Genomic DNA, 57,671 nt, shown 5'->3' on the forward strand with positions numbered 1-57,671 from the left:
AGCCCTCAGCCGGGGGATGTGATGTGTCCGTTGGGCATGCATGGGCAATCAAAAAAGCTCTCCGACCTTATCGGCGAAGCAAAAATTCCTGTGTGTGAGCGCAGCGCGCTTGTAGTGGTTCGCACCAAACCAGCGGGCCCAATTGTGTGGGTTGCGGGCGTTCGTGCAGATGAGCGTTTCCGTTGTACAGACCAAACAAAAGTGCTGCTAGAATTAAAAACTCATATCATGTAAATATGTGCGGCTTGGCTGTACCTTAGTTGCAGCTGAACAGCACGGTATATGCGGCGGAATGCTAAGAAGGGGAAGGCCATGGAGCAAATTCATCCTGATATTACGGATGTCCTTTTGAATGAAGACGATATCAAAGAGATCGTTTTGTGCATGGGCAATCAAATTACCGCTGATTATGAAGGTAAGAACCCCCTGATTGTTGCCGTACTACGCGGGGCATTTATGTTTACCGCAGATCTTATGCGCGCTATTCAAACGGATTGCGGAGTGGACTTTATGGCGGTTTCCAGCTATGGAGATGGCGCAAAAAGCTCCGGCGTGGTCCGCATTATCAAGGATTTGGATACCAAGATTGAGGGCCGTGACGTCATCATTGCAGAGGACATCTTAGATTCCGGCCTTACACTTTCTTATTTGATCAAGGCTCTGAGCGCTCGCCATCCTAAGTCCATAGAGATCGCTGCATTTCTCGAGAAGGACATCAAGGGAAAAAGGCCTGCCGTTACACCACGGTATGTGGGTGCACATGTGCCCGATGCATTTGTGGTTGGGTACGGCCTGGACTTTGCAGAGTGCTATCGTAACCTGCCCTATATTGGCGTACTTAAACCCGAGGTATACAGCTAAGGTATACCGGTAAAACATAGAGGAGTTTTATTCGTGAGTTTGAAAGACAAGAAGGGTGCACCGCGCAATCCACGTAGTCCGCGCAATCCTCGTGATCCACGTGATCCCTTTACGGGGGAAAATCAGATTCGCATTCCCCTTGCGTATATACTTATTGGTATTACGTTTATTGCATATTTAGTATTTGCCTTGCAAAACGGCTTTCCCTTCCAAAAACAGGCAGATAAGCTAGCTACCAGCGAGCTTATCACTGCTATTCGTGATGACCGCGTGTCTGAGGTTACCTATCGTGATGCAGACGGCTACGTTAAAGGTAAGTATTGGAAGGCTGCTTCCGATAAGGGCAACAATGATACTTTATCTGATTTTACCAGCACGTATGTTGGTGCTGATTCTCTTGCAGAGCAGATGGCTAAGCATCCCAAAGTAAAGTACGTAGTGGATACGTCTAAGCCCAATGCGCTTGGCGATATGTTACTGCAAATTGTTCCAACCATCCTTATGATTGGTGCTGTGCTGTACTTCCTCAATCAGATGATGGCACAAAACAGTCAGGCCATGCAGTTTGGTAAAGCAAAGGCTCGTGTAAGTGAGCAAACCCGTCCCAAGGTTAAGTTCAAGGACGTTGCTGGTATTGATGAAGCTGTTGAGGAGCTCAAAGAGGTTCGCGATTTTCTCGCCGAGCCTAAGCGTTTCTCGGATATGGGTGCGCGTATTCCACGCGGCGTGCTATTGGTTGGCCCTCCGGGAACGGGCAAAACGCTGTTGGCAAAGGCCGTTGCTGGTGAGGCAGGCGTTCCGTTCTTCTCTATCTCCGGTTCTGACTTTGTAGAAATGTATGTGGGTGTTGGTGCCAGTCGTGTACGTGACCTGTTTAAGGAAGCAAAAGAGGCTGCACCCTGCATTATCTTTATTGATGAGATTGACGCAGTGGGCCGTCAGCGTGGTGCCGGTCTGGGCGGCGGACACGATGAGCGCGAACAGACGCTTAACCAGCTGCTGGTAGAGATGGATGGCTTTGAGAAAACCGAAGCCGTTATCTTGATTGCTGCTACCAACCGTCCCGACATTCTTGACCCTGCTTTGTTGCGCCCTGGTCGCTTTGATCGTCAGGTAACGGTTGATCGTCCTGATGTGCGTGGCCGTGAGCAAATCTTAAAGGTGCACTCTGCGGGTAAGCCTCTGGAGGGCAGTATTGATTTTGCCAATATGGCAAAACTTACACCTGGGTTTACTGGAGCGGATTTGTCCAACCTTATGAATGAGTCTGCTTTATTGGCGGCGCGTCGTAATAAGAAAGCTATTGGTCAGTCAGAGGTAGAAGAGGCAATGGAGCGTATCATTGCTGGTCCCGAGCGTAAGAGTCGTGTAATTACGCAAAAGGAGCGCAAGACCATTGCATATCACGAAAGTGGACATGCGCTCATTGGTCATTTGCTGGACAACTCTGACCCCGTACACAAGATTTCAATTGTGAGTCGCGGTCAGGCCCTGGGCTATACGCTGCAGCTGCCGGATGAGGATCGCTTCTTGCAGTCTCGCAGTGAGATGCTGGATGATATTGTGGTGCTGCTTGGTGGGCGTACGGCAGAAGAGCTCTTTTGTGGTGACATTACCACTGGCGCAAGCAATGATCTTGAGCGTGCTACCAAGCTTGCTCGTAACATGGTTACTCGATACGGTATGAGCGAAGCGCTGGGAACGCGTGTGTTTGGTGAGCCCCAACACCAGGTGTTCTTGGGCCGTGACTATGCAGACAAGCAGGATTACTCGTCTGAGACTGCTAAACGCATTGATGATGAGGTAGAGCGCATTATGCGTGAGGCTCATGAGCGCGCAACCCAGATTTTGAACGGCTGCCGTGATCAGATGGATACTATGGCTCGTGTCTTGCTTGAGCGTGAAACCGTAGAGGGAGACGCTATGATGGCGCTTCTCAACAATACCTGGGATGAGTGCCAAAAAGAGCATGACTCCACCGAGCAAGACAGCAGCTCTCAAGAGCAAAAGGGCACATCCGAGAAGGTACAGGAGAAGGAGAGCAGTCCAAACGATGAGGATTAATCAGAAGTCCTATGACCTAGGTGCGGCAAAGTCGTCCATTCGTGAAATTGCAGCATACGCAGCAAAGCGACGCAAAGAAATTGGCGCCCAAAAGGTCTTTGACTTCTCGATTGGCAATCCTTGCGTTCCTGCCCCCAATGCAGTGTGTGCGTCTATCGAGAAAATCATCGCGCTGCCACCAACACAGGTGCATGGCTATACTCCCGCGGCAGGCTTGCCAGCAGTAAAAGAGGCGCTTGCTGCCTCGTTGTGTCGCCGTTTTGGTGCGCAGACTGCCCGTGCGCAAGACTTGTATTTGACCTGCGGCGCTGCAGCGTCACTTTCCATCACGCTGCACGCCGTTATCAATCCGGGCGATGAAGTGGTGGTTATTGCACCCTATTTTCCCGAATATCGTGTGTGGATTGAGCATGCGGGCGCTCGTTGTGTAGAAGCACCAGCTCATGAGGGTGATTTCCAAATTGATCCTGAGTCTTTGCGTGCCGCTCTTACCCCACACACCAAGGTAGTTATAATCAATTCTCCCAACAATCCCGTAGGAACTATTTATTCGCAGGAAAATCTTATGCAGACGGCTGCTGTTTTGCGGGAACGCTCTGAGCGCTTTGGTACAGATATTTTGTTGCTGGCAGATGAGCCGTATCGTGAGATTAGCTATGGTGCTGAGGTGCCTTGGATCCCTGCCATCTATGCCAACACGGTGGTGTGTTACTCGTATTCTAAGTCTCTGTCCTTGCCGGGCGAGCGCGTGGGCTGGGTGTTGGTTCCTCCCACCAATCCATATAACGAGCAGCTAGTGTTTGCGGTAGCAGGGTCTGGTCGAGCTCTGGGCTTTGTCTGTGCACCAGCACTGTTCCAACGTGTTATTGCAGACTGTGTAGATGAGCCCTCCAATGTAGAGGCGTATGACCGCAATCGTCAGGCCCTAACAGATGGTTTGCGACGATTAGGTTATACCTTTGTAGAACCACAAGGTGCATTTTATTTGTGGCTGAAAGCGCTGGAACCAGATGCACAGGCATTTTTTGAGCGCTGCCGTGCGCATGAATTACTACCCGTACCCTCTAATAGCTTTGGCTGTACGGGCTGGGTACGCTTGGGTTATTGTGTTTCACACCAGACTGTACTTGATTCCATGGTCGGCTGGGCCGCGGTGATGCAGGAGTACCAGCATGAACTATAGTCGCTGTGATGTGCACACACATACCCTGTACTCAAGGCATGCCTATTCTACGATTGCCGAGAATATACATGAGGCTGCTAAAAATGGCTTGGAGCTGCTGGGTAGTGCGGATCACTTTAGTTCCATGCTGTATGGTGAACCCTACGACATACGAGACTTCCAGTATTTTTTGAATTACCATGCGTGGCCCCGCAAACGAGATGGTGTAATACTGCTTGGGGGTGCTGAGGCGGACATTGTGGACTTAGAGGGTAATCTCTTTGGCCACAATATAAGCGTTGCTACCAATATTACTGGTTCTGCCTATCATGTTGTTCCCACACTCAAAGAGCTGGTCTTTAGCCAGCTGGACTATGTGGTAGCAAGCGTGCATAATCGCGATTTTGCGCAGGGAGCATCTGTAGCACAAACCACGCAGATGTACCTGAACGCCCTGCAGGATCCCAAGGTACACATACTGGGACACCCAGGACGCGCCAATGTTTTATTTGACGTAGACGAGGTCCTTATCTGCGCAAAAGAGCTGGGCAAGCTGATAGAAATTAACGAGCATACTTTGGCTTCCCAACAGCAATTTAGTGAACCTTGTCAGCATATTGCAGAGCGTGCGGCAGAACTGGGCACGCAGATTGTGATCTCCAGCGATGCACACTTCTGTGGTGAAATTGGTAAGTTTGAGAATGTCTACCAGATGCTCAACAAGATTCATTTTCCAGAAGAGCTTGTAGCAACTCGCAGCGCTCAAGCGTTTTTGAGCTCTCTTGAGCGCAGTGGCGTTATGCCGCAGGCAACACAGCTGTTTTAAGAGTGCTACAAGGCTAGCGTAAGCTCCACAGGGCAGTGGTCGCTACCAAACACATCTGACAGGATAGAAGCGCTGGTAATCTTTGGAGCAAGTGACTCAGAAACTAAGAAGTAGTCAATGCGCCAGCCAACATTGCGTTCACGTGCGCGCATGCGGTAGCTCCACCAGCTGTACGCATCAAGGGTGTCAGGGTGGCAATGCCTAAAACTATCGACAAAACCTGCCTCTAGCAGCTTAGTAAAGCTCTCGCGCTCCTCGTCAGAAAAGCCAGGATTCATGTGGTTGGCGGCAGGATTTTTTAGGTCAATTTCCTGATGGGCAACATTGTAATCGCCACAAGTTACTACGGGTTTATCGCGAGCCAGCTCAGAAAGAAAGTTGCGGTACGCCTCATCCCAGGCAAGACGTACGTCTAGGCGCTTGAGTTCATTTTGTGCATTAGGGGTGTATACATCAACAAACCAAAACGCATTAAATTCCAACGCACACACACGGCCCTCGTTGTCGGCTTCCTGGGCGCCAATGGTGCGGATTACCTGTAAAGGAGTTTCTTTAGAAAAAACGGCGGTACCGGAGTAACCTTTACGCTGTGCATAGTTCCAGGTTTGTGTGTAGCCGGGCAAGTCTAGATCAATCTGGCCCTCTTGCAATTTGGTTTCTTGGATAGCAAAAATGTCCGCATCCAAGGAGGCGAAGATGGCGTCAAAAGCGGGATCTTTTTTCATAACAGCGCGCAAGCCGTTGACATTCCAAGAGATAAAGCGATGGTCACGGCTCTTTGCTGCGGTATTTGCGTTGGCAATAGCGGCTTGAGTGCTCACAATACAAATCCTTCCAAGCATTCTTGATTACATGCTGTGTTTTCTCACGTTAGGAGTTGTACCCCAAAAACTAAGGCGGGTACAATCGATACACAAGAACTAAAAAGGAGCATCTATGTTACGAGACAATACGGCACTATGGCGCTGCGGCTCACATGAACTTTCCTTATCGCGCCCGCGCATTATGGGCGTACTCAATGTAACGCCCGATTCTTTTTCCGATGGAGGAGCATATGCGGATACCGATGCCGCTATTGCACGCGGCATGCAGATGTTGGATGAAGGCGCGGATATCATTGATGTGGGCGGAGAGTCCACGCGCCCTGGCTTTACGGCCGTCAGTCCCGAAGAGGAGGCTCAGCGCATTGTGCCCGTGGTCCGCGCATTGGTGGCAGCTGGCGCGATTGTCTCGGTAGATACCCGCCATGCCGAGGTAGCGCGTATGTGCGTGCGCTTGGGCGCCTCCATTATCAATGATGTAACGGGCTTTACTGATCCCGCCATGGTGCAGGTAGCTGCAGATAGTAACGCGGGCGTAGTGGTTATGCACGCTGGAGAAGTGGCCGAGCACGCACCGCGCCAAACGGTGGTCCTTGATAGCGCGCCCGGATCAAAACCTTCTGTGGCTGCTGCAAGTTCTTCTTCCGCGGGTGCTCCCAGCTCTTCTGTCTGTGGCTCCACCACTACCAATTCTTCTGCCGATACACCCGTGGAGGCTGCCGCAGCCAACACAGATGCAGCGGACAGCAGTGCAGATAAAAACTCCTCGCTCGATGCGCTCATGCAGCAGTCTGCTGCCGGTGGTGTTACAAGTGCTCCAACTGTACGTCTGTCTGGTAGTCGTAGGTTTGCCACGCCCGACTCCGCTCCCATCATGCGCAATGTTATGGGCTTTTTGGGTGACCAGGCTCGTACCCTTGCTCGTGCTGGAGTGGATCGTAGTCGTATTGTGATTGATCCAGGTCCTGGCTTTGGCAAATTAGCAGATGAGGATGTAGTTATCCAGCGCGCTACTACCAAGATGGTCTCTATGGGCTATCCCGTGCTGTGCGCTGTTTCTCGTAAGCGCTTTGTGGGTGCTGTGTCTGGGGTAACGCAGGCATCTGCACGTGACAACGCCACGGTTGGCGTGATTATTGCAGCGGTAGAAGCAGGTGCTCGTATTGTGCGCGTGCATGATGTAGCAGCAGCGTACGAGGCGCTTACCAGCTATTGGACGATTGCCCACCCCGATGAGCGCCGTGCCTTTGTGGCGCTTGGCTCTAATGTAGGAGATCGCATTGGCTACCTTGCTAAGGCGTGCGCTCTTATCAACGCCATTCCCCTTACCTGTGTCGTAACGGTAAGTCATGCTTATGAGACGGAACCTGCCTATGGCATTGCAACGCCCGTCGCAAATGCTGTTGCAGAAATAAAGACTCAGCTTGCCCCCATGGTTTTGCTCGAACAGCTTTTAGGGATAGAAAACCAGCTGCATCGTCAGCGTCCGGCAGACCAAAAAGGACATGGCCCGCGCACCATTGACTGTGATCTAGTATGGATGGAAGGGGAAACTCACGCAGGCAAACGACTGAGTTTGCCACATCCTGGTTTGGGTGAGCGGGATTATGTGTTGGTTCCTATGGAGGATATTATGCGTGATCCTGATCGCTTCCTAGCGCATGCTGGCGTATCAATCTTGCCAGAGGAACAGCGTGTTGGTTTAGTTCGAGAAGATCTAGGCGTTCTTGAGTGGGACTAGCGTACATGGCGGGGCTTACGTAAGGCTTTCGCATAATAAAAAGAGGAATATACATGCAGCATTTGTCGGCTACCTATTTGTCTACCTGCAAAAATAGTATAGAGACCGCCAAAGATCGCGCCCGAGAAGGCGCTCCTCACGCAACCCTGCTCTATAGCGGGTTGCAAAAAGAAGGTCGGGCGCGCATGGGACGAATCTGGCATTCGGTAGAGGGCTGTTTACACATAGCGCTTATTGTGCGCCCACAGGTTGGGATGGCATATCTAAGTGGGTTAACAACGGTGTGTTCCTTGGGGGTTCTTGATGCTCTGCGCAGTCTTGGCGCTACGGATGTACGTCCCAAGTGGCCAAATGACCTCATGTATAACGGACATAAGCTGGGTAGTGTTTTTGTAGAAGCTGGTTGGGGCGAAGGCGTTTTTGCTGTTTGCGGAATCTATCTTAATGTCAATCAAAACCCGCAGCTGGCACAGCGTATCTCCAGTTCTTTTGATGGCTCTCCTCGTCCTGCTGCTCCAGCTTTTTTGTCGGATGTTCTCGCTAACCTTGAGTACGAGCAGCTTGCCACCACTATTGGTACGGCGGTGCTTGATCGCGTAGATGCTTGGGAACAAATGATTGTTTCTGGCAGATCTGCTGCGGGTCCTATTGTCTCGGTACTTAATGAGTATTACGACCAGATGGATCTTCTTGCTCAGAACGTAGAGGTGGTGCTACCCGATGGGCGCGTGGCTGTAACGGGTATGCTTGCGGGCATGGATATTTGGGGACGAGTAACGGTGCTGGATGCTCAGGGACGTGAACATGAGATTGCACCAGAGCAGGCATCGGTGCGACCCGCATCCTAGACTTGCTGCTGCTTACATATTTGATAGATGCCATAAATAGTAAGGTCTGCATCTACCACGTCAAATACGGCGGTGGCTTTGGATACGGTTGCAGCAAGTCCGCCGGTAGCTACGACTTGTGCGCGCTGTGCGTGAGGGTGGCGCTCGGCCAATTCTGTTTGAATGCGCCCAACCAGTCCTTCTACCATAGCGGCAGATCCAAGTATCAAACCGGATTGTACCGCGGTTTCTGTATTGGAGCCCAAAGCGTGTTTGGGTGCAATGAGCGGCACGCTAGACAGCTTGGCAGCTCGCGAGAAAAGCGCTTGTGCAGACAGCATAAGCCCTGGCATGATGGAGCCGCCCACAAAGGCACCAGTGCTATCTACCACATCAATGTTGGTTGCAGTGCCAAAATCTACCACAATAACGGGCGCACCATACCTTGTTCTAGCGGCCACTGCATTGGCAATACGGTCTGCACCCAGCTCATAGGGATTGTCCAGAGCAACGCTAAGTCCACAGTCTAGATGGGCGTCTATTATAAGGGGCTTGGTATCCAATATTCGGCATAGCAAAGCCTGCCACTCTTGAGAAAGCACGGGTACTACGCTGGCAATAGCTGCGTGAGTTACGTCAGACAGGCTCATGCCCACCATGGCAAAATAGCTGTGTAGAAGGCTATGGAGCTGGTCTTTTGTGTCTGCGGTGTTAGTTGCCATACGCCACTGATGCACAAGTGTGCCCTCATTATCAAATACACCAAGCGTGGTTTGGGTATTGCCACAATCTACAGCTAATAACATGTGCTACTCCTTGTCATATGTACCGCCGTAATTGTATAAGTATCATAAGAGTCTGTGCACAACACGTGCAATATCCATGAACTCGCTGCACAAGACGGGTATATGTGATACTATTCCAACCCTGTATGTTCCAGATACAGCTGGAATGCATTCGCTCTGGTCGGAAACCAGAGCCGTTAGAAGGAGTTTTATATGAAAACTGGTATTCATCCAGAGTATGTAGAGTGCACAGTTCGCTGCACCTGCGGTAACACTTGGAAAACCCGTGCTACTAAAAGTGAGATAACGGTTGATCTGTGCGATAAGTGCCACCCCTTCTATACCGGCCAGCAGAAGCTGGTAGATACCGGTGGTCGTGTACAGCGCTTTGCTGATAAGTTTGGCGGTGCAGCTGCACAGCAGCTTAAGAAGGCCGAAGAGGCCAAGGCCGCTAAGGCTGCTAAAGCTGCAGAGCAGGCTGCTGCTAAGAAGGCTGCTGCAGAGGCTAAGGCTGCCGAGAAGGCCAAGCGTGCTGCTGAGTTTGAGAAAAAGGCTGCAGAGCAGGCTACTTCTCAGCCTGAAGAGGATGCATCTGCAGAGCAAGCAACTGAGGAAGACGCAGCCGAGTAAGCTTTATTACCAGCCATAAGAGCGTATATGCAAGAGGCCAAGAAGATTCTTCTTGGCCTCTTTTGAGCACTGCATGCACGAGTACAGATGGCAGCACAGGCAGCAGTGTATGCGTTTTGCTCAAAAGAACCGTTCGCAGACATTTATGGGCACATGGCGCATTATAAGCATCGTACAGCAATATATAGCCTTGTTTTAAGTTGCTTATAATACTAGGATTAATATATATAACTTTTAAATACGTTATAAGTAGGGAATATCTATGGGTAGTACTAAACGGTTTATTTCATCTTTACTTACTGCACTGCTTATTATGCAGTTGGCATTTCCTGTGAGTGCTGCCATGGCAACAGAGCGGGAGGGGGGTATTCCCAGACTGTCAACAGCTTTAGAGCAGCTAGCAACCAGTAGTGATACTTCTGTTTCTGCACCAGCGTCTGCAACGGATGAGCCATCAGTGGCTCCAACGCAGCCTCAGCCTGCTGCGTCTGCACCCACTTCTGCAACAACCGCAGCAGAAGACCGTTCTATTGCTGCAACAAACCAACCCGTCATAGAAGCGCGTTTGGTATCTACAGACGGCAAAACCAACTACGGATCACTTAGTGACCCCAAGACCGTACTCTCTCTTCCGAAGGGTCAGCAATTCAAGCTGCGTCTCCATGCGGTGTTCCCCTCCGCATCTGATAAGTCCATCGACGTGGCCTTGACCTACGGCATGGATTGGAATAATTCGAGCTTCAAATTCGACACGACAGCGGGCTGGTACGGAGAGCTTCAGAAAGACGGCATCATCACCCCGAATAAGCAGACCGAGGATTCCAAGAAGCCCGTTTCGGTGTACAACTGGAAATCCGCGGGCACGCTTACGCTGAAGTTCCAGGACACCACCCAGGAAGTCACCTTCGACGTGCCCATGGGCCTTCAGACCTACGATACGGGCCTTGCATCCATCTCCGATGCCATCACCGTCACCCAGAACTACACCAAGGAAGGTGAGGCTCCGACCGCATTTCGACTCAGCGCCGATATCGAGGTCACCAAGCGGGCTGCGCTTTCAAAAATCGGCTTCGGGGGGGATTACTCCCAGCTCTTGAACAGAAACGGCAATATCGAGGTTGGTTTGGATGATTCTCGCGGTACCGGCCACAATGTTTCCTGGATGGCCAATCTGGATGACGGCTGGGGCGTAAAGCGTGTGCTCGAAGACTACTTCTATGCGATGCTCGTCCCGGAGAAAGCGGAATATCTTGGTCGCTACAGCCCCGATGAGGACTATGGCGTAAAAGAGGCAGACCTCAAGGTTCTGAGCCCGGGCGAGAAGTTCACCATGAGCACCGGCGTTGAATATACCGTTCCTGCCGGCAAGAAACTCTACGTGTGGGAGCGCAAAGACAACATCACCACCCCGGTCATCGCCGATCAATATCAATTCAACCCCATGTGGCGCTTCCCCAAAAAGGACTTCCCCGTAGGGAGCATCGCAGAGATTAGCCAGTTTGATGTAGGGGTGAAGTACTACGACCCGACGGGCCAAAGCGCCTACCTGCCTTACGATGCAAGCCGTCTTAAGACGATGAGGTACGAGATCGTCGAACCCCAAGAAGACGTGTATGCAAACAGTACGTTCGTCGCTAAGGATACCAATCTAGAGCGGTGGGAAGGCTATATCGCCGATAACGAGGTATACCTGGGAGGTCCTGGCTTCGAGCATACGCAGGAGCGCACCCTCGGCTACTTTACGGTGGGAAACCGCGGCACGGGAAATAGCCGGCACAAAACCATCATCATCGATTACGATGTCAACGACACCAAGATCGCTGGTGTGACGGCGCAGGCGCTCCCGCTAATCTCTCGCAAGAAGAAGGACGGCACCCCGCCCACCCAGGTGAGCGATTTCAAGGTCACCCTTTGGAACAGCAAAACCGACGAGACTACGGACTATACGATCGAGGCATCAAAGCTCAAGCAGCGTTTCCGCGTGGAAGACGTATTGGGCAAGCACGTTGAGGGCATGTATATTAAGCATATCGAATACAAGATCGATACCATCCCTGCTCGGACTCCGCTGACTGCGTGGGGAAGGAGCGCTACCGGCAAAGAAACCACAGAGGAAGACGGATCTTTGTTTTTCTTCGGCAACGTCCTTACCAATGAGGTGCGTGAAAAGGGCCGCTGGGGAGACGATCCATCTCTGTTCAAGACCGTCATCCGTATTGAGAACACGGGTGCGGAAGAGCCGGATTGGACGTATCGCAATCAATACAAGTGGGACTTCGGCGACGGCAAGGGTGAAGTCGTGTTCCAATATCCCGGCCGCTCGGCGGATCATGTGACCATCGGTCACACTTTTACTGCCTTTACCGGCAAGAGCTTCATCCAAGGTCATGGCCCGGTAACCGGTTGGCATAATGGAACGTCATATCCGCTCGAGTTTGTGGTGGGCGATACGATTCGTGACCAGTACTTCAGTTATTTCACGCCGACTTGGGACGGCTGTGCGAGGGGCATCCAGACGCATAAGGCTATGTACTACATCAGCCCCTTGGGCGATGATCTGAGCTTCAATATGACCTACCGTTCCACTGGCTCCAAGGACGCTTGGTTGCAAAAGGGTGCCGATCCGAACAACATGAGCCTCAAGCAGCCCGACGTGTCGGAGGTACCGGCATCCGACGCCTTGAAGGAGGTCTATCCCAAGGCGAAGGTCTATAAGCTCGACTTCTCCAAACTCACGTCCGCCCAAGACATATACGATACGCGCGCCTACGGTCCGTCGGTGTACTGGAAAGAGTCTGCCGAGGCGATCCCCTATGCCATCAACGCGGGGTACTGGGCGTATACTGCTGATTTCACGCTTCATGTAAGCTTCGCCTCCGATCCTGCGAAGGACGTGCCGGGCGAGTATACCCAGCTGATGTGGCTCGAATACGATACCGATACCGACGAAGATCTCGTCTATGGTTCGGGTATGGTCAAAGACAAGTGGGATCTGAACGGCAACGGCAGTACCGAAGACATGATCGGCCGTCCCATGGGAAGATGGATCGTCAGCGCTCCGACCGATCTGGTCGTACGGTCTGCCGCCAAGATGGCGACGCAGCTCGATACGTCGTATGTCACCTACGACGGTATGTCCAAGACCCTGATAGGCGCCAACAGCACCGTCGACTATCGTTTGGTCGCGAACAATCCCACGCAGTCGGACGCCAACGGCCTGACGATGTACTGGCCTGTGCCGAAAAAAGATCAGAACTGGGGCAAGGCGCTCCAGCCCAACGGTGCCTTTCAGTTCGACTTATTCCTTAATGGAGGGCTTAAGAGTCAGCTTCCCGAAGGCTATACCATCTCGTATGCAAAAAATATAAAGCCAACTTCACAGGCGCTCGATTGGGATAGTTTTGAGTGGACCGATGAGAGCAATACTGCTTCTTGGACACAAGAAGACTGGGACGCCGTTAACTTTGTTCGTATTTCTTCCCCCAAGGATCGCGCTTTTAATGCTGGCACAAGTCAAGAATTTAAATTCAATCTAACGTTGCGTGACGTTGCTCCCGAGGATTTTGAAAAGAAGCTTGTTGATGTATTCACACCAGCTTATTTGCGGGACCTCGGTTCTGGAAAGGGCTATCGCTATGGTCAGCCCGTAGCCATGACCCCCACTTCTGGTGTGCTAAGGGGCATTGCTTGGGTGGATGCAGACTTTGATGGCACGATGGATGAAAGTGAGAAAGCTCACGTTGTCTCTGGTGTTAAGCTTGAGCTCTATAATTCATCCGGCAAACTGATGGACACAGCCGTAACGGATGAAACAGGAGCCTATGAGTTTAAGGGTCTTAAGACTTGGCCTTCGACTGCTTCTGGTGAGCTTGAGCCTTACACTATCAAGGCATATAACCCCACTGATCCTAAGTCTGCAGACGCTGGGAGTTTTGTGCGCTTCTCGCCAACAAAGGGCGATATGGTAATGACTGCCTCTGATGATCAAACTACAGCTACGGTAGAGGGCGTTTCTATAGACAAGAAAAATGCCACGAGCCTTAATATTGGTCTTTCGCGGGCAACCAAACTTTATGTAAAGAAGGTTTGGGTTGAGGGCAAAAATGCCGATGGCACAGATGGCACCGGTATTACACATGATCCGGTAGAGGTTTCGCTTCTTATGGACGGCAAAGCTGCTAAGAATTTTAATAATCAGGAAATATCGGTAGCTTCTCTTGCTGGCGCAAATGCTAGTCCTTGGGAAGCCTCTTTTACAGATCTCCTTGTAAACAATCCTGCTACTAATACTCTTGCCAAGTACACGGTTAAGGAAACATCTGTTCCTGAGGGCTATGCTGATTCGTATACATATGAGACTAAGGAATCTAAAGACGCACGGACTGGCGAGGCGTTGAGTTACACCGTGGCAACTGTTACCAATACGCGAATCCACGGTAGCATTGAGATTTCTAAGACTGATAAGACGGATGCCAAGAAACTTTTACCAAATGCCACCTTTGAACTCAGAAAAGATGGCGTTAAGGTACGCGAGGGTACAACTAACAATAAGGGTGTGCTCACATTTACCGATATTCCGTATGGCGACTACACCATAGTGGAGACCGCTGCTCCTAAAGGCTACCTACTTGATTCAACACCACAGTCTGTAAAGATTGAAACCCAAGATCAGGTTGCAAAGGTGACCTTTGGAGACGAGCAAATAAAAGGCACTGTTACTGTTACCAAGACTGACAGTGCTGATCAGCATATCAAGCTTAAAGGCGCCACCTTTGAGCTACGCCAAGGCGATAAGGTTGTTGATACTAAGACTACTGGTGATAACGGTGTAGCAACCTTCAAGGATGTCATCTATGGTGACTACACCGTAGTAGAAACCAAAGCCCCAGAAGGTTATGTCCTTGAGCAAACCGCTAAGCCTGTAGCTATCTCCGAGAACGGTAAGACGGTCAATGTAGATGCAACCAATGCCAAGATCAAAGGCACGGTAACTGTCACCAAGACCGATGCACAAGATGCGACTAAGACACTTGCTGGCGCTACGTTTGAGCTACGTCAGGGAGACAAGGTTGTTGACACCCAAACTACCGGTGACGATGGCATTGCTACCTTCAAGGATGTTGTATACGGCGACTACACACTGGTAGAAACTAAAGCCCCACAAGGCTATGAACTTGATCAAAAGCCTTTGTCTATCAAGATAGAAAAAGACAAAGTACTCCTTAAGTTTGAGGTGAAAAACGCCACCATACCCGCTAAGACAAAACCTGTGATAGGTATTCTTCCAAAGACAGGTGATGCAAATAGCAGCATTGTTCCCGTGTTGTTTGTATCTGCAGCGTCTGCTGCTTTTGCGTGGGTGCTTCGTAAAAAGAGGAAGCAGTCGTAGGAAACGTAATTACCTATGCGCTTGGTAGCTCGTGCGCAGAAATGCTAGATTCTCATGAGCCGTTGGGGTGTACTCTAGCGGCTCATTTTTACTTATTTACGCTTGGATTTTTGGCTGATCATACCAATGTGCTGCACTGCCATAATCCTATTGAACAATTTGTGTCCTTGGACGGAGTTTGATTAATAGGGTTGGGAGTCTAAGTAAGAGCCTCAGCGCTCTTAGTTGTGAGCTGCAAGCAAAGCTTGCATAGCATCACACCAGCCATCAGTGGATGGGCGTGTGGATACGTAGGTGTTGGGATGCTTGGTAAGTTTGGCTGCAGCATCAGTATGTTCAAAACCATTACTCATAAAGAGAAACGTGCCAACAAAGTCTGCCATTTCACAATCTGCTGGTGAATCACCCGCGGCGAGCATTTGGTCCTTTTCGATATGCAAGAGCTGGGCAAATTTACCAATGCCCGAGCCTTTGGTAAGGCCATGGGGCATGATGTGGTAGGTATGAATATCTTGGGGATGCGCCATATCTACATCCTGCAGCGTTGTACTGCCGTTCATGCGCTTGACCAGGCCATTATCAGCAAGATATAGAGGAAGAGGGCAGCTATCGAGTAGTGCCTGGACCTCAAAAGCCTCTACGCTGCCACGCAAAGCAACGCTTACCTCGCGGTATTCAAATCCCACGTAGTTGTCATGATAGGTTTCCAACTTGCCGGGATAGCGGGCAATAAGTTCGTCTACAATGCCCGTCTCGCAGATACGATCGTGCGGGGTCTTGAGGGATGCATGGTTGTAGGGCATGTCTCCGGTAAAGTAGACCCACTCGGGCTGGCTGCCGCTTTTGGTACAAATAAGGCCGCCCATCTCTGCAATCCAAGCGTCAAAGCCCAAAATGCGTGAGTCCTCAAAGGTCATGGCACGATTACGACCGGAAACGGGCACCACGATAATGCCAGCTCTGCGCAGGTCTATCAGGGTTTGGATAAGTCGTGCGCTGGGGAGGTGAGAGCTGTTTTGCACGGCCGAGGCGCCTGTAAGCATGGTGCCGTCCAAGTCCGTCATAACGTAGTGTATTTTTGCCAAGCGTGCCTTGTCCTGTGCGCTTATAGGGGCGGTGGGAAACGTTGGTGTTGCAAGGGTGCTGTCGGGGCTTTGAGCAGCAAAATGCAAAGTTGTATGCCGTGTAGGCGTGTTCATGTTATGCCTCTAGCTGCTTGGTGCGAGAGGCGGCCATAGCCTGTGCAAAAACATCGCCATCACAGGGCATGGGGACAAACGCATCTCCTCTATGCATCCGTGTTTCATCTCCCTTGGCAAGCAGACATACGATGCTGTCTTGCTCATAAGACTGTGCTACTGCAACAGCGCGCTCGATAGCAGCTGTGCGATCAACAATAATCTCGTAAGTAGCATCGACAGGTGTGTGAGTTGCCATTTGAGCACAGATCTTCTCGGCAGGCTCATTCCAGGGGTCCTCAGAGGTGTAGATCATAAGATCACACCACTTAGCGGCCTCTTCTGGTAGTTCCTGGCGACGCTCATAAGCTTTGCCGCCAGCACAGCCAAAAACAGCAACAATTTTGCGACCAGTAAACTCCTGTTTAACGGACGAGAAAAACTTCTTAAATGAGAGGCGATTGTGGGCGTAGTCAATCAGTCCCACAACATGGCTGGTAGAGGCGGGAGAAATTTCCATACGACCTGGCACCTGACAATGAGCCAGCCCTTCACAAATCTCTTGCTTGCTATAGCCCATTTGCTGTGCCATACCAATGGCACATAGGGCGTTATCTACGTTAAACAGACCGGCCATGCTCAAAAAGACGGTGTCGGTCCAGTGTGGGGTGTGACACACAAAGCTCAGCGACCCAAAGCCCGGCTCTATGTTTTTTGCCCAAAGGTCGGGCAAAACCGTGTGCACAGTGCCCTCCGCAGATTGATACCTGTGTGCAGAACAACCAGTGGCACTATAGGTGATTTGTTTCTCCAAGCTAGCTGCGGCGGTAAGCACGCGATCCAACTGATCTGTTTCTAGGTTAATCACGGCTGTGTTGGTAAGTGAGAAGAGCTTAAGCTTGCTGGAAAAGTAGTCCTCAAAGTCTGAGTGCTCGTTAGGCGAGATATGGTCTTGGCCAATGTTGAGCCATCCGGCTACGCCTACATGTAGCCCCAACACGCGATCATATTTAAGTGCCTGGCTAGAAACTTCCATAATCATGGGGCTGTGGTCAGAAGCCTTGGCGTGGGCAAGGTGACGCCAGAGATCAGCGGCTTCAGGGGTGGTGTTGTGGCTTTCTTCACGCTCAATGCCGTCGTAGGTTTCAATGGAGCCCATAATAGAGGCGTGTGCATAGGCCGTGCCTTTATCGCAAATGCTGCGCAGCATGTATGCTACCGTGGACTTACCTTTGGTGCCGGTGATGCCTGCAATTTGGATGCTTTGATCGGGATAGTCCCATGCGGCAGCAGATAGATATGCCATGGCGCGGCGTATATCATTAACTACCAACACGGGTGTGTGGGGGGCCAGTGCTGCCAGCTTTGCATAGTCGGTATCTGCACAGGCGTATGCAACAGCGCCTGCCGCAAGGGCAGCCTGCAAGAACTGTGGTTTAAAGGCAGCGCCTTTGCAAATAAAAAGGTTGCCGTTTTGAACAGTACGAGAATCGCATGCAGCACCAAAGATGGACAACGGCGTGGTGGGGGCGCTTGGCGTGGCTTGTACAAGCAGCTGATGCTGGTCAAGTAAGGCGGCAAGCTCTGTAAATGTTGTTGTATTCATAGCTGTAAGTATACGAATTGTTTGTTGGGGCTGCATGGAGGTATAAAGAGTTTAACGGGACTTCAACAAAATTGTGGAGGAAGGTAAAATCATTTTGCATACGGGTTATGGTTTATGATAAAATTCTTTCCGCATTCGGGCGATTGGCGCAGCGGCTAGCGCAGGTGCCTTACACGCACAAGGTCGGGGGTTCAAATCCCTCATCGCCCACCATGTATATGTTTCGAGCCCGGTAGCTATGCTATTGGGCTCGTTTGCTATTTGGGGGTGCTGTTATGGTGCAACCTAGTTTTCCTATTGGTGTGTTTGATTCTGGACTTGGCGGTCTGACGGTTGCTCGTGCTCTGTCGGAGTATATGCCGTATGAATCTATTTGGTATGTGGGAGATACCAAGCGTTGCCCCTATGGTGTGCGTAATCAGGCAGAAGTAAAAAACTTTGCTCTGCAGATAGGCAAGTGGCTTGCTAAGCATGACGTCAAGCTTATGGTCATTGCCTGCAACACGGCTACAGCAGCAGCCTTCCATGCCTTACAAGAGCAGCTGCCCCTTCCCGTTATAGGTGTGATTGAACCTGGGGCGTCTGCAGCGTGTAGGGTTTCTCGCTCGCGTAACATTGGTGTGCTGGCTACGCAGGGAACTGTTACTTCCAATTCTTATGCGCAGGCGCTTCATGATTTGGATGCGACTATAAAGGTTACGCAGTGTGCTACGCCGCGCTTTGTACAAACGGTAGAAAGCGAGCTTGCACGTACCAACCATCTTTATCAGGGCTGGAAGCTTAATCCAGAGATTTTTGACACACCTGAGGTTCATGCCATGGTGCGTGAGGATATCTCACCCCTTCTTGATAAGGACATTGATACCGTGGTGTTGGGGTGTACGCATTTTCCTTTACTGTCTGCTCAGATTCAAGCGGTGCTGGGTGAGGACGTACATCTCGTAAATCCTGCCGACCAGACCGCGCGAGAGGTAAAGCAAACGCTTGAGCAGCTGGGTATGTTGGCAAGTCCTTCGGATGTGATTCGTGGCGTGCATGCAGAGCCTGCATATCGCTTTGCTACTACGTCGGACAACATCACCTCTTTTGCGGTGGCTGGTACTTTTGTTTTTGGCCACGACCTGGATTCTGTCGAGCATATTGAGCTTTCTGAGCTGGAAAATCTATAGGAGGATAGCGTGGCAGAGATGTTGAGAGCTACCGATACTACCGTCGAGTCTCCTGAGCTAACTGGGTCATCCGAATCACTCGGATTGGCTGGGCCGGAGCTGTCCGAGCGCTCTTTTGGACGAGCACAAAACCAAATGCGTCCTGTTACGCTTACGCGTGACGTTATGAAGAACGCTCAAGGCTCCTGTATGGCAGAATTTGGTGATACACGCGTGCTGTGTAGCGCCACTATTGAAGAGTCGGTTCCCAAGTGGCACCTGTCTTCTCGGGCGGGATGGGTAACGGCGGAGTATGCCATGCTGCCTGCTTCTACTAATAGACGCACCGCTCGTGAGTACAGGGGGCGCAAGGGTCGTTCTATGGAGATCGAGCGGCTTATTGGTCGCAGTTTGCGTACCGTTGTGGACTTACATGCCCTGGGAGAGATTACTGTTACGGTGGATTGTGACGTTATTCAAGCAGATGGTGGCACAAGAACAGCATCTGTAACAGGCGCTTGGGTTGCTTTGCATGATGCGCTGTTGGCATGGGTAGAAAAAGGTAAGCTTGCTCGACTGCCATTAAAAGATCAGGTAGCTGCTATTTCTATGGGTAAGGTTGGGGGCCAGCTTTTGCTGGATCTTGACTACGCAGAGGATAGACACGCGCAAGTAGACATGAACCTTATTGGCACCAGTGATGGTGGCATCATTGAGATTCAGGGTACCGGGGAGCAAACACCGTTTACCTGCGTTGAGCTCGCTGAGTTTATGAGCATGGGGCAACAAGGCATTGCTCAGCTGTTGGAACTGCAAAACAAAGTAACCAATTTTAGGGAGTAAGGAATTAACATGGCTGTAGAAGCGTCTGCGCTTGATCCCAACAACACCGTGGTAGTGGCAACGGGCAATGCACATAAAGTAGTAGAAATAGAGGCCATTTTGAGCGAAGTATTACCTGATGTGCGTTTTGTTGCGCTGAGTGAGTTAGGTGAGTTTCCCGAGCCGGTAGAAGACGGAGACAGCTTTACGGCCAACGCGCTCATTAAGGCACGCGCTGCTTTGGAGCAGACGGGTTTCTCGGCTATTGCAGACGACTCCGGCTTGGTGGTAGATGCATTGGATGGCGCACCTGGCATTTATAGCGCTCGGTATGCGGGTGAACATGGTAATGATGAGGCAAACAATAACAAGCTGCTTGGTGAGCTAACATTTGTGGATGACGAGCAACGCAGTGCACATTTCCACTCCAGCGTGGTATTGGTAAAAAAGGACGGTACGGTTTTGGTGGGCGAGGGTAACTGTCCCGGTACGATTGGCTATGCTCCCAAAGGCGAGAATGGCTTTGGCTATGATTCGCTGTTTTTGCCGGACGCCATGCAGGGTTTGACCATGGCGCAGCTTACTCCTGAACAAAAAAACAGTATTTCTCACCGTTTTTATGCGCTTAAGGACTTGGCTTCTCAACTTTAAGCTGTTGTACTTGCATGTAGTGTGTCATTATGTGTGCATGTAGTTTTTATAGAGGAGGGCACAATGAAGATCATCCCTGCCAAAGACTATCAGGACATGAGTCGTAAGGCAGCAAACATTATTTCTGCCCAGGTTATTCTTAAACCTGAATCAGTTATTGGCCTTGCTACGGGTACAACGCCAATTGGTGCGTATAGCCAGCTTATTGAATGGTACAAAAAAGGTGATGTGGATTTTTCCCAAATGCGTACCTACAACTTGGATGAGTACCGTGGTCTTGAGCACGATGATCCTCAGAGCTATCACTTCTTTATGAATGATAAGTTCTTTAACCACATTAATATTGATCCCAACAATGTTCATGTGCCGGATGGTGCTAACCCCAATATTGAAGAGGCCTGTACTACCTACGATGACATGATCGAAGAGGCAGGTTTTTGCGATTTGCAACTACTGGGCATTGGCAACAATGGACATATTGGCTTTAATGAGCCGGATACCGCCTTTTCTAAGGGTACGCATTGTGTAGATCTTACCGAGTCAACTATTCAGGCCAATGCTCGCTTGTTTGATACGCCTGACGATGTTCCTCGCCAGGCCTACACCATGGGTGTTCAAACCATTATGATGGCTCGTTCCATTTTGGTAGTAGCGAGTGGTTCTGCTAAAGCGGATGCCGTGTATGACATGTGCTTTGGTCCTGTTACACCTCAAGTTCCTGCTTCTATCTTGCAGCTTCACACCAATTGCGTTGTTGTGGCAGATAGCGAAGCCTTGGCTCGTTGCGCTTGCTAAAAGTTTTTTGCTAGGGGTTAGGCAAGGCAGCAGAGGGAACCATCGTGATTGATAAAACGTCTGCATATAATACATCGGTATATACACAAGAAGAACTCTCCATTGATCATGCATCAGTGGAGAGTTATCTTACGCACATTGCCTTTGTTTTTCTTATTGGCGGGCTTGCTGGGTGGCTGTACGAAGTATTTATCGGTGCACCGCTCAACGGTGAGCCCATAGATCTTGGCCATGGTGGCTTAGGCATACCCTTTTTGATGATTTACGCCATTGGTTCGGTGAGTATTGAACTTGTTTTTGGGTTGAACCGCAAACCGTTGCCCGCTGTTATACAGCTGTTGGGATCAACGCTGTTAGCAACAACTTTGGAGTACAGCTCGGGGCTTATCATGCTGCATGTATTGCAGGTGCAAGCTTGGGATTACCGGATACCGGGCTGGGATTTTTTGACCACACCTGACGGTCTTATTTGTTTGCGTGCCTCGCTTACCTTTGGCGTCATGGGATTATTGCAACTGCGTGTGATAGACAGGCTGTATGAATGGCTGGCTCGCAAAAACTTTTGGGTGCTTTTAGTAGTTGTGTGGGGCCTTATAGCTGCAGTTACGCTGGTTTTGCTCAACGCATTTTTGTTCCACGCCGTAGATGTGGGTGACATCTGGCGCTAATCATTATGGGCGACACATGGCCTTTCTTAACCACATGCCGCTCATCTTTATATTGGCCTTAGTGACTGGGATCAGTGCACTTGAATGAGCGTGTCTGACTCCGTACAGCTGTGCTTAGTGCAAAACTTAGTGCAAAATGGTGAACTCTTTGGGATATGAGTTCAAAATCTCGCAGCCATCTTCTGTGACAATCAGCAAGTCCTCAATGCGCACGCCTACCTTACCAGGGATGTACACGCCGGGTTCTATCGAGAAAACCTGACCAACCTGCACGGGTTCATCGTGAGTAGAAGAGACGTCACCAGGCTCGTGATCCACTAGACCAATCTGATGGCCCAGACGATGGGTAAAGTACTCACCCCAACCCTGAGCAGCAATAACGTCGCGGGCCGCTTTGTCAATCTCTGCAAAGCTAACGCCGGGGCGCACGATGGCCTCGGCTGCCTCATTTGCCTGGCGAACGGTTTCGTACACGCGGTAGGACAGATCGTCAGGCTCGATGTTTTTCTCGCCAGCAAACCAGAAGGTGCGGGTCATATCAGAGCAGTAGTCATCTTGCTTGCATCCCACGTCAAACAGCACGATCTGTCCGTCCTGCAAAACGGTATTGTCGGGTTCGTGATGAGGGTCTGCAGCGTTGGCACCAAAGCTTACGATAGGCTCAAACGAGTGGTCCTGTGCTCCCAGACGACGGTACTCGGCTAAAAGGCGCTCCGCAATGCTAAACTCCGTAACACCGGCCTTAACCTGCGAGCGTAGCCATGCCATGGCCTTATCGTTAGTGGCAGAAGCCGCGCGCATAGCCTGCTGCTCTGCGGTGTCCTTGATGGAGCGAGCGCCATCTACCGCATCAGAGGCAAGCAGGTAGTCCTGTGCAGCACCGGAGTGCATAAGGGGCAGCAACCACTTGGCAGCCAACTCTTTGTCTATGCCCAACGCCTGGTCATGTAGGCACTGATCTGCAAGCAGGGGAATGGGATCGTCCGTGTCATCAAACAGGATAACGTTGGTGCAAGCACCAGACGCATCGGGAAAGAGGCGATTACAAAACATAACGGGCTCTTTATCCGCTGCCAACAGCAAGCCGAAGAAGCGTTCAAAAGGCAGGGTGTAATACCCGGTAAGCCACTTGATGGACATGGGATCGCAAATAAAAATTTGCATAAGACCGCGCGCTTTCAGATTGGTCATTACGCGCGTTATGCGAACATCGTTCATAGCTGTCCTTTCACGGTATTGTCTAGGGCAATCTTACCCGTTTATCCAAAAAGCATCGTACTTAAAGGTTTGTTTAATTGGTGGTTGGGTTGAGGTCTGCAATTGAGCCTAGTATTATTCATCTTTAGCTAACTATGATTATTCTCACAAATCCGCAGTTGGCGGACTGGAGGTTTCTATGGAAAACGAGATGCCCCCTGCAAATAGGGTAGACCTGATTCGCGAGAAGCTCGAAGAGCTGCAGGGCCAGCGTTTGCGTGTGCGTGCAAATATGGGTCGCAGCCGTATTGTTGAGCGCACAGGTGTGCTTGTGGGCGCTCATCCGTCTTTGTTTATCGTGGAGGTAGAGGAGCGTCGTGGTCGCACGGCGCGTCAATCGTACCAGTATGTGGACGTTCTTACGGGTACGGTGGAGCTCTACAACAGTGATGATGGCGAGAAGATCTTTGATTTTGTCATCGAAGAGTAGCGTTGCGCATCTGACGCATCCAAAGTAGCTTCAACAGAGAGCATAGATCCTAGAGCATAGAGCACAGATCCAATCTGAAGACCCAACAATCCTATCAGGCAACCTTCCTATTAAGCATATCTCGTATGACAGACGATACCTCTCCATCGCAGTTGCGTTATGTGGCGCCGGCAAAAATCAATCTCTACCTGGGCGTCCATGAGGGACGCGACGCGCGCGGCTACCACGGCGTAGACTCCGTGATGGCAGCCATAGACTTTTGCGATACAGTAACGGTTGCTCCCGCGCCCAAGCTTTCCGTGAGCTGCCTGCCCGACGTGGGCTGTGTGGATTCATCCAACACCTGCTGGCGCGCTGCCGTTGCCATGGGCAAGTCCTTTGATTTTGAGCCGTCGTACGCCATTTGCGTGCACAAACACATTCCTCCACAGGCTGGTCTGGGTGGCTCGTCTTCCGATGCAGTGGCCACCATTTTGGCGCTGTGCGAGTTTAACCACCTTGATCCCACTGCCGAGAAGGTCGTGGAGGTAGCACGGAGCATTGGTGCAGACGTACCGTTCTTTTTACGGGGCATTCCCTGCTATCTGGACGGTTCGGGTGATACCCTGCGCGAAGAATTTAACACCCTGCAAGGCATGCCCGTTGTGCTGGTGCGTCCTTCTGGCTCTGTGGGTGTCTCGACGCCCGAGGCCTATGCAGCCTTTGATGCGTCTTGTGTGCCTACGGGGAATTTGCAGGCAGTGCTTGAGGCATTGCGCTCTGGCAACTGCGATGAGCTCTATGCAGGCATGGATAACAACCTTGGTCCCATTGCGTGTCATCTGTCTTCTGAGGTAGCAAGCAGTGCGCAGTGGCTTAAAGAGCAACAAGGTGTACGTGCCTCACTGGTAACGGGTTCGGGGAGTAGCTCCTTTGCGCTGTGTGAGTCCTCTGAGGTGGCGCGGCGCATTGCGCGCGATGCGCAAGCGTTGGGAATGGATGGGCTTGCTACGCGGATTATCAATCATGGTCCGCAAAGGATATAATTATTTGTTAGGATACTTCTGCTAGCATCATTGTGCTATTCATCGGGTTGTGGCTCAGCTTGGTAGAGCGCTCGGTTCGGGACCGAGAGGTCGTGCGTTCAAATCGCATCAACCCGACCATTGTATATTCAAGCCATCGCGTCTGCGGTGGCTTTTTTTGTTGCCTGGTTGGCAGGGTTGGCAGGGTCAGGCGCTGGGCAGACGGCTTGAATGGGCGTGCGCTGTGCCGTGCCACACTGCAACGTGTCGTGGCATATGTCGCACGATGTCGGAGCGTTATTAATATTAATAACGCTCCAACGGGTTTACAAACTAAAAGAAATGCCTCTGGAAATAAAGGAAATGCCGCTTGCATAATGGCACAATAGAAGAGAGCCAAATACACATGCTCAGCGCCCTATATCTCTGGAGGCAGTATGAAAATCGCTGTTGTTGGGACCGGACTTATTGCCAGCTATGCGCTGCCGCATCTGGCAAGCTGGGGCTGGGATGTGGTCGCCCTTGTGGGTACCGCTCGGTCCGCACAGAAAACCCGTGAGTTAGCAGTGGCCTATTATGCACAGGCGTTTGAGAGCTACGACGATTTTCTCGCTCTTGTGAAGCCCACCACCGCCAGCACTGCGAAGCTAACCGCCCCCACCACCACCTCCACTGCCAACACCGCGGAATCAACCGCCTCAGCTGCCCCCAGCCTTACCTGCGATACCGTGTATCTTGCAGTGCCTAATCACCTTCACTACCAGCTTGCTATGCAGGCTATACAGGCAGGGCTTAACGTTATTCTCGAGAAGCCCTTTGCAAGCAATGCCGCCCAAGCGCAAAAACTTGCTCAGGCATCGCGCGCCGTCGGTGTGTTTGTGTTGGAAGCCATTACTACGCTGTATCAGCCTAACTATCGTAAGCTGCAGGAATGGTTGCCGCGCATTGGCCAGGTGCATATTGCCTCGGTAAACTACAGTCAGTACAGCAGCCGGTACGATGCGTTTTGTGCGGGCAGTATTTTGCCCGTGTTTGACCCGCTAAAGTCCGGGGGTGCGCTCATGGATTTGGGAACGTATTGTATTTCTTGGCTGGTAGGCCTGTTTGGCAAGCCTGTATCCGTGCGCTACCAGGCAAACATTGAGCGCTCCATTGATACCTCGGGTATCACTACGCTGGACTACGGTCATTTTAAGGCGGTTGCTATTGCCGCTAAAGATTGCGCTGCGCCAAGCTCCAATGTTATCCAAGGCACCAAGGGCTATCTTACGCAAGAGCTGGCTCCGAGCATGGGCGGCGCTGTCACCCTGCATTTGAACGATGGCACTCAAGAGCACTATGATGCAGCGCTACCAAACCGCATGGAAGCGGAGTTTTGTGAGTTTGCTCGGATCATAGCTCAGAATGACCGTGCCGCTTATGAGCAGCGCCTTGAGCAGAGTTTAACCATAGCGCAGGTGCTTACAGAGGCACGGACCAGCGCTGGGATTGTGTTTCCCGCAGACGAGCTGAGCAACAAAATGGGCTCTTAGCAAAGTGAAGCCGGAAATGTAACGATTATGCGACGATATAGGTGCTTCGGGGCTGTTTTTCGGATAAGGATTGTATCGTTAGAGACATGAAATCAATTAAAGCAGTGTTTGCCAAAAAGGCACATCAAACAACTGAAGAAAAGTTTCATGAGATGATCGAGCGACCCATTGGACCTCTCATCACCTCTTTGGCAATCCCGTCCATTTTTGCCAACCTGGTTACCGCCATATACAACTTGGTGGACATGTATTTTGTGGGACATATCAGTACGGCTGCCTCTGGTGCTATCGGCATCTCATTTGTTGCTATGACCGCCATACAGGCGACAGGATTTTACTTTGGGCAAGGCACCGGTAACGCTATTTCGCGTTATTTGGGGGCCAAGCAACAGGAAAAAGCCAATATTATGGCATCCACAGGCATAGTATGCACGCTGACCGTTGGCTTGCTCATTGCCATATTGGGCAACCTCTTTATTGAGCCGCTGTGCATCCTTGCTGGTGCAACGCCCACCATTTTGCCGTATGCCAAAACATTTATCGGCATTATCTTGTGCGGGGCTCCCTGGATGGCAAGTTCTATTTTGCTTAATATGCAGCTTCGTTTTGAGGGCGAATCGCTCTTTTCCATGCTGGCAATTACGACAGGTGCCATTCTCAATGCCCTGCTTACACCTCTGCTGATTTATGGCTTCCATCTGGGCATTGCCGGAAGTGCTATCTCTACCATTGTGTGCGAGTTTATCGGCTTTGTTTTATTGTTGATTGAAACACAAAAGATTGGACTGGCGCCACTGTCTCTTACCTGGGTTCGCCCCAGCAAAGAGCTTTTCCGAGAAATAAATAACGGTGGTACGCCTTCGTTTGTACGTCAGTTGATGCTTGGCATTGCAACCACCCTGCTTAATAATGCGGCAGCGCCGTTTGGAGACGCTGCTGTTGCCGCTATGGCCATTGTGCAGCGCATTACTGGTTTTGCCAACTATATTCAGATTGGTATTGGTCAGGGCTACCAGCCGGTATTGGGATACAACATTGGGGCTCGGCATCATGAACGCGTACTTGCAGGCTATAGTTTTGCTTTGCGCGCTTCAACCATTGCGGTGCTCGCTATTGGTGTTTTTACCTGTATATTTGCGCCCCAGCTCATTTGGATTTTTAGGCAAGATCCGCAGGTGGTGGCTATTGGTACCCTTACGCTGCGTCTGGCAAGCTTTTCTGCTGCGCTTACCGGCGTTGCCATGATGACCAACTTTATGCTGCAGACTTCAGGCCATGTGTGGAGCGCGTCCATCCTTGGTGCCTGCCGTTTGGGCTTGGTATTGGGGCCTGTCATAGTGGTAATGGCATACTTCTTTGGCCTGTTGGGCGTACAGCTTGCGCAGCCCGTTGCTGACCTTATTACCTTTTTTGTGGCAATCCCCTTTGCCAAGATTACCCTTTCACAATTTAATACCACAGCCAAGGTGGAAGAGAGCATCCGAGAAATTCAAGCGTGGATTTGGGAGTAGGGCACAGATACTCTGCGTAGCCATGCGGCTGCGTACGTAGTGTTTCTCTGTGTGACTGTCTTACTCTACGACGTAGGACCTCTTAGCAATCACGTCACGTTGCTACGGCACAGTGCTTCTCGCTCCCTTTTTCTTAAATCTAATACCAGTAACTATAAATAAACTGAAAAACAAGATAGATGGACCACCAAACGCCCTACAGAAAACACCCGCTTTGGTTTAAAAAGCACACAAGAGAGCGCCACATCTAAAACTGGTATTTCTTGTAAAATACCAGTAACTGCAGGTTATTTGAGTGAACGGCATGTTTTCTTCGGTAAGCGTTAGCTTGATAAAAACCAACACAAAAATGGTATCCACAGATAGCAGAAACGCTAAGATATGGTGTAAATGGTATGTGGTAGTAACCACTTATCTGGGGAGGCTTGTATGGTTGGCTTTATCATTACCGGGCATGGTGATTTTGCAACGGGGCTATACAGTGCGCTTGCGATGATCGCTGGCGAGCAAGACGGAGTGGTTGCAGTTACCTTCCACGAGGATGAAGCAGCAAGCTTTGGCAACAAGCTTACGGATGCAATAACAAACCTGCGCGCCACAACCGATGGCATTGTCATATTGTGTGACCTTATCGGTGGCACTCCCTTTAACCAGGCCATGTTGGCTGCTCAAGCCTTTGACAGCGTAGAGGTAGTGGCAGGCGTCAACCTGCCCATGCTGCTTGAGTGCATCATGGGACGCGAGATGGGTATTGGAGTGCGCGAGTTATGCGTCAACGCCGTGTCATCTGACGTGCTTGGTATCGCCCACATGTCAATTGATGCCGTTACGCAGGACGAAGCTTCGGATGCCGCTTGTTATGATGTCGATTTTGATGAAGAAGAAGGCATCTAATGACAACAGAATCCTTTACACAGTCGATCTTAGGTGCTTCAGTGGCGCTGCTTATCCTGTTTGCACTTATCGGCATAGTGCTGTTTATCGTTACGTTTGTGCGTACCCGCAAAAAGAAGAATGCCTACGCACACGTGCATAAAAACATGGCGGTTGGCCAGCGTGTGCTTTTTGCTGGCGGTATCTACGGCACGCTGGTGCGCGTGGGCAAGCAGACCTGTGACGTAAAGATTAAATCGGGCGAAGTTATGGAAGTGTCTCGCTATGCCATTCAAGAGCTGGATGAGGACGCATAACGCATAACAGCTGTCGACACTGCCCAGGCAGCACCTAAGCAGCACTTAAGTAGTGTCCGGACAGCATCAAAGTAGATCAAAGCAAATACCTACGTAATCGCACGACGAGCTGGTCATAAGAGGAAAGGAGCAACCTATGGCGGAGCCAAATATCGTTCTTGTGAGGATTGATAACCGTTTGCTGCATGGTCAAGTTGCTACTCAGTGGGCAAAAAGTATTGACTGCAATCTTATTCTGGTGGCTAATGATGACATTGCGGGCAACAAAATGCGCCAAAACCTGTGCAACATGGCGGCCCCACAGGGCATGGCTACCAGGTATTTCTCGCTTCAGAAGACCATTGATGTCATTCACAAAGCCGCCCCTCGTCAGCATATTTTTATCGTTATTGAAACCCCGCAAGATGCGCTCAAGCTCGTTGAGGGTGGTGTGCCCATCAAAAAGATCAACATTGGCAACATGCACATGTCTGGCGATAAACGCCAGGTAGCAACCTCTGTTGCCGTTGATGATGAGGATGTTGCCACCTTCAAGAAGCTCCAAGAGCTGGGCGTTGAGCTCTTTATCCAACGTGTTCCCACGACGCCGGTTGAGTCTACCGAGAAGCTCTTTAGGTAGGCGTTATGTAGCTGTAGGTACGTATATGCACCTCTGATTGGTGTATCTACTCCCTTTCTTTTGGGCGTCGCATGCCGGCGCCCACCCCCTGGGTTGTGAGCGTGTGTCGTAGTGAAGGCAACGCACGCACGACAAAGTACTTCACATGGTCAAAAGCACGTATATATGAAAGGAGGTTCAAGGATGGATTATTCAGCTCTCCAAGTTATCCTGGTGTTCCTGGTAACATTTGTTGCTGCAATCGACCAGTTTAGCTTCCTCGAGTCCTTGTATCAGCCACTCGTCACTGGTATGGTGATTGGCCTCATCCTTGGCGACCTACCCACGGGCCTTATCGTTGGTGGCACGTATCAGCTTATGACGATTGGCAACATGCCTATCGGTGGAGCTCAGCCACCTAATGCCGTTGTTGGTGGCATTATGGCAACCGTTTTGGCAATTTCGCTCAAGCTTGAGCCTAACGCTGCTGTTGCTCTTGCTATTCCGTTCTCTTTGCTCGGTCAGTACGGTGTAACACTGATCTTTACGCTTATGTCTCCTCTTATGAGCAAGGCAGATCAGTACGCGGCCGATGCCAATTCCAAGGGCATTGAGCACATCAACTACCTGTCCATGTGCTTGCTTGGTGCTATTTTTGGCATCGTAGTAACCCTGTTCTTTATTGGTGGTTCCACCATGGGTCAGGCCGTTGTGGACTCGCTTCCCCAATGGCTCACAGACGGTCTTTCCGCTGCTGGCGGCATGATGCGCTTCGTTGGCTTTGCCGTGCTTCTTAAGTTCATGATGAACAAAGATATGTGGGGCTTCTACTTTATGGGCTTCGGTCTTGCCCTTGTCGTCTCCGGCATTGCAAGCTTAGCCACCCCCGCTCTGCTCATCCTCGCGCTTATCGGCTTTGGCATTGCCTACTGGGATTACCAGCAAAATACGCAGCTCAAGGGTGCTGTTGCTGGCTCTGATTTTGATGGAGGTGAAGAGGATGGCATCTAAGGAGGAACTCACACATTACAACAATCTAGAGCCTGCGGCCGACCTTGACCAAAAGACTCTTAACAAGATGGCATGGCGTTCCTGCTTCTTGCAGGCATCGTTTAACTACGAGCGTATGCAGGCTTCTGGCTGGCTGTACTCTATTCTTCCTGGCCTTGAGAAGATCCATACCGATAAGGACGATCTCGCCACATCCATGACGCATAACATGGAGTTCTTTAACATCCACCCCTTCTTGGTAACCTTTGCCATGGGCCTTATCCTGTCCATGGAGCAGAAAAAGGTGGATATTCCTACCATTCGTGCCGTGCGCGTCTCTTTGATGGGTCCACTTGGTGGTATTGGCGATGCCCTGTTTTGGATGACACTCGTGCCTATTACCGCGGGCATTTGTTCCAACATGGCCATTAGCGGCAATATCTTTGGCCCCATCCTGTTCTTGATCATCTTTAATGCGGTGCAATTTGCACTACGCTTTGGCCTGATGAACTGGTCCTACAAGTTTGGTATGACCGCTTTGGACTCCCTTATGGAGCACATGCAAGCCTTTACGCGTGCTGCTTCCATCCTGGGTGTATTTATCGTAGGCTGCTTGACCGTAACCATGGGCGGCACCCAAATTAAGGCAGTGATTCCCAACGGTACCACGCAGGCCTATGTTGCCCATGTTGCCACTGTTCCCACCAAGGACGTAGACAGCTTTAAGGTCATTACCAAGGGCGATAAGGACGTCACGCTTTCCGGTATGGTGGATGCAAATGGCGAGCCTCTTGCTGGTACCGATGCTGACGGCAACGCAGTTACCGCTGGTTCAAAGGACCTGGGCAACGGCATGAGTGAGGTCACGTACATGGAGATGGTTGAGTCTCCGGTAAACATTGACATTGCAAACATCTTGGATAGCATCTGCCCCAAGCTGGTGCCTTTGGCAATCGTTATGCTTCTGTACTTCCTCTTTGTTAAGAAAAACTTCACGCCTATCAAGGCTATTTGCCTTATCCTGCTAATTGGTATCTTGGGTGCAGGACCCTTTGGTCTGTGGCCCAGTATCTGGGGTTAAGCTCTAACCTTTAGATCTATGGGCGAGGTTTGAAGGCGTATGGGCACAGCGTTCATGCGCCTTTGTTTTGACACGAGGAAGGCATGTGGCTTATGGCTATGTCATCAAGAAAGCAACCGTTGTACGACCAGCTTGTGGATGTACTGCGAGAGAAGATTGAAACTGACATGGTTGCCAATGATCTGCTGCCATCTGAGCGTGAGCTCTCTGAGCAGTATGGTCTTTCTCGAACCACCGTACGCCTTGCTCTACAAGAGCTGGAATCCTTAGGACTGGTAACGCGCCAGCATGGTCGTGGCACCTTTGTAGCCGATATGACCAATCGCGCCACCGATCTTTCCAGAGCGTACAGCTTTACCGAGGAAATGCGCCGCCTTGGACGTACTCCGCAAACCAAGGTACTCGAGTTTAAGCTCATGCCCGCAGCAAAACATGCCAGTAGTATGCTGTGTTTGCACCTGGGTACCAAGGTGTTTAAGCTGAGGCGCCTGCGTCTTGCCGACGGCGTTCCCATGATGATTGAGCAAAGCTATCTTCCCGCAAGTGAGTTTGTCTCACTCTCGGAACAAGAGGTAGCTACCAAGCCTTTGTATGACATTGTCGAGAAGGACTACCACCAAAAGATCCGCCTTGCCAATGAAGAGTTTAGGGCCAGCACTGCCCGGCGTGAAGAGGGAGAGCTTTTGGGCATTCCCGAAGGTTCTGCTGTGCTTAGGCTTTCTCGCATTACCTTTAACGATAAGAACGTGGCCATTGAATATACGCACAGCGTTGCCAGGGCTGACCAGTTTAAATACAAAATAGTACACCGCAGGGGATAGTCCTGTGGCATAAGAGAGGAGTGCGTACATGTTTGACAAAGCTCGTGTTGAGCTCAAGGCTCTTGGCGCAGACATCACTACGCATGAAATTGCACAACAACCAGATCTTTGGTTGGATACCCTTGATATTTATTTTGCTAACAAGGAGAAGATCCACGCGTTTCTCAACCGCGCCAAGACCCTGGGTAAAGAAGGCATAACCGATATTATCTTTACGGGTGCTGGCACTTCTGCCTATGTGGGCGATACGCTGGTGCCATATTTACGTCGCGTGGGAGATACTAGCGCTTTTGACTTCAAAGCAATCCCTACAACCGACATTGTTTCTGCTCCGTATAACTTTTTGTGCCCCGAGCGTCCCTGCGTATTGGTGTCCTTCGCACGCAGCGGCAATAGCCCAGAAAGCTTGGCAGCCGTTGAGATCGCTCGCAGCGTTGTGCACAACATCATGTTTCTTAACATTACCTGCGCTCCCGATGGCAAGCTTGCTGTTCTGTCTGAAGGTGCTTCGGACACGCTGACCCTCCTTATCCCGGGTGCAAATGACCAAGGTTTTGCTATGACCGGCAGCTATAGCTGCATGGAGTTACTCAGCGCTTTGATTTTTGATGGAGCTAAGGATGATCAGAAGGCCTCATGGGTTGCCCAGGCAGCAGACATGGGCAAGCATGTTATAGCCCATGAGGACGAGGTTACCTCATGGCTCACGGATGATTTTGAACGCATTACCTACCTTGGTTCAGGTGCTTTGGGTGCCATGACGCGAGAAGCTCAGCTTAAGATTTTGGAGCTTACTGCAGGTAAGATTGCCACTTCCTTTGACACGTCTATGGGCTATCGTCACGGGCCAAAATCCTTTGTAAACCATCGGACGCTGGTATTTGTGTTTGTAAGTAATGACAGCTACACCCGTCACTATGATTTAGATATTTTGCACGAAATTGCGGCCGACAACATTGCGTTGCATACGGTTGCAATCCAGCAAAGCGCACAGACCCTCTTTGAAGGGGATGCTATAACGTTTGCCAAGCACGCAACTCTGTTGCCCGATGCCTACCTTGCGCTGCCCTTTATTATGGTGGCGCAGACCATCTCTTTGTTTACCTCACTGAAGGTGGGTAATACCCCGGATACGCCTTCGCCCACCGGTACGGTCAACCGTGTGGTTAAGGGCGTTACCATCCACGAGTTCGAGGCGTAATGATTACCACAGTTACGCTCAATGCATCTATCGATAAGGCCTACCACATGGATCAGCAGGTGGTAGGTGGAACTGTCATGCGCGTGCATGCCGTAAAAAACAGCGCGGGCGGCAAGGGGCTTAATGTTGCCCGCGCGGCAAAGATTTGCGGCTCACGGGTGCAGGCAACGGGGCTTGTCGGTGGGTTTAATGGCCGTTATTTGGAACAGCTCACCGAGCAAGACGGTATTGTAAGCGCATTTGGTCACATTGCTGGAGAAACGCGGAGCTGCATCAATATTTTGGACGAGCGCTTCTCGTCTACGGAGTTTTTGGAACCCGGTTGTGAAGTGAGCGCACAGGAGTTAGAGGAATACCTGGAGGAGTTTCCCCGCATCATTGCTCAGTCTGCTGTGGTAACGATTTCCGGGAGCCTGCCTGTGGGTGTGCCCATACATACGTATAAGCTGCTGGTTGAGATGTGCAAGCAGGCCGATAAACCCATCATTTTAGATACGTCTGGTGAGGCGTTGCTGCAAGGTATCTCAGCACATCCTACGATGATAAAACCCAATCAAGATGAGCTTGAGGCACTGTTTGGCGTCTCGGCCCAGTCACGCGCCGATGTGCTTACCTGTGCACAGCGCCTGTATGAGGGCGGTATTGCGCAGGTAGTTATTTCTTTGGGTGGTCAGGGTGCTTTGCTGGTATGTGAGCAGGGGACGTTTCAGGCAATTCCGCCCGCCCTTACCGTTGTCAATACGGTTGGTTGCGGGGATTCGATGGTGGCTGCGTTTGCGGTTGGTTTTGAGCGAGGCATGAGCGCACCTGATGCCTTGGTGTATGCCGTGGCAGTTGCGAGTGCTGCAGCGCTATCTACGCGCACAGGACACTATGATCCTGCTCACCGAGATGAGATTTTGCCACAGATTGAGTTAAGAAAGCTGGCATAGGCTAAAAAGCTGGCGTAGGCTGGCAAGTTTTCGGTTGGTCAGGACGGTTGCGTATCAAGGTGGCTGCGTACCAAGGCGGCTGCGCGTGCAGTGTGGCTGTGTAGCCCCTACACCTCACGTCCGTTGTCAAACCTGCTCACATCCAAGGCCATGTCACAGGCAATCATCACGTTATTGGCGCGCCGACCAGGTTCATCTGCGGCTTCGGGCAGTAGGTATACGTGTGCAAATTCTTGCTTAAACGTCTCGAGGGTTTGGTACAGGTGCTGGGATTTTTTTCCCTCAAGCGGCGCAATCACGTTGGCTAGATACAGCCCCTTTTGTGTTAGGTGCTCATGAATAATACGAGCGCCCTCGGCAGTCCCCATGGGTCCCAGTGGTTTTGCGCCAGAAAAAGCATCGTTTATCACTATGTTAAAGCTGTGGTCACTGTTTTGTAGCCAGATCCAGCCATCGTCACACACCAGCTCCAGCCTGCCGCTTTTCTCGGTAGCATAGGTGTGAATAAGCTCATCCAAAAAGAAGTGTTCACGGGCAAGGGCAGTGATGGCAGGATCAATCTCCACTGCGCTTACCTGCATGTGGGGATAGTGGGTAATCAGATATTTGGGGAGAGAATATCCGCCGCCGCCAATAACGGCACAGCAATCTTGAGGCGTGGTGTTCTCGGTAAGGATAAGAACGCGCGCAAAGCTGCGGTGGTACTCGCATACCAGCTCATTGCGCAGCTCAGGGTCGGTGTAGGTGATGGATTGAAAGGTGTTGTGCACGTTGAGCAAGCGAATGGGCGTGCCGTCTTGGTCCTCAGAGTCAAAGATGAGCGCACGGCCAAACATGGTTTTGGGGATAAAGGTAATGCCACGCTTCTTAAGGCCCCAGGCAAGCAGGTGCTTAAACACCACTGCCATGACCGCCCAAAGAAGGAGGTTACCGCCCCAAAAAAGTATGGTAGATGTGTCTAGACTCATAAGTTTCCGCTCTGATGTGAATAGTGAGTACCATTTATAGTTCTACGTGGTAGGATAACTGAATGCGTAAATAAAGTTTGTGTGTTTTGCGCATATACCTTTTATACTGAAGAGTACAAAATTGTGTACAACGGGCCAAAGAGTCCATTTATACGGAGGTAGCTATGATTCTTGGAATGGGTCCCACCGAGCTTATCATTATCTTGGCAATTGTTCTGGTTATCTTTGGACCTAAGAATCTTCCTAAGCTTGGTAGTACCGTTGGCAAGACCGTTAAGAACATCCGCGAGGGCATGGAAGAGGACACCAAGTCCGCTAAGGATGAGGTAACAGAGGCTGAGGTTGTCGATAAGGACAACGAGTAAGCTCACTTTCTTATTGCTTGCAAATTTTGCGCCTATGCACAAGCTGCGCCGTGCCTTTTGCACGTCTGCAGGGTATCCACTAGTTATTTCGATTTAGAGAGCAGAGCATGGATAAAGAGATCATCCTTACTCCCGAAGGCCGACAGAAGCTTGTAGACGAGCTCGAATGGCGTGAGGGCGAGAAGCACACAGAGATTATCGCCGCCATTAAGGAAGCACGTGAGCAGGGCGACCTTTCGGAAAACGCCGAGTACGACGCTGCTAAAGAAGAGGAAGCTCAAAACGCAGCTCGCATTGGCGAGATCCGCAAGATCTTGTCCACCGCCAAACTTGCAGGGGCAAGCACGGGTCGCGCAAAGATAGTATCCATTGGCTCCACCGTTGAGGTTTCTAACGAGAAGGGCAAGAAGTCCTCTTACACCATCGTAGGTACCACAGAGACGGACTCGCTGTCCAACCGCATTTCTAATGAGTCCCCCGTTGGTGCTGCTCTTATCGGTGCCAAGATTGGTGAGACCGTAGAGTATGTAACTCCATCTGGTAAGACGCGCGCCTTTAAGGTTGAGAAAATATCGAGGTAAAAGGAATCCCATGGCAACAGATCAAGAGACGCCGGTAAATATCAACGATGAGCGTGCTATTCGTCGTTCCAAGCGCCAAGCTCTTATCGATGCCGGCATTGATCCCTATCCTGCTCGTTCTGTGGTAACTGCTCATGCCGCAGAGCTTATTACAAAGTACGCAGACTTAGCAGATGGCGAGAATACGGAGGACGTTCAATCCTTAACGGGTCGCATTCGCGCTTTTCGCCGTCAGGGCAAGTTGGCGTTTATTGTGCTGCAGGATGTAAGCGATTCTATTCAGCTGTTCTGCCGCTGTGACGTGTTGGGCGAGGCTGCGTGGGAGCTGCTAAAGCAGTTTGACGTAGGCGACATCATTGGGGTTACCGGCCCCGTTGTGCGCACCAAGCGCGGCGAACTTTCCATTGCGGCGCAAAACATCCAGATGTTGGCCAAGTCTTGCCGTCCGCTACCCAACAAGTGGAGCGGTCTTACGGACAAAGAAACCCGCTATCGTCAGCGCTACGCAGACCTTATCGTCAATCCTGACGTTATGGCTACCTTCCGCATGCGCTCGCGCATCATTTCTGCTATCCGCCGTTATATGGAGGAAAGCCAATCCTATATTGAGGTCGAGACTCCCATTTTGCAGGAGACCTTAGGCGGCGCTAACGCGCGCCCCTTTGAGACGCACTTTAATGCGCTTGACCAAGAGTGCTACCTGCGCATTGCTACCGAGCTCCACCTCAAGCGCTGCATTGTGGGCGGCATGGAGCGCGTGTTTGAGATTGGTCGTCAGTTCCGTAATGAGGGTATGGACCAAACACACAACCCCGAGTTTACCTCTATGGAGGCCTACTGCGCCTACTCTGACCTTGAGGGCATGAAGCGCTTAACGGAAGGCCTGTTCCAGGCGGTTGCTGCTGCGGTGGGCAAGGGCGAGGTCCTGAACTACCAGGGCCAGCAGATTAGCCTTGCTGTTCCATTCCGTTCCGCTTCCATGAGTGAGCTGGTCAGTGAGGTTGTGGGTGAGCAAGTTTCTATGGAGACGCCCCTTGAGCGGCTTCGCGCACTTCTTGATGCTCACAAGTTGCCCTACGAGAAGGAATGGGGTGTTGGCAGGCTTATCTTTACGCTCTACGATGAGCTGGTAGAGCAAACGCTGGTTAACCCCACCTTTGTGTGTGATTACCCCGTTGAGGTTTCCCCTCTGGCCAAGCGCAAGCCCGAAGACCCCCGTCTGACTGAGCGCTTTGAGCTGGTTGTGGCTGGTCATGAGTATGCCAACGCCTTTACCGAGCTCAATGATCCGGTAGACCAGGAAGCTCGCTTCCAAGCTCAGGTGGACGCAAAGGCTGCCGGTGACGATGAGGCCATGGAGTATGACTACGATTACGTTCGTGCGCTTGAGTACGGCATGCCTCCTACCGGTGGTGTTGGCTACGGCATTGACCGCATGGTCATGCTGTTTTGCGATGAGCCTTCCATTCGTGATGTGCTTTTGTTTCCTCACATGCGTCCCGAAGCCCTGGGTGCTGGCAGCAAAAAGCAGCAGCAAGCAGAGCAGGTGCTGGATGCAGGCATTTCTCGCGAGAAGGCCTTTGAGCTGCTCAAACAGTACAACAAGGATGACTATCACCTCCTGCATGGCCAGCAGGTAGAGGCTCTGATGTGCTACTTTGCTAAGCAGTATGATCCTGCCAATGAAGCGTTTTGGGGCATTGTGGGCTTGTTGCATGATCTGGATTGGGAAGTCTGTGGGGATGATGCGCAGCATACCGTAAAGGCTGCAGAATTGCTGGCAGAGGCTGGCGCCAATCCCGCTTTGGCTCATTGCATTCAGACGCATAATTACGATATAAATCCAGAGCTTCCCGAGCCGAGCCACAAGATGGAATGTGTCCTGTTTGCTGTGGACGAGCTGTCCGGGCTTATCAACGCCTGTGTGCGTATGCGGCCCAGCCACTCCGTGATGGACTTTGAGCTCAAGAGCCTTAAGAAGAAGTTCAAGAACAAGAGCTTTGCTGCCGGCTGTGATCGTGAGGTCATTAAAAAGGGTGCTGAGCTTATGGGTATGGAACTGGACGAGCTTTTCTCGGCAGTCATTGCTGCAGAAAAGGAGCTGGCCGGCACAACGGAGTGCTTTGAGTAGCCGGTCACAGCATTGTTCATAGAGCATGGTTGCTGTTGCTCACTAAAATTCATCTAACCAAGCAGCTCTGACAAAAGTCGGGGCTGCTTTTGTGTAGAAGTCCTTAGGCAGACGCTTGTGGGATGCTTGTAGGTATTGCAAAGCAGCATACGGGGTACACATCAAAGCAGCAAATCAGGTCATTGCATGCAATGACAGGAAGGGGCTATCCCATATGTTCGAAAAATTTACGGATAAAGCTAAGAAGGTCATGTCGCTGGCACAAGATGAGGCGCGCGGCCTTGGGCAAATGTATGTAGGTACCGAGCATCTGCTCCTAGCCCTTATCAAGGAGGGCGGCGGAATCGCTGCTCAGGCGCTGGAAAAGCTTGAGATTAGCTATGAGGAAGCACTGGCAACCATCAAGGAGCTGTCCAAGTCAGAGGAAAAAGAGGTTCCGGGCGGTCACATTCCTTTTACGCCACGTACCAAGCGCGTACTGGAAAACGCCTATCGTGAGACCATGCTGCACGGCCAAACCTACATCTCTACCGAGCACTTGCTGCTGGGCATTGTGCGCGAGGGTAACGGCAGCGCTATGACCGCGCTTGCACGCCTGGGTGTCTCGGCAGATGCGGTGCGCAACGCCGTCAACGACCTTATCGATAAGAGCCCGGAGTCCACCCGTCCCACGGCACAAGTGCGCATGGGTGGCGATCCTATGATGATGGGCTCTCAATCTACCGAAGGCTCCATGCTGGAAGAGTATGGTCGCAACCTTACTCAGTATGCTAGTGAAGGCAAGCTCGACCCGGTGATTGGTCGTGACCGTGAGATAGAGCGCGTTATGCAAATTTTGGCGCGCCGCCAGAAAAACAACCCGCTCATCTTGGGTGATCCCGGTGTTGGCAAAACTGCCATTGCAGAAGGCTTGGCGCAGCTTATTGCTGCTGATGAGGTGCCCGACATCCTGCGGGGTAAACAAGTTTGGACGCTGGATGTGGCCGCGCTGGTCGCCGGCTCTAAGTACCGCGGTGAGTTTGAGGAACGCCTCAAAAAGGTGGTTCAGGAAGTGAGCGAATCCGGTAATGACATCTTGTTCATTGACGAGATGCACACCATTATTGGTGCGGGTTCTGCCGAGGGTTCCATTGATGCGGCTTCTATCCTTAAGCCGCCTCTGTCACGCGGCGAGATCCAGGTTATTGGTGCAACCACAGCAGAGGAGTACCGCAAGCATATAGAGAAGGACTCCGCCCTTGAGCGCCGCTTCCAGCCCGTTATGATAGGCGAGCCTTCCATTGAGGATGCCATTGAAATCATCCGCGGTCTGCAGGACCGCTATGAGCAGCATCATCACGTGCGCTTCTCGCAAGGTGCCATTGAGGCTGCGGTTACGCTTGCAGATCGCTACATTCAAGATCGTTTCTTGCCCGATAAGGCCATTGATGTGATTGATGAGGCGGGTGCTCGCACGCGCATTCATACCATCAAGACGCCGGATTCCATTGTGGAAGTGCAAAATCAGCTCAAAGAGGTGACGTCCAAAAAGTCCGAGGCGGCATCTGCGCAGGAGTTTGAGGAAGCAGCACGCTTAAGGGATCAGGAGCGTGAGCTTACGGCCCATCTTGAGGAGCTAGAAAAAGCCTGGCGAGAAGAGCTTGACGCCAAGATCGTGGACATTACCGAGGGCGACATCGCAGACGTGGTAAGCAGCATTTCTCACGTTCCTGTTTCCACCCTTACGGAGACTGAGGCCTCCAGGCTTTTGCGCTCCGAAGAGGTGTTGCATCAGCGCGTTGTGGGTCAAAACGAGGCGGTTACCGCGGTGTCTAAGGCAATCCGTCGCAGTCGCTCGCCGCTCAAAGATCCGCGCAGACCTGGTGGTTCGTTCATCTTTTTGGGACCTTCGGGCGTGGGTAAGACCGAGCTTGCAAAGTCACTTGCCGAGTTTTTGTTTGGCAGCCAGGACGCTCTTATCAGCTTTGATATGTCTGAGTTTATGGAAAAGCACAGCGTGTCCAAGCTGGTTGGTGCCCCTCCGGGATACGTTGGCTATGACGAAGCTGGTGAGCTTACCAAGGCGGTGCGTCGTCGTCCTTATTCCGTCATTCTGTTTGATGAGATCGAGAAGGCCCATCCGGATGTCTTTAATGTCCTTTTGCAGATCTTGGACGAAGGTCGTCTGACTGATGGTCAGGGTCGCAAGGTAGACTTTTCCAACACGGTGGTTATCATGACCTCCAACATTGGTGCTCGTGAGATTGCCACCACCACTACCATGGGCTTTAGTGCCTCCGGTTCCAATGGTCTGTCCGATAAGGAAATTAATTCCCGCGTTATGGGCGAGCTCAAAAAACTCTTCCGCCCGGAATTCCTTAATCGTGTCGATGAGATCGTGGTCTTTAAGTCTCTGACCACTAAGCAGTTGCGCGGCATTGTTGATCTTATGGTCACGGACCTGCGCGATCGTATGATCAAAAACGGCATGTCCATCGAGCTTACCGATGCAGCGCGTGACCTTATCGCCAAAGAGGGTACGGATCCCATCTATGGTGCCCGTCCCTTGCGCCGTGCCATTCAGACCATGATTGAAGACCAGCTGGCAGAAGAAATGCTCCAGGGTAAGTGGCAAGCAGGAGATATTGTGCTGGTTGATTGTGATGGCGACAAGCTAAGCTTTACGCGCAGACAAGGTACCATCCCGCAGCTGTCCAAGCGGGTGCATATGGAGCTTCCTAGCGCACGCAACAGTTGGACTGCAGGAGCTCCTGCAAGCTCGCATCCATCGGGTACGGGTATCAGTGATTCGGACTTGTCTGCGGCAAGCGAGTAAGGCTGTCGATGTCTGCGTAGGGATTTGGCGGTTTGCACCAGGTCCCTGCGCCTGCACCAGGTCCCTGTGCTAGCTTCTGGGCCTGTGCTAGTAGGTCCCTGGTGCCGGCTTATGTGCAACAAAGGTTTTACAGAGAGATGCTGCACGGGGGAAAGCCCCTGCGCTTCAGGCGCTATACTAAATGTATCTGTCTATTGACAGCAGTGAGTGAAGCGTACTAACAACAAGGTAAAGGAGCACACATGGAGAAGCCTTTGGATGCCGCGGTTGAAGGTTCCCTTGATGAGGCCATCCGCCTTACTGCTCCCGGAACCGCCTTGCGCCACGCATTGGATATGATCATTGCGGCTAATCTGGGTGCTCTTATCTGCGTAGGAGATTCGGACCGCGTGCTAGCTGCGGGCAATGATGGCTTTCCGCTCAACATTTCTTTTACGGCAAACCGCCTGTTTGAGCTGTCAAAGATGGATGGTGCGATCGTTATCGATCACGACCTGACGCAAATTCTGCGTGCCAATTTTCATCTCAATCCAGATCCGTCTTTGCCTACAACAGAAACGGGCATGCGGCATCGTACAGCTGCTCGTATGAGTTTGCTTACCGACGCCATGGTTGTCTCGGTATCCGAACGCCGCCAAGTAGTGAACATCTACGTAAAGGGACGTTCATATCAGCTGCTTGGTGTTGCTGAGCTTATGACGCGTGTAAGCCAGCTTTTGGCAACGCTGCAAACAACGCGCCAAACCCTGGACCGTAGTTTGTTGCGTTTGACCTCGTTAGAGCTGGATAATTACGTAACGCTGGGCGATATTGTGAGCATCTACAACCAGTTTGAGCTGCTGAGCGTTACCGACCAAAGTTTGCAAGACATCATTGCACAGCTTGGCGCCGAGGGGCGTACGGTAGAGATGCAGCGCTTGCAGCTGGTAGGCAATATGGACAATGAGTATAACCTTATGATCCGTGACTACTCCAGCTGTTCTACCGTGGAGGAAGCGCACAATATTCGCAAGCAGTTCCAGGCATTGGCTGCCAAAAATGACCTGGACGCTAAAAATGTTGCTGCGGTGTTGGGATACACGGACCGCACAGAAGACAGCGTCATGATCCCCTTGGGTCTGCGTACCCTTTCGCGCATTTCCGTGGTGCGGGAAGGCATGGCCGATAAAATCGTGGATGAGTACGGCTCACTGCAAGAGTTGCTGGATGACATTCAACAAAATCCTGAGCATCTGGATGAGATTGGTGTTCGTAACTCGGTCATTTTGGCAGACAGCCTGCTTAAGATGCACGGAAAGCGCTAAGCGTGAGGTGCGCCGTAGAACAACAGGCTGTACAGCCGCTGGGTGGTTCTGTGCCACAGGTACAAGCACAGCCTCAGCCTTTGGATGGCTTTCAAACCAACCCAGATACCTGTGCCATTATTGTTGCTGGTGGTCGCGGTCTTCGCTTTGGGGGCCCGCGCTCAAAGCAGTTTGTGGATCTATGTGGGTTACCCCTTATTAGCTGGTCGATCCTTGCGTTTGATGAAGCACCCTCTATTTCTTGCATTGTGATCGTCTGCGCGCCACAACGCATGGATGAGGTACGTGCTCAGACGGTTGATATTCTCACGCTGCATAAGCCTGTCTATTTTGCTTCCGCGGGTGCAACGCGCCAAGAATCCTGCTATTCAGGTTTGTTACGCTCTCCGCAATCAGCGCAGTATGTGGCCATTCATGATGCGGCACGTCCTTTGGTAACGCCCGAAGGCATAGAGGACACCATTGCTCGCGTGCGCGCTGGTGCAGATGGAGCACTGCTTGCGCATCCTGCAACGGACACGCTTAAAATTGTCGAGCAGGGCACCGTGGTGCAAACCCCTGATCGCTCCTGCTATTGGTATGCACAAACTCCGCAGACTTTTGGTCGTGAAGCAATTCTTGATGCCCATAGGCAGGCGCGCGTGCACGCCCTTGTGGCTACAGATGATGCCTCGCTCATGGAACACTTTGGTGCGGTGGTAGAGGTGGTGGCCACCCCGGCTGCTAATATAAAGGTGACGGTCCCCGAAGATCTTATTCTTGCGGAGGCCGTGTTGCTGGATCGTTTTGCCAAGGCGGCAACCGGGGGTGAGCTGTAGTGCTTCGCATTGGACACGGCTATGATGTGCATCAGCTCGTGCAGGACCGCAAGCTTATTTTGGGCGGCGTAACCATTCCGCACTCCCACGGGCTTCTCGGCCACTCAGATGCAGATGTGCTCACCCATGCATTGGCAGATGCCATTTTGGGTGCGCTGCGCGAGGGCGATCTGGGCAAGCTGTTCCCCGATACCGATCCCGCCTACAAGGATGCAAATTCGTTGGAGCTTTTGCGCAACGTGGTTCTGCTCATGCGTACACGCGGGTTTGAGCTGGTAGATTGTGACTGCACCATTGCTGCCCAAGCTCCAAAATTGGCGCCGCATCGGGAGAAAATGCGCTGTAATTTGGCGCGTGCTATGGATGTTCCGGTAGAGTGTGTGGGTATCAAGGCCACTACTACCGAGAAACTCGGTTTTGTTGGGCAGGAACAGGGCATTGCGGCGTGGGCTGTTGCCCTTTTGCAAAAACAGTAAGTACCGCACGGAGTAAGCACTGCACGGAGTAAGCACTGTAAGTAAGCACGTAAACATAAGCAAGGAGACGTCATGCTTATATATAACAGCCAGCAGCATAAAAAAGAGGAGTTTGTGCCCCTTGAGCCTGGTAAGGTTCGCATGTATGTGTGCGGACCAACGGTATATGACCAGATTCACATTGGCAATGCTCGTACTTTTTTGTCGTTTGACGTCATCCGCCGCTACCTACAGTACAAGGGCTTTGACGTGGTCATGGCCCAAAATCTAACAGACGTGGACGACAAGATCATCAATCGTGCCAATGAAGAAGGTCGCAGCGCTGCTCAGGTGGCCGAGGAGTACTCCTGTGCGTTTATCGACATCATGCATGCCTTTGGAGTGGAAGACCCTACCATTCGGCCCCGTGCTACGCAAGAGATACAAGCCATGCAGGATATGATCCTGACGCTTATTAAGAAGGGCCACGCGTATGTGGCCGCTAACGGGGACGTTTATTTTTCTGTACGTTCCGAAAAGAACTACGGCATACTTTCTGGCCGTAATTTGGACCAGCTACGTGCGGGGGAGCGTGTGGAGGTAAACGAGGACAAGCACGATCCCTTTGACTTTGCCCTGTGGAAAGCCGCCAAACCTGGCGAGCCCAGCTGGCCAAGCCCCTGGGGAGAAGGTCGTCCTGGCTGGCACACAGAGTGCTGTGCCATGATTCATCGCTATCTGGGTACACCCATTGACATCCATGGGGGTGGACAGGATTTGGTATTCCCTCACCATGAAAATGAGACCGCGCAAGCTATGTGTGCTTGGGATGCGCCGCTGGCAAATACCTGGATGCACACGGGTATGCTGCGCGTGGATGGTGAGAAGATGTCCAAATCTCTGGGCAATTTTTACACGCTTAAAGAGGTACTGGACAAGTATCCTGCAGATGCTGTGCGTCTGCTCATGCTCCAAACGCATTATCGGGCTCCGTTGGACTTCTCATTTAGCCGCCTTGAGGGAACGTTGGGCACGCTAGAGCGCCTTAAGGGTTGCGTTCGCAATCTTATCTGGGCAGCTCAAGCCTCTGCGCATCCCGAGCATGAGCTTGCGGATGCGGACAACGCCTTAAATGCCGCTGTGGCGCAAGCTCGGACAGACTTTATCGCCCAGATGGACGATGACTTCAACACCGCAGGCGGTTTGGCTGCTATCTTTACGCTCACCACCGCCGCAAACACCTATCTGGATCACAATGCGGGCACAGTGGTGGCTGCTGTGGCCACAAATGCTGCAAATACCCTGGTAGAGCTGCTTGGCGTATTGGGCATCAAGCTCTCTACTTCCGCTCACGACGAGCTGCCGTCAGAGCTGCTTGGCCTTGCCGCTCAGCTTGCTAACTATGCGGGCACGTCTGTAGAGGAAGCCGCCAAGGCTCTGCTTGATGCCCGTCAGCAGGCACGTGCCGAGAAGAACTGGGCGCTTGCAGACTCCATCCGCGACGCCATTGCCGCGCTTGGACTCACCATAGAAGACACCGCCGCAGGTCCGCGCCTTACCGTAAAGGGGAGTACTGCTCGTGGCTAAGCCCAATTCGTCCAAGCGCCCCAGCGCTTTGCGCGCTGGCGGGAGCGCTCGCTCCAGCTCACGCTCCGGCAATGCTGCGCGGGGTAAGGGTCGTTCCGGGAAGTTTTCGCAAGAGCATACCCAGCGCCACGATCGTGCCCAGCGCAATGAGCAAGGCAAACGGCAAGAGCGCGCCCAGCGCTCAGGGGCTTCTCGCCATACGAAGCGCCCTGATGGCAAGGGATATGCCCAGCGTGCCACTCATGCGGCGGCTCGCGACACATCCTTGCTGTATGACCTTATCGAGGGCAGGCGTGCCTGTGTAGAAGCACTGGACACCGGTTTGCCCATTGCAAAAGCGTTGGTTTTGTCGGGAGCTACCGGGAGCAATGCGGCACAGGATGCGTCTCTTAAAGAGCTGGTAGATCGTCTGTCTTGTGCTGGTATTCCCCTAGAAGAGGTACCCCGCGCTATTTTGGATAGCCTGTCGTCTCACGGCGCTCATCAGGGGATTATTTTGCGCACACGTCCGTTCCAGTATGAGGAGCTTAGCACTATTCTTGAGCGTGCAAGCAGCAAAAATGAGCTCATTGTAGTGCTTGATCACGTAACGGACGAAGGCAATTTTGGTGCCATTGTGCGCAGCGCAGAGGTGGTTGGTGCAGCGGGTGTGATCATTGCAAAAGCACGTGCTGCTCGTGTGGGGACTGCTGCCTATAAAACGTCTGCAGGTGCCGTGCTGCATCTGCCTATCGCCCAAGTTTCTAACCTGGCTTCCGCCCTTGATGAGCTCAAGGCTGCTGGATTTTGGGTGGTAGGCTCTACGGAGCACGCAAGCCAAGGCGTGTGGGAATCTCCTATGAGTGGTCGTCTGGCCCTTGTTATGGGATCCGAAGGCAAAGGCATTTCTCAACTGGTGCTCAAGCACTGTGACTTTTGCTGCAAGTTGCCCCAGCGTGGCTCGGTAGAATCTCTCAACGTGGCCCAGGCTGCAACGGTTATGTGTTACGAATGGCTGCGTCAAAGCACTTTAGCTCAAACTGAGGCGGCGGCAGCCCAGGCCCAGACATCCCAGGCCCAGGGTGTAGCGCATGAGTAAAAAGCCCCTCGAACTTTTGGTGGTAGACGGCTATAACGTTATCTTTAAGACGCCGCGCTATACGGGCCTTATGGATACGCCTCCCGCAAAGGCTCTTTCGGCAGATCCCTTTGATCGGGCGCGTGAGCTGCTTATTTCTGATGTTGCTGCATATGCTCAGCGCCGTTTTGAACCCGTTATTGTGTTTGACGGTTCTGGTAACGTGAGCCCGGATCGCCCCAATCTTACCCGTGCAGGTGTACAGCTTATCTTCTCCAAAACGGGAGAGAGCGCGGACAGCGTTATTGAGCGCTTGGTGGTGCAGTGCCGCCTTGAGGAGCGCGACGTAACGGTGGTAACTTCAGACAACACCATCAGGGCTACGGTTGGTGGTATTCCTGTTACGCGTGTCTCCAGCACTGCTCTTATCAGCGATGTGCAGATAGATGAGGCAGAATCGCAGCAAACCATGGCCGACCAAGGACGCAAACATCTTACTGTTGCGGATCGTCTTGATGCAGCAACTATCGAGAAGCTTAACAAGCTGTTAGGTAAATAGAGCTACGCAAGCAGTTCTTCGAAACTTTCTATAAAGACTCAATAGCATATAAAGGAAGGTTTTTCATCCAGCCCTGGTCTTTGTAATGAGCAAGAGAAAAGCGTATGCAGTGAGAAAGAGCGTAGCTCTTTGCAAAGTATGCAAGGCTTTTACTTGTAACATTAGCTGCAGACTTTACTTCAAGAGGAATAACTTCTCCGTCACACTCACAGATAAAGTCAACTTCAGCTTTGTTCTGTTTTCCGTCTGCCGACCAATATGTGGGTTGCTTTTTTGAGGCTATGAGTTGTTGACAGATAAATTGTTCACTGTATACGCCCTTTGCGTGAGTAAAAAGGGCATCTCCATCAAAAAGCGTTTTTTCGTTAAGGTGTAATGCTGCGCCTAAAAGACCAATATCAAGAAGATAGAGCTTAAAATTGCTGGGGTCCTCGTAGGCAGATAAAGGAATTCCTGGCCTGGTAATTTTGTTAACCTTTGTTACAAGACCGGCATCCGCAAGCCAACTAATAGCATCTTTATAATCACGCCCACGGCCACCAGGACGCACTTGAGAGTATATAAACTTTTTACTGCCATTTTCTCGAGCAATTTGTAGAGGAACTGAACGCCAAGTCTCTCTTATGTGCTCTGCTTCAAGCGGTGAAGACACATGTTTTGAAAAGTCATGCTCATAGTCAATAAGAAGTGCATCTTGGATTTGGCGCGCTTCGCTCAACAATCCCGTAGAGATATAGGCTTGCACTGCGGCTGGCATGCCTCCCACATATAAATAACTACGGAGTGCATCTTCAAAAGACTCGCTCATGACGTGCATGAGTTCATAATCTTTTTGAGTGATCAAATCTGCCAATCTATCCTTGCCCAAAGCTCTCAGGAATTCCGAGAATGTCATAGGGAAGAGATCAAGATAGTTAACTTTTCCCACAGGCCACGAAATGCGGGTATCACTACCTGCATTGTTTTCTCTGTTAAGAGCTACTCCTAATAAGGACCCCGCTGCAATAACAGGTATGTGAGGCGTTTGTTCACAAAGCATTTTGAGCGACGTGATGGCACGCGGACATTCCTGTATTTCATCGAGAAAAAGAAGGGTTTTCCCATCAAATAGATTGGTGTTGGTATAGGCACCTAAGGCGGTAAGAATGCGCTTTGGTTCTAATGATCCCGAGAAAAGCTGTTGGATTGCCTCGTTATCAAGAAAGTTGATAGAGGCAAAATGCTTAAAATCTTGTTTAGCAAATTCTTCTACGAGCCATGTTTTTCCAACCTGGCGCGCGCCTCTAATGATTAGCGGCTTACGATGCATTGAATCATGCCAGGCTTTAAGCTTTTTAAGTGCATATCTTTGCACAGAGTAGCTCCATTCATGAGTGATTATCTTTTGTATATAGTATACCTAAACTTTCGGAATCAACCAAAATTGGTGGTTTCCGACATAGGAATCAACCAAAATTGGTTATTTCCGACATCGGAATCAACCAATACGGCTGAGTTTAGAACACTGTGTGCAGTGTTTGGATGAAGGTATTACGTAACCAATGCATAAAATAAAACTACATAACAAAATAAATGGGCCATTAAGTAGACTTGAAATGATCACTTAAAGTAATATAAAAAGCAAAAGATATACCTTCTGAATACAGATGGACTGCTCGAACTGCTTTGTTCGGGTTTGTAAGAATAGGGGAAACATGAAGCTGACCAAAAGGCTGCTAACGACAGTGCTTGCATTTTTGCTGGTGTTCTCGAGCATTCCTGTTCAAGCACTCGCCGAAGGACTGGGGGGGGTTCCGCTGATTCAGTAACAGCAGTGGAGCCAGATAACTCCACTACTGAAGAAGAGTCTCATCAGACTGATAACGTTTCTGCGGATAAACCGCAGGATATCAGTGCCCCAGAAGCTCCAGCAGCAAAAGAGCGTAGCTCAGCTCTAGCTGCAAATAATGACGATACCTCACGTGTAGATCTTCGTATTGGCTCTCTTAATGACAAGGCAGTTGTCGAGGGCGATACCACTCATTTAACCTTTGAGCAGATTGAAAATGTTGTTGACCTTGATATTTCAGGTGCAACGTATAAATTGGACAATCCTTCGCTGCTTGTTAAGGTTCCAAAGACCAAAAAAATCCAAAATCTTACCTTCACTAAGTCAGAAGTCGCTAAAGAAACAAAGAAGTGGGAAGACGATGATTTTTACTATTACCAGTTCTTCTTCACTAATCTCACCGGTGGCATGCGTTTGACTTATACGCTGAAGTTTCAGTTTGATGGTCATACGGCCGTAAACGGAGATACTATCAAAGTAGAGGCACAGCTTCTTGACTCAGCTGGTAAAGAGGTGACAAAGGCAACCAAGACCTTCACAGCAAAGACAGTGCCTTTTGCCGTATATTCAAGTGAGGGAATTTCAGGCCTCTCTAGTAAAAAGACAGACGCTGTTGATGGTGTAGCTATTCCAGAAGGCAATCCGGCTGGACTTGTGCCTAACGGACATCGCATGGAGTCAACAATGGTAGTTGACGATCCTACAAGCCCAACAGCACCACCTCTGGGTAAGTACAGCAGCAGGGCTGGGCGCCGTACAAATGTCTTTTTCTCGTTTTATCCCAATACACCTGCTGGTACGCCAGGGCTTGCTGGTATTGCGTATCCGAAGAATGCAAAGGTTGTTGTTACCCTGCCTGCTGGCGTTGTTGTTCCCCGTCTAAATGAAGGCGTGACTATCGAGAAGCGCTCTGACGGTAGCTCTGTTGTTACTTACCGTGTTGATAACCCACAATTTGACAGTGTCAATTTATCGCATGTCTTGCCGCATACAAACAACCGAGCTGCTGTACTGGCAAAAATCTCAGGCGATAGCCAAATCCTTGTTGATTTTAGCGATGTAGCACTAAATACTGATCTGCCCATTACTGCTGACTTTTATGTCAACACCAATGCTGATGGCTCTGGAGGAGAATACATTGGCAGTCGGAACGAGACGTTCTTTTTCAAGCCAGTTGCTTTCAAACAGAGCCCTGGAATTCTGAGCATGTCTCGTAATAGCGATTTTACCCTTTTCATGGATCTTCCAGGAAACATTGATACCAATGCACAAATATATTCCTATGGCAACAAGCGGATATTTGTTGGCTCGATAGATCGTACTGACGCAGGCATGGGGATCGAAACCTCTGTGTGCAACTCAAATAATGGAGGTAGTTCGTCAGATCCATATTCAGGAGGCGCCGCAAGCTTCATTAAAGAAATCGAGTTTATTCCCAGCGAAGATAATGCGAGCGGACTATTTTATAAGTCGTTTAAGTTTCTTGAAGTTAGGAATTGTGGAGATTTCTGGCCAAATGACCTGTGGTCCCCTCATCTGCAGAAGTTTATAGATGCAGTCAACAATAATGACAATACGAGTCTGTATGGCGTGACAGCCGACGGCGATGAAGAGTTGATTCAAAAAGGCGTAAAATACGGACAAGAAGTACAGATTAACGACACTGAGCGCAAATATGCCAAGCTTGTCCTGCACTTCGCTGATCCAGTAGAGTTCAATAACGACTATGCGGTATTTCGCGAGTATCTCGGTTTGACGGACGCTGAAACTCAGCGTCTCGATGCACTCAGTCAGGGCAGCACGCTCAAATATGAGTCGTGGGCGGTCGCATGGACCAAAGACCACAAGTCCGTCACGACTCGAGATGGCTACCAATATCGATCGGATTTATACGTAGGACCTGTTACTCCAGTGGTCGATGAGTACCTCAACAAAGATACATCTGTACCTAATTCAAACGAGAGCAAGGAGTTTACCCTCAAGGTCGGCCCCTTCCTTCCAGTTGCAAATGGATATGCGGGAGCAGGCGATCCATACCGTGTCTACAGCGCTTACGGCACGCTTAAAGAAATCAAGAAGATGCGCACCGTCACCCTCTTACCGGCAGGCATTAACTACAAGGGCTGGGAAAAAGCAGACGTCGGCAAAACGTTCGGTAAAAATCCAGAGACAAATAAGCCATGGGAGACTTGGGAGGGTCTCAAAGAGCCACAGGTTCGTTTTGTGTCAAATTACCAAAATACGGGCCAAGATGCCGTGGTTATTGATTACGGTGATGTTCCTGTAGGTCAACGTATGCCGATAAATCTCAAGCTTGAGGCATCTAAATATGCTGCGCCCGGTAAGAGTAATATCCCTACATACATGAGCTGGGATGATAACGACTATATTCGTCCTTATAAGTATGATCCCAATGCTGAGAACAAGGGTCCGAATACCTATGTAGATGCTCTTGATATCGACGGTGACGGCAATACGTCAGAACTCTTCATGGTGCGTTGGTCAACAGTGGACTATACGCCGCCGCGTGAGCTGCAGATGACGGACTTTACCGCTTTTGGTGATGCCACTGATCAGTCTCAGAAATTGAGCTATAGCATGGCCACGGTTGGCGATATTGGATATCCAGCCGCTCTACAACTAAAGATTTATAATAACTCGCTTAATGATGTGCAGTCCTTGAGCTTGATCGACGTGTTGCCCTATAAGGGAGATCACACGATTGTTGCAAATTCCGAGGGCACATATTCGGGGCGTGAATCGACCTTCTCAATGCCTTTGACATCAAGCATTGAGGATGCAAACACGTCTAAGGTCAATAAGAAGTTTGAGTTCTTCTATCAGCTGACACCACAAGGTGCCGATTTGGCTTCTGTGCGCGATGGTGAGTGGTTAACGGCGAGCGACATCACCGATAGAGGCCTGGACTGGGGTCTCGTAAAGTCGTTTAAGGTCGTGCTTCGTGAGCGGCAGTCAATTAAATCGCAGTCTGACGAGAGCATCATAATCCCGGTTAAGGTGCCCTTTGATAAGACGCTGACCGATGAGGATGTGGCGCACAACAGCGCGGCTTTCTCGGTAAATGGCGGTACCGACTATACCGAGGCAAACGTCACGGCGACAAGGGTAGCGCCATACAAGGTTGAGGGTCGGTATTTCTTTGATAAAGATAAGGACGGTATTTACGACAAGTCCAAGGGTGATGTTCCCTTAGCGGGTCGCACCCTAACCCTGGTGAAGGCAGGCCTTGCGGGTACGTCGTCTACTGGTGTGCCGGGTAAGGTAACAAATCCGGATGGGTCGGAGATTGAGCTGGTAACAGATGCCGATGGTTGGTATTCTGCAACGGTATATGGTCGTGGTGACTACCGCATCCATGCAACCAAAAATAACTACGAGGACTTTGTTACGACAACGTCTGATGAGGAAGAAGGCAATAACCTTGACCTCTCAACAGCAACAAGCAATGCTGCGACAACAACTGCTTTGGCGCTGAGTCCCATTGCTCGTACCGCTCGTCGAAATATTGCTGTTACCGCAACCATAGGTTCAATTACGGTTGAGAAAACTGCTGCGGATGAGGTAGACAACACAAATAAGGGCAAAGCGCTTGCTGGTGCTGAGTTTGCCTTGCAAGATGTAAATGGCAATCCCGCAACCGATATCTCGGGCAAGGTTGTTGCCAACCAAACCACCGATGCTAAGGGTAAGCTGAGCTTCTCAAATCTGCTGCTTGGTAGCTATAAGGTGGTCGAGGTAACTGCTCCTGCGGGGTATACCGTAGCCGATGCTCAGAACGTAACCCTTACCACGGATGCTCCTAATGGGACCTTGGCGTTTAAAGATAGCCTTGCGCGTACGAGCATCCCTGTCACTAAGATTTGGTCTGACACCAACAATCAAGATGGCACTAGACCAGAAAGCGTTAGCTTTACGCTTATCAGAAACGGTAAGGCAACCGATACCAAGCTTACGCTTACAAAGGCTAAAAACGCAGATGCCCAAGATCCCAATACCTGGAAGGGCGCGTTTACAAACCTTCCCGCCACCACTACAGCTGATGAGACCGTAGACGGAAAGACTATTCCTGCGGGAACTGCCATTAGCTATGGGGTAGAAGAAGATGCGATTAGCGCTTCTGCAGGGTATACGGCTACAACGTCTGGAAGCGTTACTGAGGGCTTTACGGTTACCAATACAAGAACTCCCGACACAGTCTCTGTAGACGTTACAAAGACCTGGGTAGGTATTCTTCCTGAGACTGCATCCCCCGTTACCGTACGACTTCTTGCCAATGGCAAAGATACGGGTAAGACGCAGGAGCTTACCAGTGATAATGCGTGGTCCGCGAGCTTCTCGGATCTTGCTAAGAATGAAGCAGGAAAAGCTATTACCTATACGGTTGTAGAAGATGGTGCAAGCAATGGGAAGATTACCCTTGCAGGCATTGACTACACGGTAGCGGTAAAAGAGGAAAACAGCTCAGGTAACCGCAGCTCTTGGTCTGTGACCAACACAATGACAAACCCAGAAGTGACCGTTCCCGTTAAGAAGGCCTGGAGCGACACCAACAACCAAGACGGTAAACAAACAGCTTCCGTAGAGGTATCTCTTGTCGCTCAGGTAGGAGAGACCAAACTTACTGACCTCAAGGACCTTGAAGGTCATGCAATCTCTAACCTTACCCTTGATAAGGATAACGACTGGCAAGCGAGCTTCTCTAAGCTTCCTACCTATACCAATAAGGGTGAGAAGATTAGCTACTCCATCAAGGAGGAGAACGTTCCTGCAGGCTATAAAGATACCGTTGAGATAAATGATGAAGGTGTCTATATCCTGACCAACTCCCATGAGTTGGAAACTATCAATGTTCCTGTTAAGAAAGTGTGGGTAGACAACAACAATGCTAAGGGGCTGAGGCCTCAGGCCATCAAGCTTACCTTGTATGCTGACGGTGTTGCTACCGATAAAACCCTTACCCTTGATGAGGCCAATAACTGGTCTGCCAGCTTTGATAAGCTGCTTAAGTACAAACAAGGCTCACAAGGCCAAGAAATTGTCTACACGGTTGTAGAGGACAAGGTTGATAACTACAGCGCAAGCTATACGGGAGACAATACCGCCCTTACTGTAACCAACACCCTGGTAGGCAAGGTATCTGTAGGCGTTACAAAGACCTGGGTTGGTATCAATAAAGAAGCAGCCCCATCAGTTGAAGTTCAGCTCTACGCTGACGGGAAAGCACAAGGTGCTCCTATAGCACTTACCAATGAGGGTGAGTGGAAACATAGCTTTGAGGGCCTTGATCAGTACACGGCTGCAGGCAAAGAGATTGCCTATACCCTACAAGAAGTAGGAGTAGATGCTAACAACAAGCTTGAGGCAGCTGGACACAGCTACTCGGTTGATATCCAAAACCCCTCAACGCACTCTTGGGTCATTACCAACACTCTAGACAATCCTCCTCAGGACATAGTTGTTAACAAGGTTTGGCAAGATCACAACAACCAAGACAATAAACGCCCCGATACTATTGTGATACGGCTTTTGGCAGACGGTGTTGAGCAGGCACACGAAACCCTGAGCACCGACAAGCAACACAACAACCAAAGCCATACCTTTAAGGACTTGCCTACCTATAACAACAAGGGTGAAAAGATTGTCTATACCGTCCAAGAGGATGCTGTAGATGGCTACACCACCAAGCTTGACCAAAACACCCTTACCATCACAAACACCCACGAGCTTGAAACGATTGCTGTTCCTGTCACAAAGACGTGGAAAGATAACAACAATGCCCTTGGGCTAAGACCTAACAAGGTTGTGGTTGAGCTCTTGGCTGATGGGACACCTACCAACAACACCCTTGAGCTTACGGCTGACAACAACTGGTCTGCAAGCTTTGAAGGTCTTGTTGCGTATCGCGCAAACAAGACGGGTGAGAGAGTTGTCTACACCGTGCGTGAGCAGCCTATGGAAAAGGTGGGTACGAGCGAGTACTACACCCAAACAGAGAACAAAAACGTCGGTACCACTGAGGCTCCCGCCTATAACATCACCAATACCTTAGAAGGCAAGATAGATATAAATGTCGCTAAGGTCTGGGAAGGCATTAACAAAGAAGCCGCCCCAGCAGTTGAGGTTCAGCTGTATGCCAATGGACAAAAGCACGGTGCGCCCCTCACGCTTAATCGTGATAATGACTGGAAGCTTGTTTACAAGGGACTTGATCAGTTCAAAGACGGACAAAAAATTGTCTATACGCTAGAAGAAGTAGGGACAAAGTCTCAAGATCTAGCCGATGGCACCCACACCCTTGTCTATCAAGCAAAAGACGGCCACAGCTACAATACGTCCATTGATCACACGGATGATGGATATACCTGGACTGTTACCAACACTCTTATAAACCCAAAGATGACCATCAAGGGCAAGAAGGTCTGGCAAGACCAGGACAACAAGGACGCCTCTAGGCCTCAAGACATTATCGTTACCCTGCTTGAAAACGGTAAGCCAACCGATAAGACCCAAAAGGTTACATCCTCCTCAGACGGCTCATTTAGCTTTGAAGACCTTCCTTCCTACGATATGGACGGAAAAGCTATTGTCTATACCGTAGACGAGCTTGAGGTGCCGCAGGGCTATGAGAAAAAGGTAGAAGGCAGCGCAGAGTCTGGCTTTACTATTACCAACTCTCATACTCCTAAGCCTACGCAGACCCCCAAGCCTGTACAAGCAATGCCAAAAACCGGAGACACTAGCCTAGGTGTGGCACTGCCATCGGTGGCAGCCATAGGACTTTTGGCGCTTGGCGCGGCGCTGCGGATGGGGCGTCGCTTGACAAAGAAACAAGATGAGTAAAAGTCTGCTCATCTAAGTAAGCTATCCTTAAGGCAAATACATGCCTTAAGGAACAACAAGAGCCTTGCTACGTGGTAGTGAGGCTCTTTTTGGGTGAGATGGTAAGTAGTCTGGTAAGTAACCCCACAGAGCTGCTTTTAGAACCAAACGTGGAAATATCCAAGTTCTTCTCGCCAGATGTTTAAAGATACGCTATTATTACTCACGCACAGCTTGTGCAACCAGTTTGCTGGTGTAGCTCAATGGTAGAGCCCTGGTTTTGTAAACCAGTTGTTGTAGGTTCGATCCCTATCACCAGCTCCAGGCGATGTACGGAGCCTTTGGCACGGGTGCTAAGGGCTCCGTTTTTATCTCGGTACTGCGCTTGGAAACATGCACGATTTATCTGCAATTGTGCAGGAAACGTGACAAGGTAACGCCCGGCTGGGTGGTATGTATTGACAACCTACCTATTCGGTCGTAATATTTCCTCCGCTTGCAAGGTTTTTTGTTCTGCAAAGCAGCTTGAAAATATATGGGGATATGGCACAGCGGCAACTGCGGCGGACTGTAAATCCGCTCCCTCTGGGTTCCTTGGTTCGAGTCCAAGTATCCCCACCATGCCCGTGTAGCTCAGTAGGTAGAGCACTTCGTTGGTAACGAAGAGGTCACCGGTTCAAATCCGGTCGCGGGCTCCATATTTCAAGCACCGCCATGCCGGCGTAGCTCAGCTGGTTAGAGCACACGGCTCATACCCGTGATGTCACTGGTTCGAATCCAGTCGCCGGTACCATGAATTCTTGCGGCCCTCTTGGGCCGTTTGGAATATATAAGCAAGTTATTCGTTGGATAGCCTACAAAGCTAGTTCCAAGAGGAGGATGGCACAATGGCCAAGGAGAAGTTTGATCGTTCCAAGCCACACGTAAACATTGGTACCATTGGTCACGTAGACCACGGTAAGACCACTCTTACCGCAGCAATCACCAAGGTTCTCTCCGAGACCGAGGGTTGCCATGCAGACTACACTGCTTTCGAGAACATCGACAAGGCTCCCGAAGAGCGTCAGCGTGGTATTACCATTTCTGTAGCTCACGTTGAGTATGAGACCTGGGAGCGCCACTACGCTCACGTAGACTGCCCTGGTCACGCTGACTACGTAAAGAACATGATTTCCGGTGCTGCACAGATGGACGGCGCTATCCTGGTAATCGCTGCTACCGATGGTCCTATGGCTCAGACCCGCGAGCACATCCTGCTTGCTCGTCAGGTAGGCGTACCTTACATCATCGTATTCCTTAACAAGTGCGACATGGTAGACGACGAGGAGCTCATCGACCTCGTAGAGATGGAGACCCGTGATCTTCTCTCCGAGTATGACTTCCCCGGCGACGACCTGCCTATCGTTCGTGGCTCCGCTCTTGGCGCTCTTAACGGTGAGCAGAAGTGGGTTGACTCTGTTGTAGAGCTTATGCACCAGGTAGACTCTTACATTCCTACCCCTGCTCGCGACAACGAGAAGCCCTTCTTGATGGCTATCGAGGACGTTATGACCATTTCTGGTCGTGGTACCGTTGCTACTGGTCGTGTAGAGCGCGGTCAGCTCAAGCTCAACGAGCCCGTCGAGATTGTCGGCATCAAGGACACCCAGAGCTCCGTATGCACCGGCATTGAGATGTTCCGTAAGACCATGGACTTCTGCGAGGCTGGCGATAACGTAGGTCTGTTGCTCCGTGGTATCAAGCGCGAGGACATCGAGCGCGGTCAGGTACTCTGCAAGCCCGGCTCTGTAACTCCTCACAAGAAGTTCACCGGTGAGATTTACGTACTGACCAAGGAAGAGG

Annotated in this window: 45 protein-coding genes and 6 tRNA genes (2 of these 51 only partly in view); 44 read left to right on the forward strand and 7 right to left on the reverse strand. The window is 50.9% G+C overall.

Going from position 1 to position 57,671, the window contains the following annotated elements; all coding sequences use genetic code 11:
* From tilS to HMPREF1091_RS01685, 5 genes are all read left to right on the forward strand, one after another.
* Positions 1-234, forward strand: partial view of a tRNA lysidine(34) synthetase TilS gene (gene tilS / locus HMPREF1091_RS01665; RefSeq protein WP_002563099.1) — the final stretch only. It extends 1,314 nt beyond the left edge of the window; 234 of the gene's 1,548 nt are visible here — the last part of the coding sequence; its start codon lies beyond the left edge, outside the window; the stop codon is at positions 232-234.
* Between the two features lie 78 nt (positions 235-312).
* Positions 313-861 (forward strand): hypoxanthine phosphoribosyltransferase, encoded by a 549-nt coding sequence (gene hpt, locus HMPREF1091_RS01670; RefSeq protein WP_002563100.1) that lies wholly within the window; start codon positions 313-315, stop codon positions 859-861.
* A gap of 33 nt (positions 862-894) precedes the next feature.
* A complete protein-coding gene (gene ftsH / locus HMPREF1091_RS01675; RefSeq protein WP_002563101.1) occupies positions 895-2,925 on the forward strand; it encodes an ATP-dependent zinc metalloprotease FtsH in 2,031 nt (676 codons plus the stop codon).
* On the forward strand, positions 2,915-4,108 hold the full coding sequence (locus HMPREF1091_RS01680; protein ID WP_002563102.1) for a pyridoxal phosphate-dependent aminotransferase: 1,194 nt from the start codon (positions 2,915-2,917) through the stop codon (positions 4,106-4,108). Before ftsH ends, HMPREF1091_RS01680 begins: the two co-directional genes overlap by 11 nt.
* Complete coding sequence (locus HMPREF1091_RS01685; protein ID WP_002563103.1) at positions 4,098-4,913, forward strand: phosphatase; 816 nt, start codon at positions 4,098-4,100, stop codon at positions 4,911-4,913. Before HMPREF1091_RS01680 ends, HMPREF1091_RS01685 begins: the two co-directional genes overlap by 11 nt.
* Before the next feature lie 5 nt (positions 4,914-4,918).
* Here HMPREF1091_RS01685 and HMPREF1091_RS01690 read toward each other — a convergent pair whose 3' ends face one another.
* Entirely contained in the window at positions 4,919-5,734 is an 816-nt protein-coding gene (locus HMPREF1091_RS01690; RefSeq protein ID WP_002563104.1) for an exodeoxyribonuclease III, read from the reverse strand.
* A gap of 115 nt (positions 5,735-5,849) precedes the next feature.
* On the opposite strand from HMPREF1091_RS01690, the gene folP reads away from it, so the two are divergent.
* Entirely contained in the window at positions 5,850-7,475 is a 1,626-nt protein-coding gene (gene folP, locus HMPREF1091_RS01695) for a dihydropteroate synthase (protein WP_002563105.1), read from the forward strand.
* A 53-nt stretch (positions 7,476-7,528) separates the two neighbouring features.
* Positions 7,529-8,323: a biotin--[acetyl-CoA-carboxylase] ligase gene (locus tag HMPREF1091_RS01700; protein WP_002563106.1), complete on the forward strand. Its 795-nt coding sequence runs from the start codon at positions 7,529-7,531 to the stop codon at positions 8,321-8,323.
* Here the strand turns inward: HMPREF1091_RS01700 and HMPREF1091_RS01705 are convergent.
* Positions 8,320-9,108, reverse strand: a complete 789-nt coding sequence (locus HMPREF1091_RS01705) for a type III pantothenate kinase (RefSeq protein WP_002563107.1) — start codon at positions 9,106-9,108, stop codon at positions 8,320-8,322. The genes HMPREF1091_RS01700 and HMPREF1091_RS01705 overlap by 4 nt on opposite strands.
* 192 nt (positions 9,109-9,300) lie before the next feature.
* Here HMPREF1091_RS01705 and rpmE point away from each other — a divergent pair, with 192 nt between their 5' ends.
* Both rpmE and HMPREF1091_RS01715 read left to right on the forward strand, forming a co-directional pair.
* Complete coding sequence (gene rpmE / locus HMPREF1091_RS01710; protein WP_002563108.1) at positions 9,301-9,717, forward strand: 50S ribosomal protein L31; 417 nt, start codon at positions 9,301-9,303, stop codon at positions 9,715-9,717.
* Positions 9,718-9,979: 262 nt separating this feature from the next.
* On the forward strand, positions 9,980-15,106 hold the full coding sequence (locus HMPREF1091_RS01715) for a SpaA isopeptide-forming pilin-related protein (RefSeq protein ID WP_002563109.1): 5,127 nt from the start codon (positions 9,980-9,982) through the stop codon (positions 15,104-15,106).
* A gap of 221 nt (positions 15,107-15,327) precedes the next feature.
* On the opposite strand, the gene HMPREF1091_RS01720 is transcribed toward HMPREF1091_RS01715, so the two are convergent.
* Both HMPREF1091_RS01720 and HMPREF1091_RS01725 read right to left on the reverse strand, forming a co-directional pair.
* Entirely contained in the window at positions 15,328-16,305 is a 978-nt protein-coding gene (locus tag HMPREF1091_RS01720) for an HAD family hydrolase (protein WP_002563110.1), read from the reverse strand.
* Position 16,306: 1 nt separating this feature from the next.
* On the reverse strand, positions 16,307-17,890 hold the full coding sequence (locus tag HMPREF1091_RS01725) for a Mur ligase family protein (RefSeq protein WP_155887832.1): 1,584 nt from the start codon (positions 17,888-17,890) through the stop codon (positions 16,307-16,309).
* Between the two features lie 137 nt (positions 17,891-18,027).
* Here HMPREF1091_RS01725 and HMPREF1091_RS01730 point away from each other — a divergent pair.
* From HMPREF1091_RS01730 to HMPREF1091_RS01755, 6 genes are all read left to right on the forward strand, one after another.
* A tRNA-Val gene (locus HMPREF1091_RS01730) sits at positions 18,028-18,103 on the forward strand.
* Positions 18,104-18,165: 62 nt separating this feature from the next.
* Positions 18,166-19,059 (forward strand): glutamate racemase, encoded by an 894-nt coding sequence (gene murI / locus HMPREF1091_RS01735; RefSeq protein WP_002563112.1) that lies wholly within the window; start codon positions 18,166-18,168, stop codon positions 19,057-19,059.
* Positions 19,060-19,068: 9 nt separating this feature from the next.
* A complete protein-coding gene (gene rph / locus HMPREF1091_RS01740) occupies positions 19,069-19,881 on the forward strand; it encodes a ribonuclease PH (RefSeq protein WP_002563113.1) in 813 nt (270 codons plus the stop codon).
* A gap of 9 nt (positions 19,882-19,890) precedes the next feature.
* Positions 19,891-20,511, forward strand: coding sequence for an RdgB/HAM1 family non-canonical purine NTP pyrophosphatase (rdgB, locus tag HMPREF1091_RS01745; RefSeq protein ID WP_002563114.1), 621 nt, complete (start codon positions 19,891-19,893; stop codon positions 20,509-20,511).
* Between the two features lie 63 nt (positions 20,512-20,574).
* Positions 20,575-21,306, forward strand: coding sequence for a glucosamine-6-phosphate deaminase (nagB, locus tag HMPREF1091_RS01750; protein WP_002563115.1), 732 nt, complete (start codon positions 20,575-20,577; stop codon positions 21,304-21,306).
* 44 nt (positions 21,307-21,350) lie between these two features.
* Entirely contained in the window at positions 21,351-21,974 is a 624-nt protein-coding gene (locus tag HMPREF1091_RS01755; RefSeq protein ID WP_002563116.1) for a putative ABC transporter permease, read from the forward strand.
* A gap of 126 nt (positions 21,975-22,100) precedes the next feature.
* On the opposite strand, the gene HMPREF1091_RS01760 is transcribed toward HMPREF1091_RS01755, so the two are convergent.
* A complete protein-coding gene (locus HMPREF1091_RS01760; RefSeq protein WP_002563117.1) occupies positions 22,101-23,192 on the reverse strand; it encodes a M24 family metallopeptidase in 1,092 nt (363 codons plus the stop codon).
* 178 nt (positions 23,193-23,370) lie between these two features.
* Here HMPREF1091_RS01760 and HMPREF1091_RS01765 point away from each other — a divergent pair, with 178 nt between their 5' ends.
* From HMPREF1091_RS01765 to pfkB, 13 genes are all read left to right on the forward strand, one after another.
* A complete protein-coding gene (locus tag HMPREF1091_RS01765) occupies positions 23,371-23,661 on the forward strand; it encodes a Veg family protein (protein WP_002563118.1) in 291 nt (96 codons plus the stop codon).
* A 125-nt stretch (positions 23,662-23,786) separates the two neighbouring features.
* Complete coding sequence (gene ispE, locus HMPREF1091_RS01770; protein WP_002563119.1) at positions 23,787-24,686, forward strand: 4-(cytidine 5'-diphospho)-2-C-methyl-D-erythritol kinase; 900 nt, start codon at positions 23,787-23,789, stop codon at positions 24,684-24,686.
* A gap of 43 nt (positions 24,687-24,729) precedes the next feature.
* Positions 24,730-24,806 (forward strand) — tRNA-Pro (locus HMPREF1091_RS01775).
* 296 nt (positions 24,807-25,102) lie between these two features.
* Positions 25,103-26,197 carry a Gfo/Idh/MocA family protein gene (locus HMPREF1091_RS01780; protein WP_002563120.1) on the forward strand — a complete coding sequence of 365 codons (1,095 nt, stop codon included), beginning with the start codon at positions 25,103-25,105 and terminating at the stop codon, positions 26,195-26,197.
* An 86-nt stretch (positions 26,198-26,283) separates the two neighbouring features.
* Positions 26,284-27,708 carry an MATE family efflux transporter gene (locus HMPREF1091_RS01785; protein WP_002563121.1) on the forward strand — a complete coding sequence of 475 codons (1,425 nt, stop codon included), beginning with the start codon at positions 26,284-26,286 and terminating at the stop codon, positions 27,706-27,708.
* 429 nt (positions 27,709-28,137) lie between these two features.
* Positions 28,138-28,602, forward strand: a complete 465-nt coding sequence (locus tag HMPREF1091_RS01790; protein ID WP_002563122.1) for a PTS sugar transporter subunit IIA — start codon at positions 28,138-28,140, stop codon at positions 28,600-28,602.
* Entirely contained in the window at positions 28,602-28,898 is a 297-nt protein-coding gene (yajC, locus tag HMPREF1091_RS01795) for a preprotein translocase subunit YajC (protein ID WP_002563123.1), read from the forward strand. The genes HMPREF1091_RS01790 and yajC overlap by 1 nt, the downstream gene beginning before the upstream one ends.
* Positions 28,899-29,034: 136 nt before the next feature.
* Positions 29,035-29,517 carry a PTS N-acetylgalactosamine transporter subunit IIB gene (agaV, locus tag HMPREF1091_RS01800; RefSeq protein WP_002563124.1) on the forward strand — a complete coding sequence of 161 codons (483 nt, stop codon included), beginning with the start codon at positions 29,035-29,037 and terminating at the stop codon, positions 29,515-29,517.
* Positions 29,518-29,700: 183 nt separating this feature from the next.
* Complete coding sequence (locus tag HMPREF1091_RS01805) at positions 29,701-30,507, forward strand: PTS mannose/fructose/sorbose/N-acetylgalactosamine transporter subunit IIC (protein WP_002563125.1); 807 nt, start codon at positions 29,701-29,703, stop codon at positions 30,505-30,507.
* Entirely contained in the window at positions 30,497-31,567 is a 1,071-nt protein-coding gene (locus HMPREF1091_RS01810) for a PTS system mannose/fructose/sorbose family transporter subunit IID (RefSeq protein WP_002563126.1), read from the forward strand. The genes HMPREF1091_RS01805 and HMPREF1091_RS01810 overlap by 11 nt, the downstream gene beginning before the upstream one ends.
* A gap of 92 nt (positions 31,568-31,659) precedes the next feature.
* Entirely contained in the window at positions 31,660-32,388 is a 729-nt protein-coding gene (locus HMPREF1091_RS01815) for a GntR family transcriptional regulator (RefSeq protein ID WP_035424487.1), read from the forward strand.
* Positions 32,389-32,416: 28 nt separating this feature from the next.
* Entirely contained in the window at positions 32,417-33,589 is a 1,173-nt protein-coding gene (gene agaS / locus HMPREF1091_RS01820) for an SIS domain-containing protein (protein ID WP_002563128.1), read from the forward strand.
* A complete protein-coding gene (pfkB, locus tag HMPREF1091_RS01825) occupies positions 33,589-34,521 on the forward strand; it encodes a 1-phosphofructokinase (RefSeq protein WP_002563129.1) in 933 nt (310 codons plus the stop codon). The genes agaS and pfkB overlap by 1 nt, the downstream gene beginning before the upstream one ends.
* A gap of 107 nt (positions 34,522-34,628) precedes the next feature.
* Here pfkB and HMPREF1091_RS01830 read toward each other — a convergent pair whose 3' ends face one another.
* Complete coding sequence (locus HMPREF1091_RS01830; protein WP_002563130.1) at positions 34,629-35,489, reverse strand: spermidine synthase; 861 nt, start codon at positions 35,487-35,489, stop codon at positions 34,629-34,631.
* Between the two features lie 164 nt (positions 35,490-35,653).
* Between HMPREF1091_RS01830 and HMPREF1091_RS01835 the strand changes: the two genes are divergently transcribed.
* From HMPREF1091_RS01835 to HMPREF1091_RS01880, 10 genes are all read left to right on the forward strand, one after another.
* Positions 35,654-35,854: a Sec-independent protein translocase subunit TatA/TatB gene (locus HMPREF1091_RS01835; RefSeq protein ID WP_002563131.1), complete on the forward strand. Its 201-nt coding sequence runs from the start codon at positions 35,654-35,656 to the stop codon at positions 35,852-35,854.
* 107 nt (positions 35,855-35,961) lie between these two features.
* Positions 35,962-36,435, forward strand: coding sequence for a transcription elongation factor GreA (greA, locus tag HMPREF1091_RS01840; RefSeq protein ID WP_002563132.1), 474 nt, complete (start codon positions 35,962-35,964; stop codon positions 36,433-36,435).
* A 10-nt stretch (positions 36,436-36,445) separates the two neighbouring features.
* Positions 36,446-38,566, forward strand: a complete 2,121-nt coding sequence (lysS, locus tag HMPREF1091_RS01845; protein WP_002563133.1) for a lysine--tRNA ligase — start codon at positions 36,446-36,448, stop codon at positions 38,564-38,566.
* A gap of 214 nt (positions 38,567-38,780) precedes the next feature.
* A complete protein-coding gene (locus HMPREF1091_RS01850) occupies positions 38,781-41,381 on the forward strand; it encodes an ATP-dependent Clp protease ATP-binding subunit (protein ID WP_002563134.1) in 2,601 nt (866 codons plus the stop codon).
* A 242-nt stretch (positions 41,382-41,623) separates the two neighbouring features.
* Positions 41,624-42,685, forward strand: coding sequence for a DNA integrity scanning diadenylate cyclase DisA (disA, locus tag HMPREF1091_RS01855; protein ID WP_002563135.1), 1,062 nt, complete (start codon positions 41,624-41,626; stop codon positions 42,683-42,685).
* Between the two features lie 2 nt (positions 42,686-42,687).
* Positions 42,688-43,503 (forward strand): 2-C-methyl-D-erythritol 4-phosphate cytidylyltransferase, encoded by an 816-nt coding sequence (gene ispD, locus HMPREF1091_RS01860; protein ID WP_002563136.1) that lies wholly within the window; start codon positions 42,688-42,690, stop codon positions 43,501-43,503.
* Positions 43,503-43,979 carry a 2-C-methyl-D-erythritol 2,4-cyclodiphosphate synthase gene (gene ispF, locus HMPREF1091_RS01865; RefSeq protein WP_002563137.1) on the forward strand — a complete coding sequence of 159 codons (477 nt, stop codon included), beginning with the start codon at positions 43,503-43,505 and terminating at the stop codon, positions 43,977-43,979. Before ispD ends, ispF begins: the two co-directional genes overlap by 1 nt.
* Before the next feature lie 72 nt (positions 43,980-44,051).
* On the forward strand, positions 44,052-45,545 hold the full coding sequence (cysS, locus tag HMPREF1091_RS01870; RefSeq protein ID WP_002563138.1) for a cysteine--tRNA ligase: 1,494 nt from the start codon (positions 44,052-44,054) through the stop codon (positions 45,543-45,545).
* Positions 45,538-46,623 carry a 23S rRNA (guanosine(2251)-2'-O)-methyltransferase RlmB gene (gene rlmB / locus HMPREF1091_RS01875; protein ID WP_002563139.1) on the forward strand — a complete coding sequence of 362 codons (1,086 nt, stop codon included), beginning with the start codon at positions 45,538-45,540 and terminating at the stop codon, positions 46,621-46,623. Before cysS ends, rlmB begins: the two co-directional genes overlap by 8 nt.
* A complete protein-coding gene (locus tag HMPREF1091_RS01880) occupies positions 46,616-47,161 on the forward strand; it encodes an NYN domain-containing protein (protein WP_002563140.1) in 546 nt (181 codons plus the stop codon). Before rlmB ends, HMPREF1091_RS01880 begins: the two co-directional genes overlap by 8 nt.
* Before the next feature lie 28 nt (positions 47,162-47,189).
* Here HMPREF1091_RS01880 and HMPREF1091_RS01885 read toward each other — a convergent pair whose 3' ends face one another.
* Positions 47,190-48,515: an ATP-binding protein gene (locus HMPREF1091_RS01885; RefSeq protein ID WP_002563141.1), complete on the reverse strand. Its 1,326-nt coding sequence runs from the start codon at positions 48,513-48,515 to the stop codon at positions 47,190-47,192.
* A gap of 459 nt (positions 48,516-48,974) precedes the next feature.
* Between HMPREF1091_RS01885 and HMPREF1091_RS01890 the strand changes: the two genes are divergently transcribed.
* The 6 genes from HMPREF1091_RS01890 to tuf form a co-directional block, all read left to right on the forward strand.
* Entirely contained in the window at positions 48,975-55,850 is a 6,876-nt protein-coding gene (locus tag HMPREF1091_RS01890) for a Cna B-type domain-containing protein (protein ID WP_002563142.1), read from the forward strand.
* Between the two features lie 228 nt (positions 55,851-56,078).
* A tRNA-Thr gene (locus HMPREF1091_RS01895) sits at positions 56,079-56,153 on the forward strand.
* Positions 56,154-56,366: 213 nt separating this feature from the next.
* A tRNA-Tyr gene (locus tag HMPREF1091_RS01900) sits at positions 56,367-56,450 on the forward strand.
* Between the two features lies 1 nt (position 56,451).
* Positions 56,452-56,527: transfer RNA gene (locus HMPREF1091_RS01905), tRNA-Thr, on the forward strand.
* 18 nt (positions 56,528-56,545) lie between these two features.
* Positions 56,546-56,622: transfer RNA gene (locus HMPREF1091_RS01910), tRNA-Met, on the forward strand.
* Between the two features lie 94 nt (positions 56,623-56,716).
* A protein-coding gene (gene tuf / locus HMPREF1091_RS01915) for an elongation factor Tu (RefSeq protein WP_002563143.1) crosses the window boundary here: on the forward strand, positions 56,717-57,671 show its 5' portion. 236 nt of this gene lie beyond the right edge of the window; 955 of the gene's 1,191 nt are visible here — the first part of the coding sequence; the start codon lies at positions 56,717-56,719; its stop codon lies off the right edge, out of view.

It is taken from the genome of Atopobium minutum 10063974, assembly GCF_000364325.1.
GTDB lineage: Bacteria > Actinomycetota > Coriobacteriia > Coriobacteriales > Atopobiaceae > Atopobium > Atopobium minutum.

Bases quoted from the DNA above. Each gene is read 5' to 3' on its own strand.
- hpt (WP_002563100.1), top strand. From the start codon at position 313: ATGGAGCAAATTCATCCTGATATTACGGATGTCCTTTTGAATGAAGAC.
- HMPREF1091_RS01680 (WP_002563102.1), top strand. From the start codon at position 2,915: ATGAGGATTAATCAGAAGTCCTATGACCTAGGTGCGGCAAAGTCGTCC.
- HMPREF1091_RS01685 (WP_002563103.1), top strand. From the start codon at position 4,098: ATGAACTATAGTCGCTGTGATGTGCACACACATACCCTGTACTCAAGG.
- folP (WP_002563105.1), top strand. From the start codon at position 5,850: ATGTTACGAGACAATACGGCACTATGGCGCTGCGGCTCACATGAACTT.
- HMPREF1091_RS01700 (WP_002563106.1), top strand. From the start codon at position 7,529: ATGCAGCATTTGTCGGCTACCTATTTGTCTACCTGCAAAAATAGTATA.
- HMPREF1091_RS01705 (WP_002563107.1), bottom strand. From the start codon at position 9,108: ATGTTATTAGCTGTAGATTGTGGCAATACCCAAACCACGCTTGGTGTA.
- rpmE (WP_002563108.1), top strand. From the start codon at position 9,301: ATGAAAACTGGTATTCATCCAGAGTATGTAGAGTGCACAGTTCGCTGC.
- HMPREF1091_RS01715 (WP_002563109.1), top strand. From the start codon at position 9,980: ATGGGTAGTACTAAACGGTTTATTTCATCTTTACTTACTGCACTGCTT.
- HMPREF1091_RS01720 (WP_002563110.1), bottom strand. From the start codon at position 16,305: ATGAACACGCCTACACGGCATACAACTTTGCATTTTGCTGCTCAAAGC.
- HMPREF1091_RS01725 (WP_155887832.1), bottom strand. From the start codon at position 17,890: ATGAATACAACAACATTTACAGAGCTTGCCGCCTTACTTGACCAGCAT.
- murI (WP_002563112.1), top strand. From the start codon at position 18,166: ATGGTGCAACCTAGTTTTCCTATTGGTGTGTTTGATTCTGGACTTGGC.
- rdgB (WP_002563114.1), top strand. From the start codon at position 19,891: ATGGCTGTAGAAGCGTCTGCGCTTGATCCCAACAACACCGTGGTAGTG.
- nagB (WP_002563115.1), top strand. From the start codon at position 20,575: ATGAAGATCATCCCTGCCAAAGACTATCAGGACATGAGTCGTAAGGCA.
- HMPREF1091_RS01760 (WP_002563117.1), bottom strand. From the start codon at position 23,192: ATGAACGATGTTCGCATAACGCGCGTAATGACCAATCTGAAAGCGCGC.
- HMPREF1091_RS01765 (WP_002563118.1), top strand. From the start codon at position 23,371: ATGGAAAACGAGATGCCCCCTGCAAATAGGGTAGACCTGATTCGCGAG.
- ispE (WP_002563119.1), top strand. From the start codon at position 23,787: ATGACAGACGATACCTCTCCATCGCAGTTGCGTTATGTGGCGCCGGCA.
- HMPREF1091_RS01780 (WP_002563120.1), top strand. From the start codon at position 25,103: ATGAAAATCGCTGTTGTTGGGACCGGACTTATTGCCAGCTATGCGCTG.
- HMPREF1091_RS01785 (WP_002563121.1), top strand. From the start codon at position 26,284: ATGAAATCAATTAAAGCAGTGTTTGCCAAAAAGGCACATCAAACAACT.
- HMPREF1091_RS01790 (WP_002563122.1), top strand. From the start codon at position 28,138: ATGGTTGGCTTTATCATTACCGGGCATGGTGATTTTGCAACGGGGCTA.
- yajC (WP_002563123.1), top strand. From the start codon at position 28,602: ATGACAACAGAATCCTTTACACAGTCGATCTTAGGTGCTTCAGTGGCG.
- agaV (WP_002563124.1), top strand. From the start codon at position 29,035: ATGGCGGAGCCAAATATCGTTCTTGTGAGGATTGATAACCGTTTGCTG.
- HMPREF1091_RS01805 (WP_002563125.1), top strand. From the start codon at position 29,701: ATGGATTATTCAGCTCTCCAAGTTATCCTGGTGTTCCTGGTAACATTT.
- HMPREF1091_RS01810 (WP_002563126.1), top strand. From the start codon at position 30,497: ATGGCATCTAAGGAGGAACTCACACATTACAACAATCTAGAGCCTGCG.
- HMPREF1091_RS01815 (WP_035424487.1), top strand. From the start codon at position 31,660: ATGGCTATGTCATCAAGAAAGCAACCGTTGTACGACCAGCTTGTGGAT.
- agaS (WP_002563128.1), top strand. From the start codon at position 32,417: ATGTTTGACAAAGCTCGTGTTGAGCTCAAGGCTCTTGGCGCAGACATC.
- pfkB (WP_002563129.1), top strand. From the start codon at position 33,589: ATGATTACCACAGTTACGCTCAATGCATCTATCGATAAGGCCTACCAC.
- HMPREF1091_RS01830 (WP_002563130.1), bottom strand. From the start codon at position 35,489: ATGAGTCTAGACACATCTACCATACTTTTTTGGGGCGGTAACCTCCTT.
- HMPREF1091_RS01835 (WP_002563131.1), top strand. From the start codon at position 35,654: ATGATTCTTGGAATGGGTCCCACCGAGCTTATCATTATCTTGGCAATT.
- greA (WP_002563132.1), top strand. From the start codon at position 35,962: ATGGATAAAGAGATCATCCTTACTCCCGAAGGCCGACAGAAGCTTGTA.
- lysS (WP_002563133.1), top strand. From the start codon at position 36,446: ATGGCAACAGATCAAGAGACGCCGGTAAATATCAACGATGAGCGTGCT.
- HMPREF1091_RS01850 (WP_002563134.1), top strand. From the start codon at position 38,781: ATGTTCGAAAAATTTACGGATAAAGCTAAGAAGGTCATGTCGCTGGCA.
- disA (WP_002563135.1), top strand. From the start codon at position 41,624: ATGGAGAAGCCTTTGGATGCCGCGGTTGAAGGTTCCCTTGATGAGGCC.
- cysS (WP_002563138.1), top strand. From the start codon at position 44,052: ATGCTTATATATAACAGCCAGCAGCATAAAAAAGAGGAGTTTGTGCCC.
- HMPREF1091_RS01880 (WP_002563140.1), top strand. From the start codon at position 46,616: ATGAGTAAAAAGCCCCTCGAACTTTTGGTGGTAGACGGCTATAACGTT.